This window comes from Pseudomonas poae RE*1-1-14 (genome assembly GCF_000336465.1).
Classification (GTDB): Bacteria; Pseudomonadota; Gammaproteobacteria; order Pseudomonadales; family Pseudomonadaceae; genus Aquipseudomonas; species Aquipseudomonas poae.
The window spans coordinates 2925825-2983495 of sequence record NC_020209.1; the positions used below are offsets into that span (position 1 = coordinate 2925825).

The 57671-nt window shown below is 61.6% G+C and carries 52 protein-coding genes (1 of these 52 only partly in view); 27 read left to right on the forward strand and 25 right to left on the reverse strand.

All coding sequences use genetic code 11. The features are described from left to right. Positions 1-304: 304 nt before the first annotated feature. Positions 305-457: a DUF3309 family protein gene (locus H045_RS24555; protein WP_003236711.1), complete on the forward strand. Its 153-nt coding sequence runs from the start codon at positions 305-307 to the stop codon at positions 455-457. A gap of 54 nt (positions 458-511) precedes the next feature. On the opposite strand, the gene H045_RS12595 is transcribed toward H045_RS24555, so the two are convergent. The 4 genes from H045_RS12595 to H045_RS12610 all read right to left on the reverse strand — a co-directional run bounded on the left by H045_RS12595 (position 512) and on the right by H045_RS12610 (position 4311). Beyond that, on the reverse strand, positions 512-2599 hold the full coding sequence (locus tag H045_RS12595) for an LTA synthase family protein (protein ID WP_003236713.1): 2088 nt from the start codon (positions 2597-2599) through the stop codon (positions 512-514). 364 nt (positions 2600-2963) lie between these two features. Then, entirely contained in the window at positions 2964-3155 is a 192-nt protein-coding gene (locus H045_RS12600; protein ID WP_003172956.1) for a PLDc N-terminal domain-containing protein, read from the reverse strand. Positions 3156-3223: 68 nt separating this feature from the next. Continuing rightward, on the reverse strand, positions 3224-3754 hold the full coding sequence (locus tag H045_RS12605) for a hypothetical protein (RefSeq protein ID WP_015372555.1): 531 nt from the start codon (positions 3752-3754) through the stop codon (positions 3224-3226). Positions 3755-3795: 41 nt separating this feature from the next. Further along, positions 3796-4311 carry an ankyrin repeat domain-containing protein gene (locus tag H045_RS12610; protein WP_003236717.1) on the reverse strand — a complete coding sequence of 172 codons (516 nt, stop codon included), beginning with the start codon at positions 4309-4311 and terminating at the stop codon, positions 3796-3798. Positions 4312-4677: 366 nt separating this feature from the next. Between H045_RS12610 and H045_RS12615 the strand changes: the two genes are divergently transcribed. After that, positions 4678-4956 (forward strand): DUF3509 domain-containing protein, encoded by a 279-nt coding sequence (locus tag H045_RS12615; RefSeq protein ID WP_003236719.1) that lies wholly within the window; start codon positions 4678-4680, stop codon positions 4954-4956. Positions 4957-5017: 61 nt separating this feature from the next. Here H045_RS12615 and H045_RS12620 read toward each other — a convergent pair whose 3' ends face one another. The 4 genes from H045_RS12620 to aroC form a co-directional block, all read right to left on the reverse strand. After that, the gene (locus tag H045_RS12620) at positions 5018-5287 is read right to left on the reverse strand and encodes a response regulator transcription factor (protein ID WP_003236721.1); all 270 of its coding nucleotides are present in this window, start codon (positions 5285-5287) and stop codon (positions 5018-5020) included. Between the two features lie 247 nt (positions 5288-5534). Continuing rightward, on the reverse strand, positions 5535-6065 hold the full coding sequence (locus tag H045_RS12625) for a 1,2-dihydroxy-3-keto-5-methylthiopentene dioxygenase (RefSeq protein ID WP_015372556.1): 531 nt from the start codon (positions 6063-6065) through the stop codon (positions 5535-5537). Continuing rightward, positions 6062-7225, reverse strand: a complete 1164-nt coding sequence (locus H045_RS12630; RefSeq protein WP_015372557.1) for an MFS transporter — start codon at positions 7223-7225, stop codon at positions 6062-6064. Before H045_RS12630 ends, H045_RS12625 begins: the two co-directional genes overlap by 4 nt. A gap of 95 nt (positions 7226-7320) precedes the next feature. Next, the gene (aroC, locus tag H045_RS12635; RefSeq protein WP_003236726.1) at positions 7321-8412 is read right to left on the reverse strand and encodes a chorismate synthase; all 1092 of its coding nucleotides are present in this window, start codon (positions 8410-8412) and stop codon (positions 7321-7323) included. Positions 8413-8554: 142 nt separating this feature from the next. On the opposite strand from aroC, the gene H045_RS12640 reads away from it, so the two are divergent. Beyond that, a complete protein-coding gene (locus H045_RS12640) occupies positions 8555-9517 on the forward strand; it encodes an alpha/beta hydrolase (protein ID WP_003236729.1) in 963 nt (320 codons plus the stop codon). 98 nt (positions 9518-9615) lie between these two features. After that, complete coding sequence (locus H045_RS12645; RefSeq protein WP_003236731.1) at positions 9616-10422, forward strand: hypothetical protein; 807 nt, start codon at positions 9616-9618, stop codon at positions 10420-10422. A 69-nt stretch (positions 10423-10491) separates the two neighbouring features. On the opposite strand, the gene prmB is transcribed toward H045_RS12645, so the two are convergent. Beyond that, positions 10492-11400, reverse strand: coding sequence for a 50S ribosomal protein L3 N(5)-glutamine methyltransferase (prmB, locus tag H045_RS12650; protein ID WP_015372558.1), 909 nt, complete (start codon positions 11398-11400; stop codon positions 10492-10494). A gap of 238 nt (positions 11401-11638) precedes the next feature. On the opposite strand from prmB, the gene H045_RS12655 reads away from it, so the two are divergent. From H045_RS12655 to H045_RS12675, 5 genes are all read left to right on the forward strand, one after another. Beyond that, on the forward strand, positions 11639-12229 hold the full coding sequence (locus tag H045_RS12655; RefSeq protein ID WP_015372559.1) for a cysteine hydrolase family protein: 591 nt from the start codon (positions 11639-11641) through the stop codon (positions 12227-12229). A 135-nt stretch (positions 12230-12364) separates the two neighbouring features. Continuing rightward, positions 12365-12685: a hypothetical protein gene (locus H045_RS12660; protein ID WP_003236736.1), complete on the forward strand. Its 321-nt coding sequence runs from the start codon at positions 12365-12367 to the stop codon at positions 12683-12685. Positions 12686-12759: 74 nt separating this feature from the next. After that, positions 12760-13317: a Smr/MutS family protein gene (locus tag H045_RS12665; RefSeq protein ID WP_003236737.1), complete on the forward strand. Its 558-nt coding sequence runs from the start codon at positions 12760-12762 to the stop codon at positions 13315-13317. 78 nt (positions 13318-13395) lie between these two features. After that, positions 13396-13941, forward strand: a complete 546-nt coding sequence (folE, locus tag H045_RS12670; protein ID WP_015372560.1) for a GTP cyclohydrolase I FolE — start codon at positions 13396-13398, stop codon at positions 13939-13941. Positions 13942-14043: 102 nt separating this feature from the next. Next, complete coding sequence (locus H045_RS12675; protein ID WP_003236740.1) at positions 14044-14415, forward strand: glutaredoxin family protein; 372 nt, start codon at positions 14044-14046, stop codon at positions 14413-14415. A gap of 188 nt (positions 14416-14603) precedes the next feature. Here H045_RS12675 and H045_RS12680 read toward each other — a convergent pair whose 3' ends face one another. The 3 genes from H045_RS12680 to H045_RS12690 are packed head-to-tail and all read right to left on the reverse strand — an operon-like array spanning position 14604 to position 17534. Continuing rightward, positions 14604-14918 (reverse strand): AtuA-related protein, encoded by a 315-nt coding sequence (locus tag H045_RS12680; protein ID WP_003236742.1) that lies wholly within the window; start codon positions 14916-14918, stop codon positions 14604-14606. Further along, positions 14915-16240, reverse strand: a complete 1326-nt coding sequence (locus tag H045_RS12685) for an acyclic terpene utilization AtuA family protein (protein WP_015372561.1) — start codon at positions 16238-16240, stop codon at positions 14915-14917. Before H045_RS12685 ends, H045_RS12680 begins: the two co-directional genes overlap by 4 nt. Before the next feature lies 1 nt (position 16241). Continuing rightward, entirely contained in the window at positions 16242-17534 is a 1293-nt protein-coding gene (locus H045_RS12690; protein ID WP_015372562.1) for a CitMHS family transporter, read from the reverse strand. A gap of 111 nt (positions 17535-17645) precedes the next feature. Here H045_RS12690 and H045_RS12695 point away from each other — a divergent pair, with 111 nt between their 5' ends. Beyond that, complete coding sequence (locus tag H045_RS12695; protein WP_003236750.1) at positions 17646-18542, forward strand: LysR family transcriptional regulator; 897 nt, start codon at positions 17646-17648, stop codon at positions 18540-18542. Positions 18543-18563: 21 nt separating this feature from the next. On the opposite strand, the gene H045_RS12700 is transcribed toward H045_RS12695, so the two are convergent. Beyond that, positions 18564-19166 carry a glutathione S-transferase family protein gene (locus H045_RS12700; RefSeq protein WP_003236752.1) on the reverse strand — a complete coding sequence of 201 codons (603 nt, stop codon included), beginning with the start codon at positions 19164-19166 and terminating at the stop codon, positions 18564-18566. Positions 19167-19450: 284 nt separating this feature from the next. Here H045_RS12700 and H045_RS12705 point away from each other — a divergent pair, with 284 nt between their 5' ends. Both H045_RS12705 and H045_RS12710 read left to right on the forward strand, forming a co-directional pair. Next, entirely contained in the window at positions 19451-20797 is a 1347-nt protein-coding gene (locus H045_RS12705; protein ID WP_041931508.1) for an NCS2 family permease, read from the forward strand. A 33-nt stretch (positions 20798-20830) separates the two neighbouring features. Beyond that, positions 20831-21457, forward strand: a complete 627-nt coding sequence (locus tag H045_RS12710; RefSeq protein ID WP_015372564.1) for a LysE family translocator — start codon at positions 20831-20833, stop codon at positions 21455-21457. Positions 21458-21485: 28 nt separating this feature from the next. Here H045_RS12710 and H045_RS12715 read toward each other — a convergent pair whose 3' ends face one another. Further along, positions 21486-26684, reverse strand: a complete 5199-nt coding sequence (locus H045_RS12715) for a dermonecrotic toxin domain-containing protein (protein WP_244159676.1) — start codon at positions 26682-26684, stop codon at positions 21486-21488. A gap of 86 nt (positions 26685-26770) precedes the next feature. After that, positions 26771-27124 (reverse strand): hydroxyisourate hydrolase, encoded by a 354-nt coding sequence (uraH, locus tag H045_RS12720; RefSeq protein WP_003236761.1) that lies wholly within the window; start codon positions 27122-27124, stop codon positions 26771-26773. 426 nt (positions 27125-27550) lie between these two features. Here uraH and puuE point away from each other — a divergent pair, with 426 nt between their 5' ends. The 6 genes from puuE (at position 27551) to H045_RS12750 (ending at position 33067) form a co-directional block, all read left to right on the forward strand. Continuing rightward, on the forward strand, positions 27551-28477 hold the full coding sequence (puuE, locus tag H045_RS12725; RefSeq protein WP_015372566.1) for an allantoinase PuuE: 927 nt from the start codon (positions 27551-27553) through the stop codon (positions 28475-28477). Beyond that, the gene (gene uraD / locus H045_RS12730; protein ID WP_015372567.1) at positions 28474-28989 is read left to right on the forward strand and encodes a 2-oxo-4-hydroxy-4-carboxy-5-ureidoimidazoline decarboxylase; all 516 of its coding nucleotides are present in this window, start codon (positions 28474-28476) and stop codon (positions 28987-28989) included. The genes puuE and uraD overlap by 4 nt, the downstream gene beginning before the upstream one ends. A gap of 40 nt (positions 28990-29029) precedes the next feature. Next, positions 29030-30025 (forward strand): allantoicase, encoded by a 996-nt coding sequence (gene alc / locus H045_RS12735; protein WP_003236776.1) that lies wholly within the window; start codon positions 29030-29032, stop codon positions 30023-30025. Positions 30026-30144: 119 nt separating this feature from the next. Then, positions 30145-30648, forward strand: coding sequence for an ureidoglycolate lyase (locus H045_RS12740; RefSeq protein ID WP_003236778.1), 504 nt, complete (start codon positions 30145-30147; stop codon positions 30646-30648). A gap of 51 nt (positions 30649-30699) precedes the next feature. Next, positions 30700-31983, forward strand: coding sequence for a urate hydroxylase PuuD (locus H045_RS12745; RefSeq protein WP_015372568.1), 1284 nt, complete (start codon positions 30700-30702; stop codon positions 31981-31983). Positions 31984-32281: 298 nt separating this feature from the next. Continuing rightward, complete coding sequence (locus H045_RS12750; protein WP_015372569.1) at positions 32282-33067, forward strand: outer membrane protein OmpK; 786 nt, start codon at positions 32282-32284, stop codon at positions 33065-33067. On the opposite strand, the gene H045_RS12755 is transcribed toward H045_RS12750, so the two are convergent. Both H045_RS12755 and H045_RS12760 read right to left on the reverse strand, forming a co-directional pair. Further along, on the reverse strand, positions 33064-34200 hold the full coding sequence (locus tag H045_RS12755) for a patatin-like phospholipase family protein (RefSeq protein ID WP_003236784.1): 1137 nt from the start codon (positions 34198-34200) through the stop codon (positions 33064-33066). The genes H045_RS12750 and H045_RS12755 overlap by 4 nt on opposite strands. A 29-nt stretch (positions 34201-34229) precedes the next feature. Next, positions 34230-35165, reverse strand: coding sequence for a lipid A biosynthesis lauroyl acyltransferase (locus tag H045_RS12760; RefSeq protein ID WP_015372570.1), 936 nt, complete (start codon positions 35163-35165; stop codon positions 34230-34232). 117 nt (positions 35166-35282) lie between these two features. On the opposite strand from H045_RS12760, the gene minC reads away from it, so the two are divergent. From minC to H045_RS12790, 6 genes are all read left to right on the forward strand, one after another. Further along, entirely contained in the window at positions 35283-36020 is a 738-nt protein-coding gene (gene minC, locus H045_RS12765; protein ID WP_003236787.1) for a septum site-determining protein MinC, read from the forward strand. Between the two features lie 199 nt (positions 36021-36219). Beyond that, on the forward strand, positions 36220-37032 hold the full coding sequence (minD, locus tag H045_RS12770) for a septum site-determining protein MinD (protein ID WP_003236789.1): 813 nt from the start codon (positions 36220-36222) through the stop codon (positions 37030-37032). A 3-nt stretch (positions 37033-37035) separates the two neighbouring features. Further along, positions 37036-37290, forward strand: coding sequence for a cell division topological specificity factor MinE (minE, locus tag H045_RS12775; protein ID WP_003175252.1), 255 nt, complete (start codon positions 37036-37038; stop codon positions 37288-37290). Between the two features lie 96 nt (positions 37291-37386). Beyond that, positions 37387-38022, forward strand: a complete 636-nt coding sequence (locus H045_RS12780; RefSeq protein ID WP_015372571.1) for an RluA family pseudouridine synthase — start codon at positions 37387-37389, stop codon at positions 38020-38022. A 195-nt stretch (positions 38023-38217) separates the two neighbouring features. Beyond that, positions 38218-39507 carry a M18 family aminopeptidase gene (locus tag H045_RS12785; protein WP_015372572.1) on the forward strand — a complete coding sequence of 430 codons (1290 nt, stop codon included), beginning with the start codon at positions 38218-38220 and terminating at the stop codon, positions 39505-39507. Between the two features lie 118 nt (positions 39508-39625). Beyond that, positions 39626-41797 (forward strand): mechanosensitive ion channel family protein, encoded by a 2172-nt coding sequence (locus H045_RS12790; RefSeq protein ID WP_015372573.1) that lies wholly within the window; start codon positions 39626-39628, stop codon positions 41795-41797. Positions 41798-41904: 107 nt separating this feature from the next. On the opposite strand, the gene H045_RS12795 is transcribed toward H045_RS12790, so the two are convergent. From H045_RS12795 to H045_RS12815, 5 genes are all read right to left on the reverse strand, one after another. Further along, the gene (locus H045_RS12795; protein WP_003236796.1) at positions 41905-42126 is read right to left on the reverse strand and encodes an MbtH family protein; all 222 of its coding nucleotides are present in this window, start codon (positions 42124-42126) and stop codon (positions 41905-41907) included. Positions 42127-42208: 82 nt separating this feature from the next. After that, positions 42209-43609 carry an aspartate aminotransferase family protein gene (locus H045_RS12800; protein ID WP_015372574.1) on the reverse strand — a complete coding sequence of 467 codons (1401 nt, stop codon included), beginning with the start codon at positions 43607-43609 and terminating at the stop codon, positions 42209-42211. Positions 43610-43929: 320 nt separating this feature from the next. Next, a complete protein-coding gene (locus H045_RS12805) occupies positions 43930-44697 on the reverse strand; it encodes an N-acetylmuramoyl-L-alanine amidase (protein ID WP_003236801.1) in 768 nt (255 codons plus the stop codon). A 119-nt stretch (positions 44698-44816) separates the two neighbouring features. Next, positions 44817-46139, reverse strand: coding sequence for an ATP-binding protein (locus H045_RS12810; RefSeq protein WP_003236803.1), 1323 nt, complete (start codon positions 46137-46139; stop codon positions 44817-44819). Then, positions 46136-46831, reverse strand: a complete 696-nt coding sequence (locus tag H045_RS12815) for a response regulator (RefSeq protein WP_003236804.1) — start codon at positions 46829-46831, stop codon at positions 46136-46138. Before H045_RS12815 ends, H045_RS12810 begins: the two co-directional genes overlap by 4 nt. Before the next feature lie 178 nt (positions 46832-47009). On the opposite strand from H045_RS12815, the gene dsbD reads away from it, so the two are divergent. From dsbD to dsbG, 3 genes are read left to right on the forward strand one after another with little or no spacing between them, the layout of a single operon-like run. Further along, positions 47010-48731 (forward strand): protein-disulfide reductase DsbD, encoded by a 1722-nt coding sequence (dsbD, locus tag H045_RS12820; RefSeq protein WP_015372575.1) that lies wholly within the window; start codon positions 47010-47012, stop codon positions 48729-48731. Beyond that, a complete protein-coding gene (locus H045_RS12825) occupies positions 48731-49576 on the forward strand; it encodes a TlpA disulfide reductase family protein (RefSeq protein WP_003236810.1) in 846 nt (281 codons plus the stop codon). The genes dsbD and H045_RS12825 overlap by 1 nt, the downstream gene beginning before the upstream one ends. Next, positions 49552-50313 carry a thiol:disulfide interchange protein DsbG gene (gene dsbG, locus H045_RS12830; protein WP_015372576.1) on the forward strand — a complete coding sequence of 254 codons (762 nt, stop codon included), beginning with the start codon at positions 49552-49554 and terminating at the stop codon, positions 50311-50313. The genes H045_RS12825 and dsbG overlap by 25 nt, the downstream gene beginning before the upstream one ends. 53 nt (positions 50314-50366) lie before the next feature. Here dsbG and H045_RS12835 read toward each other — a convergent pair whose 3' ends face one another. The 3 genes from H045_RS12835 to H045_RS12845 form a co-directional block, all read right to left on the reverse strand. After that, the gene (locus H045_RS12835) at positions 50367-51338 is read right to left on the reverse strand and encodes a hypothetical protein (protein ID WP_236277725.1); all 972 of its coding nucleotides are present in this window, start codon (positions 51336-51338) and stop codon (positions 50367-50369) included. A gap of 97 nt (positions 51339-51435) precedes the next feature. Beyond that, positions 51436-52413, reverse strand: a complete 978-nt coding sequence (locus H045_RS12840; protein ID WP_015372578.1) for a carbohydrate binding domain-containing protein — start codon at positions 52411-52413, stop codon at positions 51436-51438. 132 nt (positions 52414-52545) lie between these two features. Continuing rightward, positions 52546-57671: the 3' end of a non-ribosomal peptide synthetase gene (locus H045_RS12845; protein ID WP_015372579.1), read on the reverse strand. It continues 7765 nt past the right edge of the window; 5126 of the gene's 12891 nt are visible here — the last part of the coding sequence; the start codon falls outside the window, past its right edge; it ends in the stop codon at positions 52546-52548.

A 57671-nucleotide genomic window follows, 5' to 3' on the forward strand; every position in this document is an offset into this window, starting at 1 on the left:
AAGAAGTGAGCGGCAGTGTAGCGAAGGATTTTGCGCCAACCACGCACCATCAGGGTGATGAATGCCCCAGGCAAACCCTCGGCTCGGTCGGGCGCCGATCTAACGTTCAAAGGTCATTTTTTCAACTAACGGGAAGGGACTTTGTGCAGTAAAAAAGAAATAAGCGACTGGTCGAAATACTTTAAAAAATTTCTGAATTTTTTCTCACACACTCTAGTCCGAGTTGTTAAGGCGTACGCAATTAAAGGTGCGAGCCTATTGTTAAATAACCGGTCTCGCTGAAGGCCTATAAGGAAATAAAACCATGAGCCTCATTCTGATCATTATCCTGATTCTGCTGCTGGTCGGCGGTCTGCCAGTGTTCCCGCACTCGCGTAACTGGGGTTACGGCCCGTCGGGTATCCTCGGCGTTGTGCTGGTAGTGCTGGTGGTGTTGTTGTTGCTCGGCCGCATCTAAAAGCCGGATAAAAAAAGAGGCCTTTTAAAAGGCCTCTTTTTTATTGCCCGTCAATTAGTCGGGCTTGCCGTCCACTACGCCGGCGGTGTTATCCAACAGGCTCTTGGTGGCCGTTTGCAGGAACGATTCAAGTTTCTGCTTCAGTGCGGCTTCGTCCGGCGATTCAGAGATCACTTTGCCGGTGGGGTTGGCGCCCAGTTCGTATTGCCACAACTTCGGCGGCATCTCCTTGGGCAATACCAGCACGCGGTCGCCGGTGAGCAGGGCCACGGTCTGGTCGCTGCCCGAAGGCTTGATCACGCCAAAGCCCTTGTCGCCTTCCGGCAGGTTCAGCAGGTCGCGGCCCCAGCACTGGTGCAGGGTGTCGCCACCGAGGCGGCCCATGATGGTCGGCACGATGTCGATCTGGGTGCCCACGGTGTGGTCGCGCTCGCCGAACTTTTCCTGCATGCCGGGTGCGATCATCAGCATCGGCACGTTGAAACGGCCCAGGTCCATTTCGGTGATCTGCTGCTCGTTGCCAAACCCGTGGTCACCCACGATCACGAACAGGGTTTCCTTGAAGTAAGGCTCCTTGCGCGCCTTCTCGAAGAACTGGCCCAGCGCCCAGTCGGAGTAACGCATTGCCGTGAGATGCTCGTCGAGGCTGCCACGGCCAGTGACTCTGTCCACGGGCAGAGGGTTGGGCAACGCGTACGGCGTGTGGTTGGACAGGGTTTGCAGCAGCGCATAGAACGGCTTGCCGCCTTCACGGGCTTTGAGCTCTTCCAGACCACGGTTGAACATGTCCTGGTCAGACACGCCCCAGGTCGGGTCGGAGAACACCGGGTTGACGAAGTCGTTGCGCCCGATGAAGTTGGTCATGCCCTGGTTGCTGAAGAAGCCCGACTGGTTGTCCCAGGCGAAATCGCCGTTGTAGACATACACGTCGTTGAAGTCACGCGCGCTGAGCAACTGCGGCAGGCCCGACAGTTTGTGGCTGCCTTCCGGGGTCTGCATCAGGTATTCGAAGCCCGGCAGGTTCGGGAAGCAGGCCATGGTGGCGAACATGCCCTGGTGGGTGTGGGTGCCGTTGGAGAAGAAGCGGTCGAATAGCAGGCCTTCCTTGGACAGCTTGTCAAAGTACGGCGTGATGTTGCCCGGACGGCCCAGTGCGCCCACCGAGTGACCGGCGAAGCTTTCCATCAGGATCACCACGACGTTCTTGATCGGCAGGGTCTTCTCGGCCGGTGGCGTGTAGTCGCGGCGCACGGCGGCGGTGTCGGTATCCACCAGTTTTTCGCTTGGCAGCACCAGCATGTCGCGCACGGTCTGGGTGGCCAGCGGTTGTTCCAGGGTGGCCTTCCACACGTTATCGCGGTGCTCGGAAAAACGTGCCTTGGCCGCGCCGATCAACGACAGCGTACCGTTGAGGCCCAACTGGTTGGCGAAGTTGGAATCGGTGGTGTACACGTCACCCCAGCGCAGCGGCGGGCCCTGACGCAGGGTGCCACGGGCGGCAACCACGGCGATCAGCAGGCACACCACAAATACGGCGATGCGGCTGTACCACGGCGCCACCTGGCGGGTGCCGATACTGCCGCCGCTGAACGGGCCGCGCGGACGCGTGGCGCGGTCGGCGCCCTTGAACGCCATGCTCAGGATCAGCGTGCCCACAGCCCAGGCCAGCAGGTAGCGCACCACCGGAAAACCGTACCAGAGCATGCTGACTACGGTCTTGGGGTCTTCCTTTACGTACTGGAACACCAGACCGTTGAGGCGCTGGTGGAACTCGCGGTAGAAGTCCATCTCCATCAGGCCCAGGAACAGCGCGATGCTCGACGCAACGGTGAGCCAGAAACGGAAGAACCCGCGCGCCGCCATGGCTCGCACGCTGAACAGCGCCAACAACAGCGGAATCAGCAGGTACACCACCAGGCGCAGATCCAGACGCAGGCCATTGGCGAACGCTTCGAGGAAGGTCGCGGCCGGTGTGTCGAGGATCATCTCGCGGTTGTAGACCAGCAGCGCCAGGCGCAGCAGGGAGAACATCACCATCATGACCAGTGCACAGAGCAGCGTGTAAGCCAGATGGGATTTGACGGTCGGTTGCAGCAGGCGATTCGAAGCTCGCTGCTGACTCAGGGCGTCCGGGTTTGCCATGTCGTTTTCAGGACCCATTGGAAGTTAAGTGACGAAGCATTGCAGTGGCGCGAATGGTGCCCGATCAGTGCCGGCAAGGCTATTAATTACTGAACGAGTACCGCTACCCCGCCTTTAAAGGCGCCCAAGGCAGACCCTTGGCCGAGAGATTAAAGCCGGCGAATTCTCTTAAATGAAATGTGAAAATTCTGTGCAGCGAATATTTCGACACACAAATATCCCCAGGTGCCGTCATGCAAATGTGGGAGGGGGCCTGCTCCCGATAGCGCAGTTTCAGTACCAGATTGACTGGCTGATACACCGCTATCGGGAGCAAGCCCCCTCCCACACTTACCGTACCCACTCTATATAGAGATAGAGGGTGTCAGATCCGCACGTTGCCCCGTGGCCCGGCGATTGCCCAGATGATCAGGCCAAGCACTGGCAGCAGCAGGATCAGCAGGATCCACAACACTTTGGCGCCGGTACTTGCGCCGCTTTTGAACACGTTGATGATCGCCCAGATATCCAACGCCAGGATGATCAGGCCAATCAGGCCATTAAAGGTGGAACCCATGGTGTCGCTCCTTAAGTGAGGTCATGCCTGCTTAGGATAGGCGTGACCGGCCATCGTTCCGTTTTAATTCAGACGTGCACGGCCACACGCAGCGCTTCCAGGGCGGGTTCGGCCTGGATGCCGACCTCGGCGCAGCGTTGCAACAGGCCCGCCAGGTGATTGCCATGCACCAGCACCACCTGAATGGCGTCATCGAGCAACTGGCTGAAATTCACCAGCACATAGCCACCGTCTTCGGCGCTCAACGCGCTCATCTGGATCTGGATGCGATTGAGCGCCGTGAGGTCGTCGGCCTTGGCCAGCTGCTTGGGCTTGAGGTTGAACGCCACGCCCGGGCCAAACGAGGCAACGATCTGCGCGAACAGGTCGGCGTAAGTGTCCGCCTGGAACAGCACAGTGTCCGGCAGGCTGCCGACCACCACCCACTCGCCCAACGGGATCGGAAAGCTGTCGTCGTAGTTGATGTCCGGGTTCGCCGCCAAAAACGCTGCCGGGTCGGCATACGCCTGGGCGGCTTCATCGGCGATGCGCGCCACCTCGTCTTCGCCCATGACGCCGGCGCTGATGTGGCTGATGAGTTCGACGAGGGCGGTTTTCATGGGGCAATCCTGTGGCGGGCGGGTTTTCGAGGGCGCAAAGCCTACACCAGTTTCTGCAACTTCGCCGCCGCGTCCACCGCGCCCATGGTCTGCGCGGCCGCCAGCGCCGTCGCGCCCTGGGCATCGGTCACCTTGGGGTTGGCGCCCTGCTCCAGCAGGTAGTCGAGCATTTCGAGACGGTTGAACATCGCGGCCATCATCAATGCAGTACGGCCATCGGAGGATGCAGCCTCCACTGGCGTGCCGCCCTCGATGAGCGCCTTGACCACGGCCATGTGGCCCTTGAACGCCGCGCCGGCGATTGGCAACTGGTTCTTGTCGTTGGCAATCAGTGGGTCGGCCTTGAATTCGAGCAGCACTTTTACCGCTTCGGCGTGGCCGTGGTAGGCGGCAAGCATCAGCAGGGTGTCGCCATTGTGATTGCGAAAGTTGGCGGGCAACCCCTTGGCGAGCAGCGCGGCAAGCATGGCGGCGTCGCCTTTGCGGGCAACATCGAAGACCTGCTCGGCAAATTCAGCGGCTTCGTCGTCGGTCATCTGTTTGGGTTGGTCTGACATAGGGGGCTCCTTGATCGGTAGTGAATAGGCGCCAGTGTTGCGAGGGAGTTCCCGCCTGTCATGGCTTTTTTGTCAAAAGCCGTCATAGCCACACTCAATCAATGGTTCAGACAGGTTGCACTGACCAAAGGGAATTTAACCGTATGTTTCGAGTCTTTTAGCTTAAGGCCCTTGCAGCCGCCGCCGACCAGACAGCGCAAAATGCAGGGGTGCACGACGACCCTTCATGCAATTTGCACGAAACCGAAAATGTCATATAAATTCAAGTTATTGATTTATAAGGATATTTTCAATAGCCAATAGCTGGCACAATCACTGCACCTATCACTCCATGCTTGCCAACTTGAGCCAACGGAGCTGATAGACATGAGCCTGATCCAAGATAAATTCGCTTCAGTATTCTCCCAGTACGACGTCACCACTCAGCCCCGTCCGGACGGTGGCATCCTGTTGACCCTGCGCAACGGCGAAGGCAAACAGGTCAAACGCTCGATCTCTTATCAGCAGTTGCACACTGCCGACCAACTGACTTGGGTCATCAGCGCGATCCGCCGCGACCTGGCCGAACAAGCCAGTGATCTGCCGCAGATTTCGATGCTGCAAAGCCAAAACCGCTTCGCCCTGCCGACCTACCACTCGGCTTAAGTAACGAATTTCAAAAAAAGGGCCGCGACGTCGTTGAACGTCGCGGCCCTTTTTCGTGTGTTCAATACAGGCGCTGGCGCACCGCCTCATTGACCGCCTGCACGCGATTGCTCACCTGAAGCTTGCCGTAGATATTGCGCAGATGAAATTTGACCGCCGCCTGGGAGGTCGCGCGAATTTTACTGATTTCCCAGACGGTCTTGCCCTCCGAGGCCCAGCGCAGGATTTCCAGCTCCGTCGGGGTCAAGGGTTTGCCGGACAGGCTTAAGCGACGTCGCACCACTCGGGGCGGGTCGCAAGGTGCTTGATACAACTCATCTGGGCCGCTCATGCCGCTCTCCTTCTTGCTAAGCGCTTGGCAGATGCCTTTACCGACCTTCGGACTTCTCCTATTGACAGCCGGTATAAGCACCGAAGCCTGAGAGCGTTACATAACCCAAGCAGCCGTACGCTTGGTCGCGATATAAATAGCCATGACCTACATGTAAATACGGCTCTTCCCACAAAAAAATCCAACTCTCCGGGGTTGAACATTTACCGCGCTATTGCATTACCCCGACTCGACATCGTGCGAGCCATCAGTCATCCAGTCCCGGCAAACCTGCGGTCACCGCGCCGACCGTGAACTCAGGCGTCAGCCCCCGCACACTATTGGACAGGCACAACGTCACGCAGTAAGGGTTCTCGCCGATGTCGAACCCGTGTGACAAGCCTGCCGGGATCACCAGCAGGTCGTTTTTTTCACAGCGCACGGCATACAGGTAGTCACCCACCTGCAGGGTGTACAAGCCCTGCCCTGCGATGAACAAGCGCGCGTGATCTTCGCTGTAGCGTCGCATCTTCTGGTGCATGGCGCGTAACTCATCCTTGTGCGGCTGATCGCTGCCGACGCTGAACACCTCGACCGCGCTGTAGCCCAGGGCGTCGATCTGCGTCTGGCTCGCGGCAATCATCTGCGCCTCGCTAGCGCCTTTCTCCAGCGGGCCGGGCTGCCAGCGTTCGAAACGCACGCCGTGCTCGGCCAGGATCGACGCGATGTCTTCGGCGTGGGTGAGGACTTTGTTCGGGGTATCCAGCGTGACTAGGGCGTAGACGGCGACATGGCTCATGGGACGGTTCCTTGGTTCTGCTCGTGCAAGTGAAGGCCGATGATGAGGGCGGCGGCCAGAGCGGCGGCGCTGGCGATGCCGAACGTGAGGGTCGGGCCCAGCAGGTTCCAGCTGTAGCCCGAATACAGAGCGCCGAGGGTGCCACCGATGCCGGCCAGCGCGGCGTACAGCGCCTGGCCCTGGCCTTGTTGTTTATCGCCGAAACTGCGTTGCACAAAGGCAATCGCTGCGGCGTGAAAGCTGCCGAAGGTCGCGGCGTGCATCAATTGCGACAACAGCAGCACCCAGAAGAATTCGGCAAAGGTGCCCAGCAACAGCCAGCGCAGCGCCGCCAACAGGAAACTGGCCAGCAGCACTCGGCGCAACGAAAAGCGCGCGAAGATGCGGCTCATCGCCAAAAACATCAGCACCTCGGCCACCACGCCCAGGGCCCACAAAAGGCCGATCACGCCCCGGCTGTAGCCCAGGTGTTCGAGGTGCAGGGTGAGAAAGGTGTAATACGGGCCGTGGCTCAATTGCATCAGCGCCACACAGCCATAAAACGCCAGCACGCCGGGGCGACGCAGCTGTTTGAGGAAACCGTCGCCGGCCAGGCGATTACCGTGGCCGGCGGGTTGCGCGTTCGGCACCCACAGGCTGGCGACGATGATCCCGGCCATGATCACCACGACTACCACCGGGTAGATGTCCAGGCTGAGCCAGTCGAACAGGCGCCCCATGAGCACCACGGTAAGCATAAAGCCGATGGAACCCCACAGCCGCAGCTGGCTGTAGCGTGCGGTCTGCTCGCGCAGATGCGCCAGGGTGATGACCTCGAACTGTGGCAATACCGCGTGCCAGAAGAACGCATGCAGGGCCATGACCAGCGCCAGCCAGGCGTAGGTTTTGCTCACGAAAATCAGTGCAAAACTGGCCAGGGTGCACACCGCGCCGATGCGCACGATGGCCAGGCGCCGGCCGGTGTAATCGCCGAGCCAGCCCCACAGGTTGGGCGCGATGCAGCGCATCAGCATGGGGATGGCCACCAGTTCGCCGATGCGCGCGCTGGAGAAGCCCAGATGATCGAAGTACAGCGCCAGGAACGGCGCGGTGGCCCCCAGCAGGGCGAAGTAGAACAGGTAGAAGCTGGAGAGGCGCCAGTATGGGAGCGTTGAAGTCATGGATTACAGGGGCCGCTTCACAGCCCAACGCGAGCAAGCTCGCTCGCCACAGCAAGCTCGCTCGCCACAGCAAGCCCGCTCGCCACAACAGACCGTCACAGCTGGCCCAGCACCGGTGTGTTCACCTGCACATCGGCGTTCTGCCCACGATGGCGCAACAGGTGATCCATCAGCACGATGGCCATCATCGCTTCGGCAATCGGTGTGGCGCGAATGCCCACACACGGGTCATGGCGGCCCTTGGTGATGATGTCCACCGGGTTGCCGTGCACGTCGATCGAGCGGCCCGGGGTGGTGATACTGGACGTGGCCTTGAGCGCCAGGTGCGCCACGATGGGCTGGCCCGAGGAGATGCCCCCGAGGATGCCGCCTGCATTGTTGCTGAGGAAACCCTGCGGGGTCATCTCGTCACGGTGCTCGGTGCCGCGCTGGGACACGCAAGCGAAACCCGCACCGATTTCCACGCCCTTCACCGCGTTGATGCTCATCAGCGCGTGCGCCAGTTCGGCGTCCAGGCGGTCGAAGATCGGCTCGCCCAGGCCAGGCTTGACCCCTTCGGCCACCACGGTGATGCGCGCGCCGACCGAGTCCTGGTCGCGGCGCAACTGGTCCATGTAGGCTTCCAGTTCCGGCACCTTGTCCGGGTCGGGGCAGAAGAAGGCGTTGTCTTCGACGCTGTCCCAGGTCTTGAAGGGGATGTCGATGGGACCCAGTTGGCTCATGTAGCCGCGGATCACGATGCCCTGGGTTGCCAGGTATTTCTTGGCGATGGCGCCAGCAGCCACGCGCATCGCGGTCTCGCGGGCGGAGCTGCGGCCGCCGCCACGGTAGTCGCGTTCGCCGTATTTGTGATGGTAGGTGTAGTCGGCATGGGCCGGGCGGAACAGGTCCTTGATCGCCGAGTAGTCCTTGGACTTCTGGTCGGTGTTGCGGATCAGCAGGCCAATGGCGCACCCGGTGGTGCGGCCTTCGAATACGCCGGAGAGGATCTCGACTTCGTCGGGCTCCTGGCGCTGAGTGGTGTGACGACTGGTGCCGGGCTTGCGACGGTCGAGGTCACGCTGCAGGTCGTCCAGGGACAGCTCAAGGCCGGGCGGACAGCCGTCGACAATGGCGACCAACGCCGGGCCATGGCTTTCGCCCGCGGTGGTGACAGTGAACAGCTTGCCGAAGGTATTGCCGGACATGCAGGGCGCTCCGTGAAATCAGTTGAATCAAGTCAACCGTAATAACTTAAGGCGGCCAGTATACGCAGGCTAACCGACTAGTTCATCCTCGAAACCTTACCGGTAGACACGGGTCCAACCGGCACCTTCCCATGATGGCGCGATGATGCTTCGAGTTCTGCTGTTAGCCCTTACCCTCTTTACAAGCCTGGCCCATGCCGCCTCTCCAGTGGTGCTGCAACGCCCTGTCAACCTCGACACCGGCAGCGGCGAGCTGTTTGGCTCGCTGTTGTTGCCGCAATCGGACAAACCGGTGCCGGTGGTGCTGATCATCGCCGGCTCCGGCCCAACCGACCGCAACGGCAACAGTGCCGACGGCGCACGCAACGACAGCCTCAAACGTCTGGCCTGGGTGCTCGCGCGGCATAACATCGCCAGCGTGCGCTACGACAAGCGAGGCGTGGCCGCAAGCCTTGCAGCCACGCCCGACGAACGCAATCTCACCCTCGACGCCTATGTGGCCGACGCCGTGGCCTGGGGCAAGCTGCTCAAGGCAGATAAACGCATGGGCCCGCTGATTGTGCTGGGCCACAGTGAAGGAGCCTTGGTCGCCGCCCTCGCAGCGCCGCAACTGGACCCGGCCGGGGTGGTGTCGCTCTCCGGCAGCGCGCGCCCGGTCGATCAGGTGATCCGCCAGCAACTGGCCGACCATCTGCCTCCTGCCCTGTTGCTGCGCAGCAATGAAATCCTCGACCACCTCAAGGCCGGCCAGGTGGATGCCGATGTGCCGGGCCCTCTGGAGGGGATTTTCCGACCCAGCGTGCAGCCTTACCTGATCAGCCTGTTTCGCGCCGACCCATCGGCCGCCTTTGCCAAACTGCGCATGCCGGCACTGATCATCCAGGGCACCAACGACATCCAGGTCGGTGTGGGCGATGCGCGGCAACTGCAACAGGCCAAGCCCGACGCGCAGTTGACCATTATCGAAGGCATGAACCACGTGATGCGCATCGTGCCGAATAACGTCAAGCAACAACTGGCCTCCTACAACGACCCGAAACTGCCGCTGGCCGCCGAGCTGGGCGAGCGCCTGGTGCGCTTTATCGACGGTCTGCGAGCGCGTTAAGCGCATATTGGCCTCCAGTCCTGGCAAAAACGGCCGATAGCCCAGGGTCGACGGTAAAAAGACTGTCGGCTCGCACGGCTTGGACAGGATCGCGCCGCATGACAATCACTGAAGCAACACCGGAACCGACCACCGACACCCCGGCCGACGCACCCGAGGCTGTCGAGGCCGCGGCCCTGCCGTGGGCGGACGTGCAGGCCGAACATTTCAAGATGCTGCGCCTGGCGCCGCTGGCCATCGATCGAGCCACCGGAGCCCGACCCTTGCGCTTTGTGCAGTTCGGCTACGCCGAGCGGCATGATCCGCATCGCAGCCTGTTGCGCATGGTCATCGAATTGCCGGGCCAGCGCGTGCGGCGTGAACAGAACCAGCTCGATGTCTGGGTGGACCACGATACACACCGCGTGCACTTCGGTCCGGGCAACAGCCTGGAGATCGAACCGGTCAACCGTGGCCTCGGCCGCTTTCTGGTGGCACAGGCCGCCGCCTGGACGAAAAAGAAGTGGTCACACTACCGCGTCGACGGCGTGAGCCTGGCCAATAAGGATGCGCTCAACGAAGCCACGCGCCTGCGCCGTGATCACTTCCTGCGCATCCAGGGCTTTGATGTGGCCTACGCCGACGTGCAGCATTTGAAAGGCAATGTGCAGCCGGGCACGGTCAGCGGCGTACTGGACAGCTGGAACACCGAGAAGGTGCAGTTTGTGCAGATTCTGGAAGCGGCGCAGATGCTGCAACAGGCCGAGCAGAACCTGCTGGAACAGGAAATAAAGCTGCGCAAGGAGGAAGAAAAGGTCACCAAATTCAAGCGCGAGGACAGCGGATTGCGCTTTACCATTACCTGTCTGGTGGCGTTTACGGTGTTTCAGGCGGGGCTGTTGATCTGGATTGCCACGCACCGCTGATCAATTGCAACGCAAGCAAAATGTGGGAGGGGGAGCAAGCCCCCTCCCACATTTATCTTATTTCTTCAGTCAGACCCGGCCAGCAAAGACAGCCTGATGCTCGCGGCACTGTTCAGCCGTGAGCATGAACACACCATGCCCGCCGCGCTGGAAGTCCAGCCAGGCAAAATCCACTTCCGGGTACAGCGCCTCGACATGCACCTGGCTGTTACCCACCTCAACGATCAGCAAGCCCTTCTCGGTCAAGTGATCCGCCGCCTCGGCGAGCATGCGCCGCACCAGGTTCAAGCCGTCGTCGCCACAAGCCAGACCCAGCTCCGGCTCGTGCTGATATTCGTCGGGCATGTCGGCAAAGTCTTCGGCATCGACGTAGGGCGGATTGGACACGATCAGGTCAAAACGCTGACCCGGCAGGCCATCGAAGCCATCGCCCTGCACGGTGTACACGCGCTGGTCCACGCCGTGGCGCTCGATGTTCTGGTTGGCCACTTCCAGCGCTTCGAAGGACACGTCACCCAGCACCACTTCGGCCTCCTGGAACTCGTAGGCGCAGGCAATGCCGATGCAACCGGAGCCGGTGCACAGGTCGAGAATGCGCGCAGGCGGCTGGGCCAGCCAGGGTTCGAAGCGATTTTCGATGAGTTCGCCAATCGGTGAACGCGGGATCAGCACGCGCTCGTCGACGATAAACGACAGGCCGCAGAACCAGGCTTCCTTCAACAGGTACGCGGTGGGCACCCGCTCATGGATGCGGCGATGCAGCAAACGCTGCACGTGGGAGACTTCCTCTTCTTCGAGGTTGCAGTCCAGGTAGCTGTCGGCAATTTCCCAAGGCAGATGCAGGGCGCCGAGCACCAGTTGCCGGGCTTCGTCCCAGGCATTGTCGGTGCCGTGGCCAAAAAACAGGTCTTCCCCGTGGAAACGGCTGACAGCCCAACGGATATGGTCGCGCAAAGTGCGCAGGCGGGAAGTGATCACGGGGCAAGCTCCTGGAAAAAACGACTGGCGATTCTAACAGCCTTCGCCGGCACCGACGATGCGTGCAGAGCTTGCGCCACCTGTCGGATTTCATCCAAATGGCTGCCCCCAGGTTAAACAAGGCAGTCCCTTGACAGGGCTGCACCCCAGCAACGACGCAGCTTGCGATGGTAGCGATTCACAGAACCGCTCTGCCAGTGGACAATGTCGCAAACGCCCCCCTGACAGGAGCCCCAGAATGTCCGTTCCAAAGACGATGTTTCAACTCAGCGGTCGTGGTTACGCAGCAGCGAACCTTGCCCATGCGACCCTCGTGATCATCGACGCCCAGAAGGAATACCTCAGCGGCCCGCTCGCCCTTTCGGGCATGGACGCAGCCGTCGCCAACATCAGGCAACTGGTGACATCGGCGCGCAATGCCGGCCGGCCGATTGTGCATGTGCGTCACCTCGGCACCGTCGGCGGCCTGTTTGACCCCCAGGGCCAGCGCGGCGAGTTCATCCCCGGCCTTGAGCCTGAGGGTGACGAAACCATCATCGGCAAGCTGTTGCCAAGCGCCTTCCACGGCACCGGCCTGGAAAAACACCTGCAGGACCTGGGCTCGCTGGACCTGATCGTCTGCGGCTTCATGAGCCACTCCAGCGTCAGCACCACCGTGCGCGCCGCCAAGAACCTGGGCTTTCGCTGCACGCTGGTGGAAGACGCCTGCGCCACCCGCGACTTGCCTTGCAAAGGCGGGGTCCTGAGTGCCGAGCACGTGCAGCAGACCGAAATGGCCATCATGGCCGACAACTTTGCGACCCTCGCACTGACCAAAGATCTGGTTTGATCGACCTGCGGGTGAGCGGCGTGTTTAAACCCCACTCATCCGCAAAGTCCTTTCATTTGGCGCATTTACCCCTCTACCCGGAACAACCTGTGTATCTTCCGGTCGAAGGGCCGATACCCTGGAGGAAAGGTCGGAATGAAGATATCCGATGGTTTTGATGCTCGTCGCTTGCGCCCCAAGGGCCCGAGCAACTGGCGTCTGCGTCTGGTGGCGTGCTTTGCCGCGCTGCTGACGATGTGTGGTCTGTTGTTGGCCGGCGCTGGTGGCGCCGGTTTGTTTGGTCACTCACCGGCCCTTGGCGAACTGAACGCCAGCCCCGGTGGCTCGGCGATTCTGTTGGTCAGCGGCCTGTTGGTGCTGTGGTTGGGCGTATGGTTGTGGCGCCGCAGCCGTCGGAAAATGCGCCAGACCTCGTCATTGAATATCGCCTCGCACCTGATGAAAAAGCACGACTGATGGCGCCTGGATAGCGTTTCCTGCGCCCTGGCCGCCGCGATTAGGTAAACTGCCCGCCCTTCGCGGAGGCTGACATGCAAGACGACGACTTTTCCCTGTTCAAAAACGAGCTGCGCGGCGTCAAGCCGATCAAGCATGACCGCGCCGACACGGGCAAACCCAAGGCTGACCGCGCGCAGATCGCCAAACTGCGCCAGGCCGCCACCGTGCGCACCGATGCCACCACCGTGGATGGCCTGTCAGACCAGTTCGTGATCGATGTAGGCCCCGAGGACGAGTTGATGTGGGCCCGCGACGGCGTGCAGGAAAGCCAGATGCGCAAGCTCAAGCTCGGCCAGATCCCCTTCGAAGGCAGCCTCGACCTGCATGGCATGAACGTGGAAAAAGCCCGGGAAACCCTGTGGGCCTTTCTTGCCGAAGCCACGAAATTCGAAATCCGCTGCGTGCGCGTCACTCACGGCAAGGCGGTGCGCCTGGACGGCAAGCGGCCGATGATCAAGAGCCACGTCAACACCTGGCTGCGCCAGCACACCCAGGTGCTCGGCTTTACCTCCTGCCAGGCCCGCCACGGCGGTGCCGGTGCCGTGTATGTGATGCTCAAGCGCACCATGATGGAAGGCCGCGACGAGTAACAAGTGCCATCGTCAGGCTTGCAGCGATGTGTCCGCCCCCGTAACCTTGCGCTTTGCGAAAATCCAACAGGTAGTTTCATGTCCCTGGAACAGAATTACACCGCGATCCTCGGCCAGATCGGCGAGGACGTCTCCCGTGAGGGTCTGCTCGACACGCCCAAGCGTGCCGCCAAGGCGATGCAGTACCTTTGCCGCGGTTATGAACAGACACTTGAAGAAGTCACCAACGGTGCCTTGTTCAGCTCCGACAACAGCGAAATGGTGCTGGTCAAGGACATCGAGCTGTACTCGTTGTGCGAACACCACCTGCTGCCCTTTATCGGCAAGGCGCATGTCGCCTATATCCCGAGTGGCAAGGTGCTGGGCCTGTCGAAGGTTGCGCGGATTGTCGACATGTATGCGCGCCGCCTGCAAATCCAGGAAAACCTCAGCCGTCAGATCGCCGACGCGGTACTGCAAGTGACCGGTGCGCTGGGCGTGGCGGTTGTGATCGAAGCCAAGCACATGTGCATGATGATGCGCGGCGTGGAGAAACAGAATTCGTCGATGATCACTTCGGTGATGCTCGGTGAGTTCCGCGAAAACGCGGCCACCCGCAGCGAATTTCTCAGCTTGATCAAGTAACGGGCTGCTTCGATAAAAGCCGGCGTTCATCGCCGGTTTTTTTTCGCCTGCAGAATTCAGGTAAGCTGCCACCCCTTACGTTTAGGGCAAGAGGTTTCAGCCATGTTCGTCAAAGCACTTCGAGTGGGCCTGGGCCAACTCATCATCGCGGGCGACTTTGTTACCCGCCCGCGCAAGAAACAGCGCCCCGCCGAGCAACAGGCCAAGGTGAATGCGGCGGCCAGGGACCTGACCCTGTACCAGTTCCACGCCTGCCCGTTCTGCGTGAAAACCCGTCGCACCCTGCACCGCCTCAATGTGCCGGTGGCCTTGAAGGACGCGAAGAACAACGAACACGACCGCCAGACTCTGCTGGAGCAAGGCGGCAGGATCAAGGTGCCGTGCCTGCGCATCGAAGAGAATGGTCAGACCACCTGGATGTATGACTCCAAGGTGATCATCGACTACCTCGACAAGCGGTTTGCTTCTATCTGACAGACCTGCGATCCCTGTGGCGAGCAGGCTTGTCCTGCGTTGGGCTGCGCAGCAGCCCCAACACCAGGCGCTGAGCCGTATCAGGTACACCGCGTTTTGCTGGATTGGGGGCGCTTCGCACCCCAACGCGGGGCAAGCCCGCTCGCCACAACATGCCCGCTTGCCACTGTCCGAAGATTGGGTCACCTTCATTCAAATATTGTTAGCTCCAACAACGCCGAACCCAGGCACTTGCCGTGCGCGTCCAGCGCCAGCGAACGGGTCACGCCGCCACGCAGAATTCCCGGCAGCACGAAGTTCAGCGCCTGCACATTGGGTAGTTCATAGCGCCGCACTGGCGCAGCGCCCGGTTCGCGCAAACCCTCGAAAAACTGCGCCACGCGTTCGGCGGTCAGCTGTTCGGCCAACAGTGGGTAATCCTCGGCGCGGTAGGCAATGATCGAGATGTTCGACGTGTCGCCCTTGTCCCCGGTACGGGCGTGGGCCAGTTCATGCAGTTTCATGCTTGGATCCTCGCGTTGACCTGATCACGGGGCAGCATCAACGAGGCCACCGCCACCACCTGGCGTACGCTTTTGCTCGCACCGCCGCCGCCGGCCGGGCCGTTGGTGTAAAGGGTTTCCACTTCATTGCCGATGCGCACCGCGTCGCTGCGCTCGTCACAGCGCGCCGCCACGCGCAGGCGTACTTCCCACGGTTCGACGCTGCTGCGCGGGCCGTGCAGCGCGTCCATGCCGATCAACTCGGCGCGCACCTCCTGCAGCTTTACGCCCGTCAACGCCAGGCGCTTGAGTACGATGTCCCGCGCCAATTGCGCGCGCGCAACCGCTCCCGGCCCGCCGTAGGACATTTGCCCCTCGCCGATCCAGCCATCCAGATAACCGACGCTGACTTTCAGTTGCTCCGGCCGCGCCCGACCCGCCGCCCCCTTGGCGCGTACGCGGTCGGCGCCCTCTTGGGTAAATGCCACCCGGGAAAAGTCCGCCGTCACGTCCGGGGTCAGATACGCCGCCGGGTCATGCACTTCGTAGATCAACTGTTCGGTGCAAGTGGCGGGGCTGACGAGACCACCCGAGCCTGCCACTTTGGTGATCACTGCGGCGCCGTCCGCATCGATCTCGGCCAGCGGAAAGCCCAGCCGCGCCAAGTCATCCACATGCTTCAAACCAGGCTCGGCGAAGTAGCCACCGCTGACCTGCCCCGCACATTCAAGCAGATGCCCGACCAGGGTGCCGCGCCCCAGCAGCGTCCAATCGCTCGCTGCCCAGCCGAATTCAAACATCTGTGGCGCCAAAAACAACGAAGGGTCGGCCACCCGCCCGGTGATCACCACATCAGCATCCTCGCGCAGGGCGTCAAGAATGCCATCGACGCCCAGGTAGGCATTTGCCGAAACCAGCCGCGTTCCCAGCGAGCCGAGTGTCTGGCCGTTATCCAGCACATGTTCGGGACCCAGTTGCGCAAGTACATCATCCCCCACCACGGCCACGACCTTGCAGTTCAGGCCCAACTCACTGGCGATGCGCCGCACTTCGGCGGCTGCCGACACTGGGTTGGCCGCGCCCATGTTGGTGATCACGCGCAGGCGGCGCTTGCCCCGGTGATGGCCGACAAACGGCAACACTCGGCGCATGCGTTCGGCCAACAATGGGTCGTAACCGCCCGCCGGGTCATCGATGCGCGCCTGCTGAGCCAGGGCGATGGTGCGTTCGGCCAGGCATTCGAATACCAGGTAATCCAAATCGCCCTGTTCGGCCAATTCCACGGCCGGTTCGATACGGTCGCCGGAATAGCCGGCGCCGGAGCCAATGCGCAAGGTTTTCATCTCAGATAACTCCCAGGAGCAACGCGGTCAGGGTCATCAACACCGACGCGGCAAACAGAAACGGAATGGTGAAACGCTGGTGATCGGCCAGTTCGATCTTGCACAGGCCCACCAGCAGGAAGGTCGCCGGAGTCAGCGGGCTCACCGGAAAACCGGTGGTGTGTACGCCGAGCAACGAGGCCTGGGCCACTTGCAACGGGTCGACGCCCAGAGCCTTGCCGACTTCAGCGATCACCGGCATCACGCCGAAGTAATAGGAGTCGGGGTCGAACAGCATGCTCAACGGCATGGAGATAAAGCCCACCACCGCTGGAATCAGCTTGCCGTGACCGGCCGGAATCTGCGCCACCGCCACTTCGGCAATCGCCTTGAGCATGCCGGTGCCTTGCATGATGCCGGTGAATACCCCGGCGGCGAGCAGGATACTGGCCATGGTCAGGGCCGTCTTGGCATGTGCGTCGATGCGCGCGCGCTGGGCATCGACGTTGGGGTAGTTGATACACAGCGCCACCACCGTGCCGAGCATGAACATCACCACCGGATCGACCCAACCGGCGATCATCACAACCATGACCGCGAGGGTCAGCACCAGGTTGACCCAGAACAGCCGGGGGCGGCGCAGCTTGAGGTCGTCGTCGCTGAGCACCCGTTGCGGCACCGCATCCACAGTGGAGCCGGCGCCCAGGCCCAGGCGTTTTTCTTCACGCCGGCCCAGCCACCAGGCGCAGGCGAACACAAACATCAGGCCGACGAGTTGCACCGGGATCAGCGGCTGGAACAGGTCTGCCACCGGCACATGCAGCGCCGCCGACGAGCGCAGCACGGGGCCGGTCCAGGGCAGAAAGTTGACACCGGCGGCCATGGCGCATACGCACGCCAGGATGCGCTTGTCGATGCCCAGGCGGGTATACAACGGCAGCATTGCCGGCACCGTCACCAGGAACGTCACCGCGCCGGAGCCGTCCAGATGCACCAGCAGCGCCAGGGTCGCGGTGCCCACCACAATGCGCGTAGGACGCGTGCCGACCGTGCGCAGGATGCGATCGATGATGGGGTCGAGCATGCCGGCATCGGTCATGATCCCGAAGAACAGAATCGCGAACACAAACATGCCCACCACGGGGGCGACGTTCTTGATACCCGTGATGATAAAAGCGCTGGTTTGCAGACCGAACCCGCCGAGCAGCGCGGCGAGGATCGGCAATGCGATCAGGGCGACAAGGGGCGAGAGGCGTTTGCTCATGACGGCAGCGAGCAGGCACAGAATGGTGATGACACCCAGGGTGGCGAGCATGGGTTACTCCAGAGCGGCCTTGGTGGCCGGTTATTGTTTTACCCGGAGTATCAAAAGCACGCCTACCTTTGTAAATTGGAATATTCAGCCCCGTATGTTCGGAAAAACAAAATGAAAAACTCAGTCCAGCATATCCAGGCCTTCCTCGCCGTGGCGCGCCTGGGCAGCTTCGTCAAGGCCGCCAACGAACTGAACCTGTCGCCCTCGGCCCTCACCGTGCAGGTGCAACAGCTGGAGGACTGGCTGGGTGTCGCCCTCCTCGACCGCAGCCCGCGTCACTTGAGCCTCACCGCTGCGGGCCGGGACGCGCGTATTCCCATGGAAAAACTGCTGCTGGATCTGGACAACATTGTCACCGGCTCGCGCGATCTCGCGGCGCTGCGCCGGGGCGTGGTCACCCTCGCCGCCCTGCCCTCGGTGTGCGCCGATACCCTGCCCCCGGCCCTGCGCCTGTTTCGCGAGCGCTTCGCCGGCATTGAAGTGCGCCTGCATGACCTGGTGGCCCAGCGCATTCACGCCGAGGTCCGCGCCGGCGTGGTGGACTTCGGTATCGGCGTGCGCGCCAGGCTCAGCCATGGCCTGGATTTCGTGCCAGTGCTCAATGACCGACTGTGCGCGTTCGTGCCGCTGGATCACTGCCTCAGTCGCCATCGTCGGGTGACGCTGGCGCAACTGGCGGAGCACCCGATCATCCTCACCGGGCGCGACAGCAGCGTGCGCGAGCAAGTGGACAGGCTGTTCGATGAGACGCGGTTGACGATGAACGCGGGAATTGAGGCCAACTACATGTCGACGGTGCTGGCACTGGTGCGCCAGGGGTTGGGGATCAGCGTGTTGCCGGAGTCGGCGGCGGACAGCCTGGAGGGATTACAGCGCGTTGATATCGATCATCCCGGCGTCAACCGGGAGATCGGGTTGATCAGCCGCACAGGAATCGCATTAAGCCCGGCGGCACAGCGCTGCTTCGAACTGCTGCATGACCAGTTATCTGAATCACGCTCGAACTGAATGCAGGAACGAGCGCATCGATCAATCCAGCATTGCCACATGCCCGGGGTGGCCGGCCACGCGCGCCAGCCAAGCCTGCACGCCCGGATAGGCGTCCAGCTCAAACCCGCCCTCATGGGCCACGTGGGTGTAGGCATACAACGCCACATCGGCAATCGAGAACTGCTCTCCCACCAGGTATGGCGTCAGTTGCAGTTGGCGTTCCATCACCTTGAGCGCCTTGTACCCGCCTTTGTGCAACTTCTTGTATTCCTCTTGACGGTCCTGGGGCAGCCCCAGGTAAAACTGGATAAACCGCGCCACCGCAATGTACGGCTCGTGGCTGTACTGCTCGAAAAATTGCCACTGCAACACCTGGGTACGCAGGCGCGGCTCGCTGGGCAGGAACTCGCTGCCATCGGCAAGGAAGTTGAGGATCGCGTTGGATTCCCACAGGCAGGTGCCGTCTTCGAGTTCCAGCACGGGAATCTTGCCATTGGGGTTCTTCGCCAAAAATTCGGGGGTCTCGGTGTCGCCGTTGAGAATATCCACATCGATCCATTGATACGGGATGCCCAGCAGGCTGAGCATCAATTTGACCTTGTAGCAGTTGCCCGACTTGTAATCGCCATAAACCTTGTACATGGAACTCCCCTTGTGCCGATGACGCGTGCTGAGCCAATGCTGGCGCCAACAAGGTGCGGGTGTCGAGCAGTTGTTTCAAGACGGCGGAACGAATAAACCCCGGACCCGACAGGCGAGCGCAAAATAGAAAACACTGTTTGCTTTATTTGTATACAAAAGCATAATCCATTTCGTGCGAGTTCCTGACTAAATGGTCAACAAACTCGTCACTCCCTCACAGCGCTCCAGCCCCTTCAGGCATGCAGCGCTGGACATAACAATAAAACGCTTGAGGAGTACACGCAGTGGATAGCCGCAAACCCGACGCTTCTACGCTCGACCTCGCCGCGCCGCGAGGCGGCTTGCTGGAACGCCTGTTCAAACTGCGCGCGCATCGCACCACGGTGAAGACCGAATTGCTCGCCGGCCTGACCACCTTCATCACCATGGCCTACATTATCTTCGTCAACCCCAACATCATGGCCGACGCCGGCATCGATCACGGCGCGGCCTTCGTCGCCACCTGCATCGCCGCCGCGCTGGGCTGCCTGCTGATGGGCCTGTACGCCAACTGGCCAGTGGGCCTGGCGCCCGGCATGGGGCTCAATGCGTTCTTCACCTACACCGTGGTCGGTACCATGGGCTACAGCTGGGAAACCGCACTCGGCGCGGTGTTCGTTTCCGGCGTGCTGTTCATGATTCTCACCTTGTCGCGCATCCGGGAATGGCTGCTCAACAGCATTCCAGTGAGCCTGCGCCACGCGATGGGCGCTGGAGTTGGCCTGTTCCTCGGGGTGATCGGCCTGAAAACCGCTGGCATTATCGTCGACAGCCCGGCCACCCTGATCAGACTCGGCTCGCTGCATGAGCCGGCGCCGCTGCTGGCGGCGGTGTGCTTCCTGCTGATTGCGATCCTGAGCTATCACCGGGTGTTCGGCGCGATCCTGATCAGCATCATCGCCGTAACCCTGGCCGGCTGGGGCCTGGGCCTGGTGCACTACAACGGCATTCTCGCCGCCCCACCAAGCCTGGCACCGACCTGGATGGCAATGGACGTGATGGGTGTGTTCAATGTGAGCATGATCAGCGTGGTATTTGCCTTTCTGTTTGTACACATGTTCGACACTGCCGGTACACTGATGGGCGTTGCGCAACGGGCAGGCCTGGTGAAAGCCGACGGCAGGATCGACAACCTGTCCCGCGCCCTGAAGGCCGACAGCGCATCCAGCGTGTTCGGCGCCATGGTCGGCGTGCCGCCGGTCACCAGTTATGTGGAAAGCGCTGCGGGCGTCGCGGCGGGCGGGCGCACCGGGCTGACGGCGGTGACCGTGGGTATCCTGTTCGTGGCGGCGATGTTTTTTGCGCCATTGGCGGGCATGATCCCGGCGTATGCCACCGCCGGCGCGCTGATCTACGTGGCGATGCTGATGATGGGGAGCATGGCCCATATCAATTGGGACGAGGCCACCGACAGCATTCCGGCGATTGTCACCGCGATCATGATGCCGCTGACGTTTTCGGTTGCCGACGGGATTGCCCTGGGTTTTATTACGTACGTGGCGCTCAAGGCCGGCACCGGCAAGTCCCGGGAGATTTCGGTCAGCCTGTGGGTGCTGTGTGCGATCTTTATCGCCAAGTTCGTGTGGTTATGAAAACGTGTAGTCGCCAAACTCTGGAGCAACGAAATGACGCTTGAAACCTGGCTGCTGTTCAGCGGCGCCGCCTTGATCGTGATCCTGATTCCAGGCCCGCTGTCGCTGCTGATGATCAGCAACAGCCTCAACTACGGCTTGCGGCGCTCGTACCCGGCGTTTCTCGGCGGGGTGTTCGCTTCGATCTGCCTGTTGAGTGCTTCGGCGCTGGGCCTGGGCGCGTTGTTATTGGCGTCGGAGCAGGTGTTCAACGCGCTGAAAATCGTCGGTGCGCTGTACCTGTTCTACCTCGCCTGGCAAAGCTGGCAGCAGTCGCGCCTGCCGGCCCAGGCGGCCAATGTGCCACAGGCGCCGGCCGTGCCGCGCTTTCGTGCGTTGTTTGGCCGCGCCTTCGTGCTGGGCGCGAGCAACCCCAAGGACATCCTGTTTTTCGCCGCTTTCCTGCCGCAGTTTCTCAGCGCTCAGCAATCGTTCCTGCCGCAACTGCTGATCATGATCGCGACCTGGACAGTACTCGACCTGCTATGCAAGCTGGCCTACGGCCTGGGCGCCCATGGCGCGGCGCGCTACCTGCGCAGCGGTGCCGGCCAGAGCTGGTTCAACAAAGTCAGTGCCGCCCTGTTTTCATGCGCTGGCGCGGCCTCGTTGATCAGTCGGTAGCCGCCGCTTGCAGGTGGCGGCAGACTCATCACAGATCTGCCGGCCGCAGGAAATACACAGTAGCCGGGTAAGTACTTTGAATACCCGCAAACAATTTGACCAGGCGCCCCTCTTTCAAAGCCGCCATGACCGGCCTTAGCAGGCGGGGGTATATAGCGCTCTTGTCCTGCAACCAGGCATCGGAGAGTAATCGTTCTCTACCGTACTTCATGGTCAGGGTCCTGGCATCCATCCATTTGGGTACGATGTAGTACAGGTGTGTGGATGAGGGGTGTGTAGCCAGCAACTGGGGAAATTTAGGCGTATAGGTGAAGTCCAGAGGCTCAACCTGAAAGCCCATGCTCTGCAGAACGCGCTTGGCCGCGTCTGCCGACGCATTGGAGCGCCCAAGTGTGAGGGTGCTCCGGCCTTTTGGCTTGCTGAACAACGATGCATCGAGGGCCTGGGGCAGGTAAAAATCAATGCGCTCAAAACCGCCAGCCTCACCGTCCACCCCAACGTACAGACTGCTCATGCGCCGCGGACGCATTGGTCGAAGCATTTTCAGTAAATCATCAGTCTGGGCCATGAGCCCCGCAGCCGCGGGCGTCCACCTGTCCAGCGCGGCGCGTATGTTCAACAAGCGCGTGGTCGTCAGGGGCTGACGGCCTGAATCGGCCAATTCCACCAGCCTGTAGGCTGCCTGTTGAGCGCTGAAATTCGTCATGTCCGGAAAACCGGTTTTTATGGACGTGGACAACGGCTCACTGAACAGCGGTGCCCGCGAGGTCCACCGCAAGTCTTCGCTGAAGGTAAACAGTACCGGTTGCGCAACGGTCGTATCGCCCAGGCGCAAACCAACACCCTCTACACTGTCAAAAAGTGATCCCGGCGGATTGATGAACAGCACATTGGGGTGGGCCTGTGAACCGGACGGAAGGGTTTCATAAAAACGCTCGCCTATCTTCAGGCTCGGATTGGCAGCACCCTGGACGTTGTAGAGTTTGCTGCCTGGGGATACCGGCGTTGCGTTATCCACATCGAGCACTCGACCCCATTCGCGCCAGGCACTCGTCGGGTGTCGCGCCCTTCTGGCCAGCTGTATGGCCGAAGCGGCGGGTGGCGCGCTCCAACTGACGGGAGTCGCCAGCGAGGTGGGCGGCGTTTGCCAAAGAGGAGTGCTGCGGGAACTTGGACCGGGCGTCGGCTCCGGGGCATCAGCCCCCAACAACCATTCCCGTGGTTCCTCAATGAACAAAAACAGCTCGTTCTCCCCAGGGGTTTGCCTGTTTTTCAAGCGAAGCTGTTGCTCCCCTTTACGCTGATACACACCGTAACGCGCGCCCTTGGCGTCGACCACAAACTGTTCTGCGTTTTTGATCAGCGAGCCTTTATGGTGTGGCCTTTTCAGCTCGATTGCATCGCTGACGGCACCGGAAATCCTGTAAGGCTCCAACCCTTTGCCGGTCATGGGTGACGAGGGCCGTCGCATGGCCCCTTCACCCTGGCGTCGATGATGGCGTCGCAACTGCCTGAGGCCCTTGTTCAGCAAACTTGCAGAGGCCTGTGCCCCGACCTTGCCCGGCTGCGCAGACTTTGCGGACATGAACGTCATGGCCATTTCCAGGAGGACTTGATGCAGGGCAATCACCAAGTCCAACGCATTTTCGGCAGTGCCACTGTGATAAAGACGCCGAGCGGCGAGTAGCGCTTCGTAGGACAGCACGCCGATGGACACGAAGGGTATCAGCGACAAAAAACCTCTGACCCTGCGATCTGCCTGCTCGCCCAATCGCCACTCACGATAAGCGTCCAGATAGGCCTGAGCATTGGATTCTGCACGGCCCTGGCGCTGCACCTGCATGACCTGCGCGTGCGCCAACGCGCCCACCATATTGCCGGCGTCGGTTTCGGTCAGCGCCAGCCATCCAGAGGGTGCAACCTTCTGCTGTTCAAGGATCTCCGCCTGAATTTCGGACAATGCCGTCGCCGGAAACACGCGGTGCGATTCAAACCATCGGTAGAGACGCCTGGCCGATAACACTGCGCGCGCGCCCTCAAACGAGTGCAGTGCAAAGAGGTTCAGCTGCTCCAGTGTGCTGCGCCAGCGTCCCTGCGGCTCAACCACCGGCGTGAGCCCGCCCGGATAACCGGCAAGTGCCTTGAACTCGGAATCGGGCGCGATGTGTCTGGCCAGCTCGACGGCTTTTTCCCGTGGCTGCAGGTGCATCATCAGCGCTGCCAGCAGCGCGTCGCGGTTGGGGTATTCCGACAACACCGGGTAATCGGACTGGCCTGGCCAATAAAGAAGGCATTGCTCACCCTCGCGGTCCTGAATCACCACAATCCCGGCAACATGCCGCGCCCATGGTACGGTCAGCGCCTCAAGCCTCAGGAAACACAAACGCAAAGCCTTTTTCGCCTTCACCGCGCGCTTGAACAGCAGCACGCCATATTCGCTCAGGTTCAGGTGTTCGGCACGGATCAGATCCAGCCTGGTTTGCCGCTGAACAGGCCTGCGCAGCAGTTCGTGCAGCAGCGGCGCGGTGCGCGCAGTCGCCTCGACATCGCCCTCACCGTAGCAAACGCTGAGCACCTTGCGATCATACTGCCCCCCTATGTCCAACGCCGAAATCGTCTTGATCAGGTAGTCCACGTTCAAACGCGTGCGCCAGGCCGGATCGAGGTAGCGCGTGTGATTCAGCCGCCACCGCGTCCAGGGTGCCTGCGGGTCGAGGTTGCTCAATGCAAGCTGCATAAAGCTGAACGTGCTGCGCTCCTTGCTGACCACGATTTTAGGACCCGACTCACCTGCAGTGCGCTCAGGATGACTGGCCCACATGCTGCTCACATCATCTGGAATGTCGAACAGGGGTTTGTCGATATCCAATTCGGGATAAAAACCGTCGGCGGTCAACTGGCGGGTCAGCAAGGGACGAGCGAAGGTTTCCACGTCCCCCAGTTGGGTGACCAGGTAACGCTGCAAATTGAGTTCACTGCGGTGCTGATGACGCATGTGCCGCTGGTAGCTTCTGCGCTTGGACGCCGGCAAACGGGTATGCCACGCCGGCAGTTTGGTTGCGAGCCCTGCGGCGATCATCACCGTCTGCACTTGGGCCAACGCCACCTCCCTGGCCTCGCTGGCCGGCACCTGCAGGCTTTGCACGAACTCGGCCGACAACAAGGTTGTCGCCAGGGCAGCGTCTGTGATCTCGGTAAATACCTGCGCGCCCTGCTGCACTTTCTGCCGGGCATCAGTGAAACCGTTGATCTGTTCATTCAATCCGCTCAGCAACACCTCGCCTTCAATGTCTTCAAAGGTCAGCACCACCGGCTCGTCTGCCTTGAGCCCTCGGGCCCAGGCTCGCGCAGCGTTACGCTCGCTGCGCCCGATGCATTGCCACAGCCCCCCTGGTTCGGCGGATTTGAAACTGGCCTGCACGCAGCGCTCCAATAGCGCCAGGGTCCTGAACCGCTGCATTCCGCCTGCCACCCCGGGTACGTAAAGCACGACCGCCTGACGGGTGTTTATGGTTGAGGGAACCGCATCACTGGCCAGCACGAACGCAGCCTGCAATCGGTAGCGCGGCTGCCTCTCGGCGCCCACGGTGATCGACAGCACCCTGAAGCCGCAATTGCGCCATTGCAGGGGTTTATCAACCAGCAGGCTGAGCCAATCCAGCAGCATTTTGTCGATGAACTGCAATCGATACTGCAGTTGGGCCTCTTTGATGAGCGCGGCGCCCCGGATCGATAGCAGACGCCGTTGAAGGCTCGCCTGGTCGGCGCCATCACCGTTCCAGAATGCCTGGTCATGCAGGCGGTCCTCGCTGCCTTCAAGCAAGGCCGATCCCTGGGCACGCAACGCCAGCCATTGACTGTGCTCGGCGGTGAAGGCCACATAGTCCGCGTTTTGCACCTCGGGTTTGTGCGGGTCGAGCAAGGCCCCCAATGCTCTTTCATACAGGCGCTGCTTCATTTCACGGATGCGCAATGGCAGATGCCTGGAGAGGCTGGCGAAGCTGATTTCCAGATGTCGCTGTTTTTGATCCAGCACCAGTAGCTGTGCCAGCGCCGACTTCAAGCCGGGGGTGACGCCGATCTGGCTGCGCCCTCGCTCCACCACCAGCAACCGCTGCGAGGGGCTCATATAAGCCCCCTTGATCGCATTGCCGGGAAACAGAAACGCGATGTTGATATCCATCAAGGTCGCCAGTTCGTTATCCCATTGCACGTCCAAAAGTGCCGTGGCGCTGTGCTTGATGGCGTCTTCGACGATCAACGGGCCCACCTGCCCCGCCACGAAAGGCAGCAATGACGATGCCGTCACATCGGGCAGCTCATGGCGCCTGCGCAGCGCCAGCAGCGGCCACAATGTCTGCACATGAGCACTCACCAGCGCGGGAAATTGCTGTTGCCACTGCGCCCGTGTTTCGAACTCGTAAAACACCGGCGTCAGGCCCGGCAAAAACAGCACCTGGCGCGCATCGTCCTGCGCCTTGTCGTAGTAAAGATGCAGGGCACCACTGAAGGGAATCGAGCCCTGCAACTGGCCCGGACAGACGACCTGTGCAACGCGTAAATGGGCCCATTCGCCGCCTGCGCGTGCGCGCTGCACAGGGGTCGGCGCTTCAACCATCGCCATGATCATCGCCAATCCAGCATCGGATAACTGATTCAAGCCATGCACCAGCACAGCCTGGTCAGCGATGAACAACCCATGCAACTCGCACCAGCGGTCCCTGCGGGAAATGAAGCCGCTGCTGGACAGCGCTTGCCACGCGGCCGGCACCGAGGATTCGATGCGCTTCAGCAGATCCACATCCAGTACACGCCCCAGAACATCATCGGCCAGTTGCCTGGCCTGGCACGCCTGCTCGCTCAATCGGCCCTTGCTGATGCACGCACGCTCAGCCAGCAGCCTCATCACCGTATCGGTCAAATTGCGGTTCCACCGGGGCGCATCGGGAGACAGCGGCACATTGAGCAGCAAGGCGTCGGGGTCCATTTGGAATGTGTCGCGCAGGGTCTGGCGGATCAGCCGGCTGATCCTCGGCGACACCCGCTGCGCCTGCTGCAGCAAATGGATATGACGCTCGCAACGGGAGTTGGCCAGGTAAAGCTCATTGAGCTGCCGGCTGGATCTGGGGATGGCCATGAGATGGTCAAGCATCAGGCTGCTGCCTTGCTCGCCCCCTCGTTGCCGTGGCGTGTGCTCGTCGGCCGCTACCTGATGTCCGGATTCCATATCTACATCCACTTTTTTGCTTGAAAAAAGCAGGGTAGATAGCCAGCAAGGGGTTCAGGCGTTAATTAAATAACCAGGCGTGGGGCTCAGCTGCCGCGATAGGTGGAGTAGCTGTAAGGCGAAATCAACAAGGGAACATGGTAGTGATCCTGTTCGGCACTGATACCAAAACGTAGCACCACCACATCCAGAAAAGCCGGCTCGGGCAACTGCACACCCCGTGCGCGATAGTAATCGCCGGCACTGAACTGCAACTGGTACACGCCGCTGCGATAGTCGTCGCCCTGCAGCAGTGGCGCGTCGCAACGTCCGTCGCTGTTGGTCAGCGCCGTGGCCACCCGCACCAGTTGCGCACCCTCGACGCGGTACAGCTCGACCTGAATATGGCTGCCGGGGCAGCCGTGTGCGGCGTCCAAAACGTGCGTGGTCAAGCGTCCCATGGCGGTGTGCGCCTCCCGAAGTCAGTGAAAGAAGGGGCCGCACTTTTTCAGGGCAGCAAAAAGTCGGCGATGACCGATTAAGACACTTTTTAAAAAAACTGTACACAATAATTTCAACACGCGCCGCCCCCTTGCAGCAGCGAGCTTGCTCGCGAAAAACCTCAACGATAATGCGCTCTTTCAGTTTAAAAGTGGCGCAGTGGAGATCTTCGCCAGCAAGCGCTCTTCTGCCCTAACATTTTTGTGGATTAGCTGACCAGTCAGGCAAGTTTCTTGCAGTGATTTACCCAGGAAAAAATGCAGAAACGCAGGCTTACAAATTTCGCGGCAAGTTGTATACAATCACTCATTGCCGTGACGCCGCCCGCGTTTTCACGGCCCTGGCCGCCACACACCTGCTACCACGCACAAAGAAGGAAGACTGCAGTGAGCGCTGACTACCCACGCGACCTGATCGGTTACGGCAGTAACCCGCCTCACCCCCATTGGCCGGGCGAGGCACGTATCGCGCTGTCGTTCGTGCTCAACTACGAAGAAGGTGGCGAGCGCAACCTTCTGCACGGCGATAAAGAGTCCGAAGCCTTCCTTTCGGAGATGGTCTCGGCCCAGCCGCTGCAGGGCGCGCGCAACATGAGCATGGAGTCGCTGTACGAATACGGCAGCCGTGCCGGCGTATGGCGCATCCTCAAGTTGTTCCAGCAGTTCGATATCCCGCTGACCGTCTTCGCCGTGGCCATGGCCGCCCAGCGCCACCCGGACGTGATCCGTGCGATGGTCGACGCCGGCCACGAAATCTGCAGCCACGGCTACCGCTGGATCGACTATCAGTACATGGACGAGGCCCAGGAGCGCGAGCACATGCGCGAGGCGATCCGCATCCTTACCGAGCTGACCGGCGAACGACCGCTGGGCTGGTACACCGGCCGTACCGGCCCCAATACCCGGCGGCTGGTGATGGAAGAAGGCGGTTTCCTGTACGACTGCGACACCTACGACGATGACCTGCCCTACTGGGAACCGAACACCCCCAACGGTAAACCGCACCTGGTGATCCCCTACACCCTCGACACCAACGACATGCGCTTCACCCAGGTGCAAGGGTTCAACAAGGGCGATGACTTTTTCGAATACCTCAAGGACGCCTTCGACGTGCTCTACGCCGAAGGCGCCGAGGCACCGAAGATGCTTTCGATCGGCCTGCATTGCCGCCTGATAGGCCGCCCGGCACGCCTGGCCTCGCTCAAGCGCTTCATTGAGTACGCCAAAGGCCATGAACAGGTGTGGTTCACCCGTCGCGTCGATATCGCGCGACACTGGCACCAAACCCACCCCTGCACGGGAGCGGCGAAATGACTGCGTTCCAAACCCTGAAACCTTCGACCCTGAGCCGCGACGCCTTCGTCCAGGCCTTTGCCGATATTTACGAACACTCACCATGGGTAGCCGAAAAGGCCTACGACCTGGGCCAGGATGTTTCCATCGACCAGATCGAAACCCTGCACCAGCGCATGAGCGATATCCTGTTGAGCGCTGATCATCAAAGCCAGTTGGCCCTGATCAATGCTCACCCGGACCTGGCAGGCCGTGCCGCCGTCCAGGGCCAACTGACCCAGGCCAGCACCCATGAACAAGCGGGCGCGGGTATTCACCAGTGCACGGCCGAAGAGTTTTTGCGCTTCACCGAACTGAACGACGCCTACAAGGCCAAATTCAAATTTTCCTTCATCATGGCGGTAAAGGGCAGCAACCGGCACCAGATCCTCGCGGCGTTCGAAACGCGCATTCATCATTCGGTCGACACCGAATTCAAATGCGCACTGGACGAGATCAACAAGATCGCGTTTTTCCGTTTACTCACCCTCTGAAGACCCGCCCCAGCCACTCAACTCAAGGCAGACAAGAAGAATGAAAGCTTACGCCGCACCTTTCGAGAAGTTCGTCAACCTGGCCGATGCCCGCCTGGGCACCAAGATCATCTCCGTGACAGATGACTGGTTCGCCGACGCCAACCGCCTGTTCCAACCGACTCCGGCCGTGTGGAAGGAAGGCGTGTTCGATGACAATGGCAAGTGGATGGACGGCTGGGAATCGCGCCGCAAGCGCTTCGAAGGCTACGACAGCGCGGTAATTCAGTTGGGCGTGCCCGGCTCGATCAAGGGCGTGGACATCGACACCTCATTCTTCACCGGCAACTACCCGCCGTCGGCGTCCCTCGAAGCGTGCTTCCTGGCAAGCGGCGAGCCGGATGACAACACTCAGTGGGTTGAAGTGCTGTCGGCCGTCGAGCTGCAGGGCAACAGCCATCACTTCCACGAGATCAACAACGACCAGGCGTTCAGCCATCTGCGCTTCAATATCTACCCGGATGGCGGCGTGGCCCGTCTGCGGGTGTACGGCGTGCCGTTCCGCGACTGGTCGGCGGTGGGCGACAACGAACAGCTCGACCTGGCCGCGGCCTTGAATGGCGGTCGTGCGCTGGCCTGCTCCGATGAACATTTCGGACGCATGAGCAACATCCTCAACCCGGGCCGTGGCGTCAACATGGGCGATGGCTGGGAAACCGCGCGTCGCCGCACGCCCGGCAATGACTGGGTGATCGTCGCCCTGGGCCATGCCGGCGTGGTCGAAAAAATCGTCGTCGACACCCTGCACTTCAAGGGCAACTACCCGGACACCTGCTCGATCCAGGGTGCTTTCGTGAAAGGCGGCACTGACAGTCAGATCGAAACCCAGTCGCTGTTCTGGCGCGAACTGCTGCCGGCGCAGAAGCTGGAAATGCACGCCGAGCATACGTTTGCCGAGCAGATCAAGGCGCTGGGGCCGATTACCCATATCCGCCTGAACGTGTTCCCGGATGGTGGGGTGAGTCGCCTGCGCGTGCTGGGCAAGGTCGCCAAGTAAGCGGTGACCCCATCGCAGGCAAGCCAGCTCCCACAGGGGAATGCATTGCAACTGTGGGAGCCGGGCTTGCCCGCGATAGCGCCAGAACCAACAACACAGAATCCGGATAAGAGACAGCCATGCGCACACTGATGATCGAACCCCTGACCAAAGAAGCCTTCGCCCCTTTCGGTGACGTGATCGAAACCGACGGCAGCGATCACTTCATGATCAACAACGGGTCGACCATGCGCTTTCACAAGCTGGCAACGGTAGAAACCGCCCAGCCTGAAGACCACGCCATCATCAGCATCTTCCGCGCCGACGCGCAGCACATGCCCATGACCGTGTGCATGCTGGAACGACACCCGCTGGGCAGCCAGGCTTTCATTCCGCTGCTCGGCAACCCCTTTCTGATCGTGGTCGCGCCACTTGGCGATGCACCGGTATCAGGCTTGGTCCGCGCCTTCGTCACCAACGGCAGGCAGGGCATCAATTACCATCGCGGCGTCTGGCACCACCCGGTGCTGACGATCGAAAAGCGGGATGACTTCCTGGTGGTTGATCGCAGTGGCACAGGTAATAACTGCGATGAGCATTTTTTCAAAGAGGATGAGCGGTTGATCCTCGCCCCCCACCAATAAGAGAAGGCCGGATCACCCGACAACAAGGGTGACAGGCGAGAGGTAAAGACTGTGGAAGCACATCTGTTGGAATGGCTGAACCTCAGCGTGCGCTGGGTTCACATGATCACCGGCGTCGCCTGGATCGGCGCTTCTTTCTACTTTGTCTGGCTGGAAAACAACCTCAACCGCGTCAACCCCAAAAGCGGTCTGGCCGGCGACTTGTGGGCGATCCACGGCGGCGGCATCTATCACCTGGAAAAATACAAACTGGCCCCGCCGACCATGCCGGACAACCTGCACTGGTTCAAATGGGAGGCCTACTTCACCTGGATGTCGGGCGTTGCGTTGCTGTGCGTGGTGTTCTACTGGAACCCCACCTTGTACCTGCTGGCCCCGGGCAGCAGCCTCAGCGGCACCGAAGGCGTGTTGCTGGGCATCGGCTCGCTGTTTGCAGGCTGGTTCATCTACTCGTTTCTCTGCGACTCGGCCCTGGGCAAGCGTCCCGCCCTGCTCGGCCTGATCCTGTTCGTGCTGTTGATTGCCGCAGCCTACGGCTTCAGCAGGGTGTTCAGCGGCCGTGGCGCCTACCTGCACGTGGGTGCGGTGATCGGCACGATCATGGTGGGCAACGTGTTCCGCATCATCATGCCGGCCCAGCGTGCGCTGGTGGCGGCCATCGCGGAAAACCGCACGCCGGATCCTTCGCTGCCGGCCAAGGGCTTGCTGCGTTCACGCCACAATAACTACTTCACCTTGCCGGTGCTGTTCATCATGATCAGCAACCACTTCCCGAGTACCTACGGCAGCCAATACAACTGGCTGATACTGGCGGGCATCGCGGTGGTGGCGGTGCTGGTGCGGCATTACTTCAACACCCGGCACAACAGCCAGAAGTACGCATGGACCTTACCAGTGGGCGCCTTGGCGATGATTTGCCTGGCGTACGTGACCGGGCCCAGGCAGCCGGTGGATGTGGCCAAGGCGCCGGCCGCCATCGAGTACCAGCCGTTGCCGGAAACCGCGCTGGGGGGCGGCTTGAAACCCGCCGCTCCCGCCGCACCGCCTGCCGACCCCACACCGGCCCAGGCCGCCATCGATTTCGGCCAGGTGCACAGCGTGATCGAACAGCGCTGCACCGTGTGCCATTCGGCCAAGCCTACCAGCCCGTTGTTCAGCACCGCGCCGGCCGGCGTGATGTTCGACACCCCGGCGCAGATCCAGCAGCAGGCCGCGCGCATCCAGGCACAGGCCATTGCCAGCCCGATCATGCCGCTGGGCAACATTACCCAGATGACCCAGCAGGAGCGGGACTTGATCGGCACTTGGATCAACCAGGGCGCGCACATCAACTGACGGGCTGACGCACATCCAATTGTGGAAGGGGGGCTTGCTCCCTTCCACAGGGAAAAGTGATGTGTTCGCTCATGAAGCGCAGTGCGTGACCCGTGCGCCGCAACGGCGCACTTGAGCCGGCGTGCTGGAGTCAGTATTCTCCGCGCCCGCTCGAATTGATTGCCGCTGCCTGCCTTGGCGCGGCTCTTGCTATCAGTATCAAAGCTGACCGATCAGACGATTTTTTTCAGCGAACCCAAAGGCGCCACACCAGAGCGCCATGAGAAGAAAAACACCACCTTAAACTCGGGAGCACCGAATGAAACCTATGTTCAAAGGCCTGATGCTGGCAGGATCCCTGCTGGCCGGCGGCCAGGCCGTGGCCGATGATTTGCTGCAGTGGCAGAACAACAGCCTGACGTACCTGTGGGGCAAAAACTTTACGGTCAATCCGCAGATCCAGCAAACCGTGACCTTCGAACATGCCGACGCCTGGAAGTACGGCGACAACTTCTTTTTCCTTGATCGCATCTTCTACAACGGCAAGGAAGACGGCAACGTCGGCCCGAACACGTACTACGGCGAGTTCAGCCCGCGCCTGTCATTCGGCAAAATTCTGGACAAGGACCTGTCGCTCGGCCCGATCAAGGACGTGTTGCTCGCCTTCACCTACGAGTTCGGCGAAGGCGATAACGAGTCCTACCTGCTCGGCCCGGCCTTTGATTTGAACATCCCCGGTTTTGACTATTTCCAGCTGAACTTCTACCAGCGCCAGACCGAAGGCAATCGCCCGGGCGACGGTGTGTGGCAGATCACGCCGGTGTGGGCCTACACCCTGCCGGTGGGCAATTCGAACATCCTGATCGATGGTTTCATCGACTGGGTGGTGGACAACGACCGTAACGCCCGTGGCACTTACCACGCCAACCTGCACTTCAACCCGCAGGTTAAATACGACCTGGGCAAGGCGCTGCATTGGGGCGAGAAACAGCTATACGTCGGTTTCGAGTATGACTACTGGAAGAACAAGTACGGGATCGAAGATTCCGGCGCGTTCAAGACCACCCAGGACACGGCGAGCTTTTTGGTCAAATACCACTTCTAAGCGCTGATTGAGGGCAGGCCGAGAAAGCGCGTGATTTCCTCGCGCTTGGCCAATGCATCGCGCCTGCCCAACTCAATCAACTCGCCGCAATACCCCGCCTCGAACAACAAGTAACTCAACACCCCCGCCCCGCTCGTCTTCGTCGCCCCCGGCCCCTTCAAAAACACCCGCAGCGCCGCCGGCAACTCCTGGCGATGCCGTGCGGCAATTTCATCGAGCGGCTGGCTGGGCGCGATCACCAGCACATCCACCGCCGCAACACCGGGCGCGCAATGGCTGAACGTGTTCAGACGCTCCAGCAGCTCGATATCGCTCTCCAGGCTGTCGATGAACGTGCTGTTGAGCATATGCCCGCCGATCTGCGCCAGGGTAGGTTGCTGGCCGGTAAAGCTGCGCGGCATCGACGGTTCATGACTGCGTGGATTGCCGCTGACACCGACCACCAGCACCCGACTGGCGCCCAGGTGCAGCGCCGGACTGATCGGGGCGGATTGACGCACCGCGCCGTCGCCGAAGTATTCCTCGTCGAGCTTTACCGGAGCGAACAGCAAGGGGATCGCGGAGCTTGCCAGCAGGTGCTCGACGGTCAGTTGCGTGGGGACGCCGGTGCGCCGATGGCGCAACCAGGCCTCAATGGTGCCGCCGCCCTGATAGAAGGTCACCGCCTGCCCGGATTCATAGCCAAAGGCTGTGACCGCGACGGCATGCAGGTGCTGGTTGCGGATCGCCTCATCGATACCCGGCAAGTGCAGTTTGTCCTGCAGCAAATCGCGCAGAGGCAAGCTGTCGAGCAGCGCCACCGGAAATTGCCGTCCAATGCCGAGCAGGCTGTGGATGAAAAACCGACTGGCCTGGCGAAGCACTCCGGGCCAGTCGCTGCGCACCACCTGATGGCTGCCAATACCCTGCCAGAACGCCGTAAGCCGTTGGATCGCCGCGCGAAAATCCATCGCACCACTGGCCAGGCTCACGGCATTGATCGCCCCGGCCGAGGTGCCGACGATCACCGGAAACGGATTGGGCGCCCCGGGCGGCAACAGCTCGGCAATCGCCGCCAGTACCCCCACCTGATAGGCCGCTCGCGCTCCGCCGCCGGAAAGAATCAAGCCTGTGACCGGTTCGGCTGGGCGCATTGCGTCACTCCATGTGGGGAAAACGGCGGTTATCGACGGCGTTTTTCGTACAGTTTGGGCTCGCCCGGTGGCCGGCTCTTGAAGCGGCGGTGGGTCCACAAATATTGCTCGGGGCATTCCCGCACTGCAGCTTCGACCCACTGATTGATCCGCAGGCCGTCGGCTTCATCGCTCGCGCCGGGGAAGTCGGTGAGTGGCGCGTGGATCACCAGGCGATAGCCGCTGCCGTCGGCCAGGCGCTGCTGGGTGAACGGCACCACCAGCGCCTTGCCGAGTTTGGCGAACTTGCTGGTGGCGGTGACGGTGGCGGCCTGGATGCCGAACAGCGGCACGAAAACGCTCTGCTTGGCGCCATAGTCCTGATCCGGTGCGTACCAGATGGCGCGCCCGGCGCGCAGCAGCTTGAGCATGCCGCGCACGTCTTCTCGCTCAACCGCCAGCGAGTCGAGGTTGTGCCGCTCGCGGCCACGGCGCTGGATATAGTCGAACAGCGGGTTGCCGTGCTCGCGGTACATGCCGTCGATGGTGTGCTTCTGACCAAGCAGGGCGGCGCCGATTTCCAGGGTGGTGAAGTGCAGGGCCATGAGGATCACGCCCTTGCCGTCCAGTTGCGCCTGCTTGAGGTGTTCAAGCCCTTCGACGTGCGCCAGGCGCGCCAGGCGCTGGCGCGACCACCACCAGCTCATGGCCATTTCGAAGAAGGCGATGCCAGTGGAGGCGAAGTTTTCCTTGAGCAGGCGCTTGCGCTCCTGGGCGCTCTTCTGCGGGAAGCACAGCTCGAGGTTGCGCGCGGCGATACGGCGACGCTCGCCGGCCACGCGGTACATGCCCGCGCCAAGCAGGCGACCAATGGTCAGCAGCGCGCGGTACGGCAATTGGGTGACCAGCCACAGCAGGCCGAGCCCCAGCCATAACAGCCAAAAACGCGGATGAAAAAATGCAGCTCGAAAACGCGGGCGATCCATTACAGATTCCGGTAAAGACAGGGCCGCGCATTCTACAACGGTTCGACTCGGCTTGCGGCCAGTGGATGTTCTCGTTATAAGTCTCGACACTTTTCGTGACAAGCCGCTTTGCCGACCATGAGCCAAACCGAACCGCTAGACCAAGATCCCGTGTTCCAGCTGAAAGGCAGCATGCTCGCCATCACCGTGCTGGAACTGGCCCGCAACGACCTCGACGCCCTGGACCGCCAGCTCGCCGCCAAGGTCGCCCTCGCGCCGAACTTCTTCAACAATGCCCCGCTGGTGCTGGCCCTGGACAAATTGCCCGCCGGCCAGGGCGCCGTCGACCTGCCCGGCCTGATGCGCGTGTGCCGCTCCCACGGCCTGCGCACCCTGGCGATTCGCGCCAGTCGGATCGAAGACATTGCCGCAGCCATCGCAATCGAACTGCCCGTACTGCCGCCGTCCGGCGCGCGCGAGCGTCCGATCGATCCAGGCGAAGGCGAGGTGAAGAAAAAACCGGAAAAACCGGCGGAGCCGCTGATCAAGCCTACAAAGATCATCACCACGCCCGTACGCGGTGGGCAGCAGATTTACGCCCAGGGTGGCGATCTTGTTGTGGTCTCCTCGGTCAGCCCCGGTGCGGAACTTCTCGCCGATGGCAATATCCATGTATACGGTCCGATGCGCGGCCGTGCACTCGCCGGCATCAAGGGTGATACCAGGGCCCGTATTTTCTGCCAGCAGTTGACCGCCGAGCTGGTCTCCATCGCGGGTCAGTACAAGGTTGCCGAAGATTTACGCCGCGACCCGCTGTGGGGGGCCGGGGTCCAGGTCAGCCTGTCGGGCGATGTGTTGAACATCACCCGTCTTTAACGGATACTGCCGCATTTTCCAAGCATCTCTAGACTCTGATAGCAAAGCGAAACCGGCAATACTTGCGTAGGAATAACTGAAAGTTGGCGTCCCCCGTGGAAACCGAGTCTTTTTCCTGCACAGGCTGTCCGCCTGCAGCGAGTTTCAAGAGATGTTTTTCAGGGGCTGAAAAGTCCTTTTTCCTTAGGGGTGAAACACCTTGGCCAAGATTCTCGTGGTTACATCCGGCAAGGGTGGTGTGGGTAAGACCACCACCAGCGCCGCTATCGGTACCGGCCTCGCACTGCGCGGCCACAAGACAGTCATCGTCGACTTCGACGTCGGTTTGCGTAACCTTGACCTGATCATGGGTTGCGAGCGCCGCGTGGTGTACGACTTCGTCAACGTGGTAAACGGCGAAGCCAACCTGCAGCAGGCCCTGATCAAGGACAAGCGTCTTGAGAACCTGTACGTGCTGGCCGCCAGCCAGACCCGTGACAAGGACGCACTGACCAAGGAAGGCGTGGGCAAAGTCCTCGCCGAACTGAAGGAAACCTTCGAATACGTGGTGTGCGACTCCCCGGCCGGTATCGAAACCGGTGCTCACCTGGCGATGTACTTCGCCGATGAGGCCATTGTCGTCACCAACCCGGAAGTGTCGTCGGTACGTGACTCGGACCGCATGCTCGGCCTGCTGGCCAGCAAGTCCCAGCGTGCCGAGAAAGGCGAAGAGCCGATCAAGGAACACCTGCTGCTCACCCGCTACAACCCTGAGCGCGTCAATAATGGCGAAATGCTCGGCGTGGAAGACGTCAAGGACATCCTCGCGGTGACCCTGCTGGGTGTGATCCCGGAATCCCAGGCGGTGCTCAAGGCCTCCAACCAGGGCGTGCCGGTGATTCTCGATGACCAGAGCGACGCCGGCCAGGCCTACAGCGATGCGGTTGATCGCCTGCTGGGCAAGACCGTTGACCATCGCTTCCTCGACGTCAAGAAGAAGGGATTCTTCGAGCGTATCTTTGGAGGCAATTGAACAATGAAATTTCTCGACTTCTTTCGCGCCAACAAAAAGCCAAGTACCGCGTCGGTCGCGAAAGAGCGTCTACAGATCATCGTGGCGCACGAACGCGGCCAACGCAGCACCCCGGATTACCTGCCCGCCTTGCAGAAGGAACTGGTCGAAGTGATCCGCAAGTACGTCAATATCGGCAACGATGACGTGCATGTCGCCCTGGAAAATGACGGCAGCTGCTCGATTCTGGAACTCAATATCACCCTGCCTGATCGTTGATCGAACAGGCGGCCGCCACGGCGGCTCGTTCACCTTGATCCCTGTGCGGGAACCGGGTGGCCGAGCCGCCGTTGGCGTTTGTTACGAGGCTGTTTAATGCCGCTGTCCAATATCCATATCCTGCATCAGGACGCCGCCGTCCTGGTGGTGAACAAGCCGACCCTGCTGCTTTCGGTGCCCGGTCGGGCCGACGACAACAAGGACTGCCTGATCACCCGCCTGCAGGAAAACGGCTACCCCGAAGCACGCATCGTGCATCGCCTGGACTGGGAGACCTCGGGGATCATCCTGCTGGCGCGGGACGCGGACTCCCATCGCGAACTGTCCCGCCAGTTTCACGACCGCGAAACCGAAAAAGCCTACACCGCACTGGCCTGGGGCCAGCCGGAACTGGACAGCGGCAGTATCGATTTGCCCTTGCGCTACGACCCGCCGACCAAGCCGCGCCATGTGGTGGACCACGAATTCGGTAAGCACGCGCTGACCTTCTGGAAGGTGCTGGAACGTTGCGGCGACTGGTGCCGGGTGGAACTGACGCCAATCACCGGACGCTCGCATCAGTTGCGCGTGCACATGCTGTCCATCGGTCATCCGCTGTTGGGGGACGGTTTGTATGCCCATGAACAAGCCCTGGCCGCCTGGCCGCGCCTGTGCCTGCATGCGAGCATGTTGAGCTTTACCCATCCGCAAAGCGGCGAGCGCCTGCGCTTCGAGTGCGCGGCGCCGTTCTGAACTGCAAATACCGCTACATGTGGGAGCTGGCTTGCCTGCGATAGCGGTATATCAGCACCACATTTTTTTCCTGACAGACCGCTATCGCAGGCAAGCCAGCTCCCACAGAGGGTTGTGTTGTTCTCAGCCATGCAGGTTCGCTCCAAATACGTGACCAATACGGTAAACTCCGCACACTGCTGTCTGGAGCTATTTATGCGCGAAGCGTTGAATCAAGGCCTGATCGACTTTCTCAAGGCCTCCCCTACTCCCTTTCATGCCACTGCCGCCCTCGCCCAGCGGCTGGAAGCGGCCGGCTACCAGCGTCTCGACGAGCGCGACACCTGGACCACCGAGGCCAACGGTCGTTACTACGTCACCCGTAACGACTCCTCGATCATCGCCTTCAAGCTCGGCCGTCAGTCGCCGCTGCAGGACGGTATCCGCATGGTCGGCGCCCACACCGACAGCCCGTGTCTGCGTGTCAAGCCTCAGCCCGAGCTGCAGCGCCAGGGCTTCTGGCAGCTGGGCGTTGAAGTCTACGGCGGCGCACTGCTGGCGCCGTGGTTCGACCGCGACCTGTCGCTGGCCGGCCGCGTGACCTTCCGCCGCGACGGCAAGGTCGAAAGCCAACTGATCGACTTCAAACTGCCGATTGCCATCATTCCCAACCTGGCCATTCACCTGAACCGTGAAGCCAACCAGGGTTGGGCGATCAATGCACAGACCGAACTGCCGCCGATCCTTGCGCAGTTTGCCGGTGACGAGCGTGTCGACTTCCGCGCCGTACTCACCGATCAACTGGCCCGCGAACATGGGTTGAACGCCGATGTGGTACTCGACTACGAGCTGAGTTTCTACGACACCCAAAGCGCGGCCGTGATTGGCCTGCACGGTGACTTCATCGCCGGCGCGCGCCTGGACAACCTGCTGTCGTGCTACGCCGGCCTGCAGGCCCTGCTCACCAGCGACAGCGACGAAACCTGCGTGCTGGTGTGCAACGACCACGAAGAAGTCGGCTCCTGCTCGGCCTGCGGTGCCGATGGCCCGATGCTTGAACAAACCCTGCGTCGCCTGTTGCCTGAAGGCGAAGAGTTCGTGCGCACCATCCAGAAATCCCTGCTGGTGTCTGCGGACAACGCCCACGGCGTGCACCCCAACTATGCGGAAAAGCACGATGCCAACCACGGTCCCAAGCTCAATGCCGGCCCGGTGATCAAGGTCAACAGCAACCAGCGCTACGCCACCAACAGCGAAACCGCGGGGTTCTTCCGCCATCTGTGCATGGCTCAGGAAGTGCCGGTGCAGAGCTTCGTGGTGCGCAGCGACATGGGCTGCGGCTCGACCATCGGCCCGATCACCGCCAGCCACCTTGGCGTTCGCACTGTGGACATCGGCCTGCCGACCTTCGCCATGCATTCGATCCGCGAGCTATGCGGCAGCCATGACCTGGCACATCTGGTGAAGGTACTCGGCGCGTTCTACGCCAGTCGCGACCTGCCCTGATTTTTGCGTCACAGGCAATCAAACAGGTGGAAGGGGGCTTGCTCCCTCCCACAACTGGCCGAATGCGGCGTGCAACCGTACACTCGGTCCACTCGTCGTTTTCAAGGTTGACCGCCTCGTGCTTTCCCGCCTGCTTACCCTGCCCTGCTACCTGCTGATCGCCCTGCTCACCCTGCTGCCGCTTTCACCCGCGCAAGCCGTGGGCCTGCCCGGCCTGCTGGGCAGCAGCACCAAAGCCCAACCCCAGGCAGAAGTGCCGTTGGGCCAGTCGCTGGACGAGGTCATCAAGACCCTGGAAAACGACCAGCAACGCACCCAACTGCTGAGCGATCTGAAAAAGCTGCGTGCCGCCACGCAAAAGGCCCAGCCGGCGGCCGAACAAGGCGTGCTGGGTTTGATCGGCAGCACGTTGACGGGCCTCGAATCACAATTCTCCGGAGCCGACAGCCCACTGGGGCGCTGGTCCAATGAAGTCGACCAGGCCAAGGACGAATTGAGCGCCCTGATGCTGCCGGCCGCTGAATGGCTGCCGATCATCTTCGGTTTTGCCTTGATTCTCGCGGTATGGAGCCTGCTGGCTGCCGCACTGATCTGGCTGAGCCACCGGTTGCGCGAGCGCTTTGGCCTGCCCGAGGAACTGCCGCAACACCCACGCACCTGGGACATGCTGCGCTTCGCCCTGCGCAAGCTCGGCCCATGGCTGATCGCGCTGGTGATCACCGTGTACCTGAGCTACGCGCTGCCCTCATCGTTGGGCAAATCCCTGGCGATGGTGCTGGCCTATGCGTTGGTGGTGGGCACCTGTTTCTCGGCGATCTGCGTGATTGCCTTTTCCCTGCTCGACGGCCCGCATCGTCATCGCGCGCTCTACATCCTGCGCCACCAGGCGTTCCGCCCGCTGTGGCTGATCGGCAGTTTCGCCGCCTTCGGCGAAGCCCTGAGCGACCCGCGCATGATGCAGGCCCTCGGACAACATCTGGCACACACCGCCGCGACCGTAGCCAATGTGATGGCCGCACTGTCCACCGGGGTATTTATCCTGCGCTTTCGCCGGCCGATTGCGCACCTGATCCGCAACCAGCCGCTGTCGCGCCGCCTCAATCGCCGCGCCATCAGCGACACCCTATCGATCATCGGCTCGTTCTGGTATCTCCCGGCACTGCTGCTGGTGGGCATCTCGCTGTTCGCCACGTTCCTGTCCGCCGGCGACACCAGTACCGCCCTGCGCCAATCGCTGCTGTGCACGGTGTTGCTGGTGTTGTGTATGGTCATCAACGGGCTGGTGCGCCGTCACGCCCTCAAGCCGCTGCGTGGGCACAAGCGCCACGCGCTGTACTCCGAACGCCTGAAAAACTTCCTCTACACCCTGGCCCACCTGGCCGTGTGGCTGGTGTTCATCGAACTGGGCCTGCGGGTGTGGGGCTTGTCGCTGATTCGCTTTACCGAAGGCGACGGCCATGAAATCAGCGTCAAACTGTTTGGCCTGGGTGGCACGCTGCTGTTTGCCTGGCTGATCTGGATCCTCAGCGACACCGCGATCCACCACGCTCTGACCCGCTCGCGCAAGGGCCTGGCCAATGCACGTGCGCAGACCATGATGCCGTTGATCCGCAACGTGCTGTTCGTGACCATCTTCATCATCGCCGCCATCGTCGCCCTGGCGAACATGGGCATGAACGTCACACCACTGCTGGCCGGTGCCGGCGTGATCGGCCTGGCCATCGGTTTTGGCGCGCAGTCGCTGGTGGCGGATCTGATCACCGGCCTGTTCATCATCATCGAAGACTCCCTGGCCATCGATGACTACGTGGACGTCGGCGGCCACCTCGGCACCGTCGAAGGCCTGACCATCCGCACCGTGCGCCTGCGCGACATCGACGGGATCGTGCACACCATCCCGTTCAGCGAAATCAAGAGCATCAAGAACTACTCACGGGAGTTCGGCTATGCGATCTTCCGCGTGGCGATCCCCTACAACATGGAAATCGACGACGCGATCAAGCTGATGCGCGATGTCGGCCAGAAGATGCGCAACGACCCGCTGCAACGGCGCAATATCTGGTCGCCGCTGGAGATTCAGGGGGTGGAGAGTTTCGAGTCGGGCAGCGCGATTCTGCGGGCCCGCTTCAAGACCGCGCCGATCAAGCAATGGGAAGTGTCACGGGCGTTCAACCTGGCGCTCAAGCGTCAACTGGACGAGGCCGGCATGGATCTGGCGACACCGCGTTTGAGCGTGCAGGTGGTAACGGCGGGATTGGAAAAAGACACGTCGCAAGGCAGCACGAATTAAAGGGTGGGAGGGGGCTTGCTCCCGATGGCTGAGTGTCAGCCGCTGTATGCATTGCTGACCCACCGCTATCGGGAGCAAGCCCCCTCTCACATGTTGACCTGGGGTGCCTAGACCGACGCGACGCCATCCATTTTCTGGCGCAGGCTCAACGGGCGCATGTCGGTCCAGGTTTCTTCGATGTAGGCCAGGCACTCTTTCTTGAAGCCGCTCTTGCCCACGGTGCGCCAGCCTTCCGGTACGGCTTTGTAGTCAGGCCAGATGGAATACTGTTCTTCGTGGTTGACCACTACCTGAAACAGGATGTCGTCGCGGTCAAATACTGAGGTCATTGCTGTTCTCCATCGCTCAAAGGCTGGCTGCGCACCACGCGCAGCGCTGATATCTGTAGAAACGTACCGCGCACGGGAAAAATTAGAGACCGGCGACGGCTGCTGCCAGGGCACGACCGAAGATGTCGGCTACGCGGTCGATTTCGGCGGCGGTGATCACCAGCGGCGGCAGAAAGCGCACCACGCTGCCATGGCGCCCGCCCAGCTCCAGGATCAGCCCGCGCTTGAGGCATTCGCGCTGCACCAGCGGCGCCAACTGGCGATGCACCGGCGGGTGACCCTGGCTATCGAGCGCACCGTGCGGGTCGACCAATTCCACCCCCAGCATCAGCCCACGACCGCGAATATCGCCCAGGTGCGGGTAATCACGCTGCAGGATGCGCAGGTGTTCGCCGAGGCGCTCGCCCATGGCCGTCGCGTGGGCCGGCAGGTCGTGTTCCTTGAGGTAGCGCATCACCGCCGACCCCGCCGCCATGGCCATCTGATTGCCGCGAAAAGTACCGGCATGGGCACCCGGCAGCCAAGTGTCGAGCCAGTCGCGATACACCACCACCGCCAGCGGCAGGCTGCCGCCGATGGCCTTGGACAGCACCACCACGTCGGGGATGATGCCTGCGTGCTCAAAGGCGAACATCTTGCCGGTGCGGCCAAAACCGCTCTGGATTTCATCGACAATCAACGCGATACCTGCCTGCTGAGTGATGCGGCGCAGGCCACGCAGCCAGTCGAGATCGGCCGGAATCACGCCGCCTTCGCCCTGCACCACTTCGACAATCACTGCCGCCGGTAACAGCACCCCGGCTTCGGGATCGTTGAGCAGGTTTTCCAGGTAATGCAGGTTGACCTGCACCCCCTGCGCGCCGCCCAGTCCGAACGGGCAACGATAGTCATAGGGATAAGGCAGAAATTGCACGCCATTGCCGAGCAACGCACCCAAGGGTTTTTTCGGCCCCAGGCTGCCCATCAGGCTCAGCGCGCCCTGGCTCATGCCGTGGTAACCGCCCTGGAATGACAGCACTGTGCTGCGCCCGGTGGCGGTGCGCACCAACTTCAACGCCGCTTCCACCGCATCGGTGCCGGTGGGGCCGCAAAACTGGATTTTCGCTTCCCGCGCCAGCTCGGGCGGCAACAGGCCGAACAGGTCCTGCACGAACTGATCCTTGACCGGCGTGGTGAGGTCCAGGGTATGCAATGGCAACTCATCGGCCAGCACCTGCTGGATCGCCTCGATCACCACCGGGTGGTTATGCCCCAACGCCAGCGTACCGGCGCCAGCCAGGCAATCGATGAAGCTGCGGCCCTCGACGTCTTCCACGTAGATGCCCTTGGCCCGCTTGAGCGCCAGGGGAATGCGCCGGGGGTAGCTGCGGGCGTTGGATTCCTGCTGGCGCTGGCGGGCCAGCAGTGGCGTTTCGTCGAACTGGTAGAGCGTTTCGGCGGTGTGCGCCGGGGTGGTTTCGATACGGCTGGTAGCGACTGACATCTTTCGAATCCCTCAATACGCTGTTTGGTTGCTTGCATCTGGAGACGCTTGAGGGTGGGGGGGATTTAGGGAAGGTGGTCGGTTATCCGTTATTCAGTTAACGGCGGCTGGCGGTTTTGCCCTTACAACGGGTCACGTTGGGAAAGAGCCGGAATGCCGGCCCAGCCCACAGTAACCAAAGGCTCTTGCCCACCACTCGGCACCTCGCTCAGGCTCGGTGTGCGCGCATCAGACAAATGGAGATCCAAATGTGGGAGGGGGCTTGCTCCCACATGTTGTACAGCGTTGGGGCAGACACTCCGGGTCCACGCCAGGGCCAATCAAAGGCCCCGATATTTCTCATTCAGGGCATACAAAATCGCACACGTCTCGGCATCCAAAATTCCACCATAATCGCGCCTTCGAAAATGCATCTGAAACGCCCGCGTGCGAAGCTCAAACGTCCGCCGATTCGACGCCGCCTTATACCCATACCGCTGAAACGCCCGCTCCACCTCGACCTCCGGCGGCAACCCCAGGTTAAAGCGCCGCTGATACATCATCCGGGTCGTTTCATCAAACCAGGCCCCCACCCCCGCCTCGAACAGACACCGCCACGGCAGTTGCGGCCCCGGGTCACTCTTGCGCCAGTACGCCACATCCGAATGCCCGAGAATGTCGGTCGGCCCCACGTGCGGGTACCGCCCAAGCACATCGCGCAGCAACGCAATCAATACATCGACCTGCTGCGGGGCATAGGCAGGAAATGTGAACACGCCCTTGTCATCACGCGCCTGGTTGACGATCTCCACGCCAATCGAACGACTGTTGAGGTTGTCCCGCCCACCCCACTGACTCACCCCGGCATGCCACGCACGCTGGTCTTCCTTCACCAGACGAAACACGCGCAGCTCGTCATACCCGGCAGCGCGATAGCCAGGTTCATGCGGGTCGGGCAACAGGTAGTGTGCACTCACCCCATCCCGGGTAAGGGTGCGCAACGAGGATGCAAACGGCGCGGCGGTGTAGTGCAGGATCACCTGCTGTACGTGCTCGCCGTTGCGCTGGTTGAAACCCATAGCGGGAAAACTGCTGTCAATAACCAACATAAGAACCGTCCTTTTCAATACAGGCCGAATCGTTCAGCCCGTTCAAGCACAAAAAAATTACCGCCATCCTGAAGGCTTGCACCTCAAAATGGCGGTAACTATCTGGCACCTGAAAAGAATCAGCGCCGCAGCGGCATGCCAAGTTCGACGCGCAAACCATCCGGCTGGCTGTCGAATGTCAATGAGCAGGAACAACGCTGCACGATGGCCTGCACGATTGCCAAGCCCAGGCCACAGCCTTCGCTGTTGCCATTGCGCCAGAAGCGCTGGGTCAGGTATTGCAGGTCTTCGCTGGAGATCTGCTTGCCATGGTCGCGCACGCGGAAGATCACGCGGTCGGCGGCGGTCAGCACGCTGAGTTCCACACGGGTATCAGCCGGGGTATGGCGCAGGGCATTGTCGAGCAGGTTGCGCAGCGCGGCGACCGCCAGGCCCACCGGCATTTCCACCGGTGCGGCCGAGAGGTTGTCCGGCAGGATCAGGTCGATGCGACTGTTGTCACCGGCATTCGCATCCTGGATCGCCAGCCTGGCGACGTCTTCGGCACTGGACTGCACGCCATCGTCAAACGACAGGCTGCCCTCCACCCGCGCCAGCAGCAGCAATTGCTCGAGGGTGCGGTGCAGGCGGTCGGCACCCGCCTCGGCATGGGCCAGCGACTGGTCGCGGGCCGCGCCGTCGGTCATGCGGGCCACCTGCAGGTGGGTCTTGATCGCCGTCAACGGGCTGCGCAGCTCGTGGGCGGCGTCGCCAGTGAGCCGGCGCTCGCGCTCGATGGTCTTGGCAATGCGCTGCAACAATTGGTTCTGTGTGTCGAGCAGCGGTTTGAGTTCGCTGGGCAGCGGATGAATCTGCAGCGGTTCGAGGGAGTCGGCACTGCGTCGTTTCAAGGCATCGCGCATGCGATTGAGCGGCAGCAGGCTCTGACCGATGCCCAGCCACAACAGGCACAGGCACCCCAGCATCGCCACCCCCACCGGCACCGAGGCGGCCAGCAGAATCGAGGTGTTCAAGGCTTCGCGCTCGGCATGGCGATCGGCGGTGGTGATCAACAGGTCGCCGCGGCTGAGGGTAAAGCTGCGCCAGGCCACGCCGTCTATCACCTGGTCACGAAAGCCGCTCTGGTGCGACTCCAGGCCTTCGTCCGGGGTGGTGTGGCTGCGCGCGAGGACTTCCCCGCGCAAGGAGCTGACCTGACAGGCCATGCCACCGGGCACGTGCAGGTGTTCGTCGCTGAAACGCGCACCGCCGGTGGCGCTGGCCAGCCCGGGCATCTGTTCGATCAGCCCCGCCACCATGCGCGCCGACGCGACCAGGCGCTGGTCGAGGGAAAACATCATCTGGTTGCGCAGGTCGTTGAGCATCCAGGTCGCCGCCAGCGCCCAGATCAGCACGAAAGCGGCCCCCAGCTTGAACGTCAGGCGCAGGCGCAGGCTTTTCACGAAGCCTTCTCTCCCTCACCAGGGCGACCCTCATCGGCAGCGCCGAGGCGATAACCGAGGCCGCGCACGGTCTCGACGATGCCATTGCCCAATTTGCGCCGCAGGTGGTGGATATGCACATTGAGCGCGTTGCTTTCCAGTTCGTCGCTGAAGCCGTAGACGCTGTCCTTGAGCTGTTCGCTGGAGAGTACCCGGCCCTTGTTGTGCAGCAGGGCCTGCAACAACGCCTGCTCACGACGCGACAGATCCACCGGCTGGCCACCGAGGAAGGTCTCACGGCTGCTGGGATCGTAGGCCAGGCGGCCGTGTTCGATCAGGTTGACGCTGCGTCCCGCCACCCGGCGCAGCAGAGTTTGCAGGCGGGCGGCGAGTTCGCGCAGGTCGAAGGGTTTGAGCAGGTAGTCGTCGGCACCGGCTTGCAGGCCGTCGACACGGTTGGTTACCGAATCCCGCGCGGTGAGGATCAGCACCGGGATTTCCAGACCCTGGCTGCGCTGTTGCTGCAGCAGCTTGAGGCCGTCTTCGTCGGGCAGGCCGAGGTCGAGCACCATGATGTCGAACGCCGCCGCCTTGAGCATCGCCCGTGCCGCGCCGGCGCTCGCCACGCGCTCCACGGTGAAGCCCTGGGCGGTGAGGCCGGCCACGATGCCGCTGGCGATCAGTTCATCGTCTTCACAGACCAGTACGTGCATGCTGAACCCTTCATGAAAGATGGCGTGATTAGAGAATGCAGGGATTAAGCGCGCATTATGCCGCCAATGTTCGCAACACCCTCTGATCCGTACACTCTAGAATAGCGCCCGGTTAATCATCGGTTAATCAACGCCACACATTGTGTGCCTCAACTTGTACTGGATTAAGGTTTGAACCATGCGGCATCTGTTTACCTTTCTATTGGTAATGCTCGCGGGATTCGCCCAGGCCGCGCCTGGCAACCCTTTCGACACCAAACCCGATTTTCTTCCGGTGGGCCAAGCGTTCACCTTTACCTCCGAACGTCTTGAAAGTGGCGAGACCCAGCTGTATTGGCAGATTGCCGACGGTTATTACCTGTACCAGCAACGCATGAAGTTCGAGGGCCTGGCCGAAAAGCCAACGCTGCCCAAGGGCGAGGCCCATAGCGACGAGTTCTTCGGCGAGCAGGAGGTGTATCGCCAGGGCCTGGAAGTGAAGATCCCCGCCGGTGCCACCGGCCAGCTCAAGCTGGGCTGGCAGGGCTGCGCCGATGCGGGCCTGTGCTACCCGCCGCAATCGATCACCGTCGACCTGGGTGGCAGCCCGGCCGCCGCCACCGCCCAGGCACAGGACCAGAACCTGGCCAGCGGCCTGCAACAGCGCAGCCTGGGCTGGAGTTTGCTGGTGTTCTTCGGCCTGGGTTTGCTGCTGGCATTTGCCCCGTGTTCATTGCCGATGCTGCCGATTCTCGCCGGTCTGGTGGTGGGCAGTGGCGCCAGCCCGCGTCGCGGCCTGGCCCTGGCCGGCAGCTACGTAGTGTGCATGGCGCTGGTGTATGCCGCGCTGGGCGTGCTGGCCGCCCTGGCCGGCGCCAACCTCGCCGCGCTGCTGCAAACCCCGTGGATTCTCGGTAGCTTCGCCGCTCTGTTTGTGGTCCTCGCCCTGCCGATGTTCGGCTTCTTCGAACTGCAACTGCCGACCTTCCTGCGCGACCGCCTGGACAACGTCAGCCGCCAGCAAAGCGGCGGCAGCCTGCTGGGCGCAGGCATCCTCGGCGCCTTGTCCGGCCTGCTGGTGGGCCCCTGCATGACCGCACCGCTGGCCGGCGCGCTGCTGTATATCGCCCAGAGCGGCAATGCGCTGCACGGTGGTCTGATCCTGTTCGCCATGGGCATCGGCATCGGCGTACCACTGTTGCTGCTGGTGACCGTGGGCAACCGCTTCCTGCCCAAGCCCGGCACCTGGATGAATGTGCTCAAGGGCGTTTTCGGTTTCCTGTTCCTCGGCACGGCCGTGCTGATGATTCGTCCGGTGGTTGGCGACAGCCTGTGGCTAGGCCTGTGGGGCGCACTGGCGCTGGTCATGGCGTACTGCGGCTGGGGCCTGGCCCGTGAATACGGCCTGGCCGCCAAGGTATTTGGCGCCGGTTCACTGGTGCTGGGCCTGTGGGGCGCGGTGCTGGTGGTGGGCGCAGCCGGTGGCAGCGATGAGCTGTGGCAGCCGTTGAAGGTCTACAGCGGCTCGCGTATCGCCACCGCTGACGCACATGACGCCTTCACCACGATCAACGACCCTGCGGCCCTGCAAGATCAGCTCGACAGCGCCAAGGCTCAGGGCCAGTGGGTGCTGGTGGACTACTACGCCGATTGGTGCGTGTCGTGCAAGATCATGGAAAAACAGGTATTCGGTAACCCGCAGGTAATGCAAGCCCTCAAGGACGTGCGCCTGCTGCGCCTGGACGTCACCGCCGACAACGTCGCCAGCCGCGAACTGCTCGGGCGCTACAAAGTGCCGGGGCCACCCAGCTTCGTCTGGATCGGCCCAGACGGTGAGGAGCGCCGCGCCCAACGCATCACCGGCGAGGTGGATGCAGACACCTTCCTGCAACGCTGGACTCAGACCCGGGACGCCCGCTGATGCTGACCCTGACCATTGGCACGTTTGCCATCGCGCTGAATCACATTCTGCTGATCAGCGCGCTGATTCTCGCCACGCTGGTGGGCTGGCGTGTGGCCAAGCGTGGCGGTGAGAACCCCGAGTCTGTGCTGTTCAGCCTGTTCCTGCTGGGCATGTTCGTGGCGCGGGTGAGCTTCGTGCTGATGTACTGGAGTGACTATCGCAACGACTGGCTGCAGGTGATTGACCTGCGCGACGGCGGCTTTCTCGCCTGGCCCGGCATTATCGCGCTGGTGCTCGCCGCTCTGGCGTACGGCTGGCGCCGCCCGCCCCTGCGCAAGCCGCTGAGCGCGGGCGTCATCACCGGTCTGCTGTTCTGGGGCATCACCAGCCTGTCGCTGAACCTCTACGACAAGGGCTCGCAACTGCCGTCAATCACCCTGCGCACTGCCGATGGCCAGGAGGTGCAACTTGCCGATTACAAGGGCGGCCCCCTGGTGATCAACCTGTGGGCCACCTGGTGCCCGCCGTGCCGCCGCGAAATGCCGGTGCTGGAACGCGCGCAACACCAACGACCCGACGTGACATTCCTGTTCGTCAATCAGGCCGAAAGCATGCAGAGCGTCAGCACCTACCTCGCCACTCAGGGCCTGACCCTCGACAACGTGCTGTTCGACGCTGGCGGCAGCCTCGGGCAGGCCGTGGGCTCCATGGCCTTGCCGACCACCTTGTTCTACCAGGCCGACGGACGCCTGATCAACAGCCACCTCGGCGAACTGTCCCAGGCCAGCCTGGCCCGCGCCCTGGAACCCTTCGACACCGCCCCACAAAGGAAACCCACATGCCAAGCCTCCGCCACCTGCTGACCCTGTTGCCGTTGACGCTCGCCGCCGCCCTGGCCCAGGCCGAGGACTGGCCGGCACCGATCAAGCAGATCGAAGCCAAGGGCGCCAAAATCCTCGGCACATTCGACGCCCCCAGCGGCCTCACCGGCTATGCCGCGCAATACCAGAACCGTGGCATGGCGCTGTACCTGACAGCCGACGGCAAGAGCGTGATCGCCGGCAACCTGTACGACGCCCAGGGCAACGACCTGAGCAGCGCCCCCCTGGAAAAACTGGTGTATGCGCCGATGGCCAAGGAAGTCTGGGCCAAAATGGAAAAAAGCAGCTGGATACAGGACGGCGACACAAACGCGCCACGCATCGTCTACCTGTTCAGCGACCCCAACTGCCCCTACTGCAACATGTTCTGGGAGCAGGCGCGTCCTTGGGTGAAGGCCGGCAAAGTGCAGTTGCGCCACATCATGGTCGGCATCATCCGCGAGGACAGCGCCGCCAAGTCCGCCGCGCTGTTTGCCGCCAAAGACCCGCAAAAGGCCCTGGAAGAACACGAAGCCGCCGGCAAGGGCAGTCAGTTGCAGCCGCTGGACAAGATTCCGACAGCTATCGAAGCCAAGCTCGATGGGAACATGAAGTTGATGCAAGCGCTGGAGTTGTCGGCGACGCCAGCGATTTTCTACCTGGACGACAAGGGCGGCCTGCAGCAACAACAAGGCGCACCTTCGCCGGATAAGCTGGTGAAGATACTGGGGCCAAAATAAGGCATTCGGTCGTTCCCCGTACGAGGGAACGACCCTTTAGCATCAGTTCATCGTCACCCGTAATAGCGCATCGTGAAGTTATCAAAAAACGACCAATCGCGAACTTCCACTACCATTGAAGAAACCGTTTTGCCAAGGGGTGGAATATATTCAAGCCATATACCTGCAAAGTCATCTGCGGGATACACCAGGCGCTGAAGCAGATTATTATCCTCATCAAAATAAGTCACTGCGCCCAGCAGTTGCTTGGATGTCCATGCGTACTTCAAATAAACCAACGCATGTTTAAACACAAAGCGATGGATTTGCGGTGAGGGCAGTTCGTGCATACCCAGCGCCATCCCGTAGTGGTTACCCGACGCCAGTGAGAGGTCCTTATGAAACTGAACAATGCCTGCAGTCTCTTCACCGTGCTCAAAGGTAATCGTCATCGTCGGTGTATCCACAACGCCCTTGGCGGGAAACGTGCTTAGGGTCTGCGCTTCAAATCGCTCCTCGATTTCTATCAGATGCAGTTTGACCATAAGCGTCAACTCAGGAAAAACCACCACCGGCCCCTCTTCACAACACGCATCCACTGAGGTCTTGAATACGACGACCAACTGGCTATTGTCAGCCAACTTCGCCAACTCGGTGCGTGGGATAACACGCGACAGCCCTTTTTCTACTTCGTCCGCCGTGATCGGCTCATCCGCCATCAAGGTGATGGTGTAGGGAGAGCCATTTTTCAAGGTGCCCTTGCATTCCAGCCAGCCCTTCTGCCCCGCCGCCATAAAACTCCATTGTTTTACCTTGGCAGTGGCGTCACCCGTCAGTTTGCACAGGTCCAATACACCTTCTACGGCCTCGAAGACTTCAGGTGTCGACAACGTCGAGGGCACCTTGAGGTTTAGATCGGTAAATACTTCACAGACCCGGGTCACGGTACTTCTGGTGGTCACCGTTCTGGTGATTTCAGGACGGTCTAACTCCAGCGGTGCATGACCGCATTGAACTGCACTTTTCGACGTTAATTGTTGAGTCACGATAAGCCTCCGGCACCCGCCAAATAGTCACCTGCCACAAGACGAGGTCGTTAAAAGGAGTGCTCGCTTGGTGCGCGCACTCTATTTGCGACCTCCGTTAAACTTCCTCGACGAGCAGGTAATCAATAAGGTAGTCATTACCCGCTATACCGGGATCACGCTCATGGCTATGGAGAACCAGCAGCGCGAAATTGCTGCTCGCCACAAAGGTGCCAGCGAGCGTCACCCACGTATTGGGATCAGTAAGCACTTCTATACTGGTGATGGCTACGTTGTCTGCTTTCAGCGACAGCTTTGGCGTTGGATCAGAAGTGTTATACCGGCGAACACGCGCGGAAAAGGCATATGTTGTGCCGCTTTCCAAATCATCAAATTCCCGATGCAAAATCACCCCGAGATTTTTACCTGTATTGGTGAAGTTTTTAACGGAGTACTGCTCGTTACCATCGCTTGCTACGCCCAATGATTCAAAAGTGAGATCCCTTGGGTCCGGAGCTCCCGGGCCTCTTTCCCACCGTCCAAATGTCCGGTCATTGAAATCCGTCAGGTCTCGGTAATACTTGCGGAGCGTGTATTTGGACTCCGGAAACGTAATCACCGGCCCGTCTTCACAACAGGCATCCACCGTGGTTCTGAATACAACAGTCAACTCGGCCTTGTTAGGAAACTTATTCAGCTCTTTACGCAGAAGTGGACGTGAAACCCCCTCTTTTTCATCACTGTCCGTAAGCGGCTCACCCTCCATCAACTTGACAGTATGGGCAGTGCCATCTTCCAGGAGGCCTGTGACCTCAAGCCACCCAGACTGGCCTGCCTTCAGGAAGTCCCATTTTTTCACAACGACAGCGACGCTCCCTTCATCGCCACGCAACGTCAACACGTCATCAACGGCCTCGGGCACTTCCGGTCTCGATAACGCTACCGGGACACTGAAGTGAAGGTCGGTGATCACTTCACAAACTCGGGTCACGGTACTTCTGATCGTCATGACTTTGGTGATTTCAGGACTATTCAGCTGCGCTGGTTTCTGATCACATTTGATGCCACTTTTCGACGTTAACTGTTTATTAATCACTGTAAGCCTCCAGGTCCGGCTAAATAGTCGTCATCCTTAAAACAAGGTCTATTTACTGTCCGAGCGCCAGAAGCTGTCTACTGTCATAGTTGACAGGTACATCAGGCAAGCGGCCGGCAAGGCCGCCCCCCGTTAAAGCCCCTCCAACTCGGCCATCAAATCACTCAACCGATCCACCTTCTCCACGCTGATCTCGTTGCCCACCAACCCCTCGATATACTCCGCCAGCTCTGCCACCGTGCTGCACTCGAACATCGCCCGCAGCGGCACATCGCGTTGCAGGGTTTTCTGCACCCGCGAGGCGATCTGTGTGGCGAGCAACGAGTGGCCGCCCAATTCGAAGAAGTTGTCCCGCACCCCTACCCGTTCGACTTTCAGCACCTCGGCCCAGATCGCAGCCAGCGTGGTTTCCAGTTCGTTGCGCGGTGCCAGGTAACCCTGACGGTGCAATTGGCCGATTTCCAGTTCCGGCAAGGCGTTGCGGTCGAGCTTGCCGTTGGCGTTGAGTGGCAGGCGATCAAGCCATAGCCAGTGCAGCGGCACCATGTATTCCGGCAGTTCGGCGCGCAGGCGTTGCTTGATGCGGTCCAGGCGCTCGTCAGGGTCAAGCGCCGCGTCGGCGGCCACCAGGTAGCCCACCAGGTGTTTGCCATTGGCGCCCTCCTGCACGCCCACCGCCGCGTCGCGCACTTCGGGTTGTTCGTGCAGACGCGCTTGGATCTCACCCAGCTCGATGCGGTAACCGCGAATTTTCACTTGATGGTCGATGCGCCCGACGTACTCCAACACCCCGTCACTGCGCTGGCGCGCCAGATCGCCGGTGCGGTAGAGACGCTCGCCCGGCGCGCCAAAGGGGTTGGGCACAAACACCGGGGCGGTGCGCAGCGGATCGCCGACATAGCCACGGCCGACACCGGTGCCGGCGACACACAACTCACCCACCGCGCCTTGCGGCACCAGGTCCAGCGCGCCGTCCAACAGGTACAAACGGTTGTTGTCGGTCGGTGTGCCAATCGGCAGGTACGTGCCGCGAGTCGAGGCCAGGTCGACGCGGAAGAACGCCACGTCGTCCGAGCATTCCGCCGGGCCGTAGGCATTCACCAGGCCAATCTGCGGATAGCGTTGCAGCCATTGATGCGCCAGCTCCGGCGGCATCGCTTCACCCGTCGGCAGCATCCAGCGCAGCCCGTCCAGGCTGATGCGGTCGTGGGCGAGCATGCCCTGGATCAGCGACGGCACGCTCTCCAGCACGGTAATGCCTTGCGCCTGCACATGTTCGAGCAAGCCCTGGGGGTCATGGGCGATGGCATTCGGCACGATATCCACCCGCGCACCGAACAGCGGCGCCGCGAGAAATTGCCACACGGAAATATCGAAGCTCTGCGAAGCGGTCTGCGCGATGACGTCTGCCGGCGACAGCTCCAGGTACGGCACCTTGCTCAACTGGTTATTGAGCATCCCGCGCTGTTCGACCATCACGCCTTTAGGCAGGCCGGTGGAGCCCGAGGTGTAGATCACGTAGGCGAGATTGTCCGCCGCGCTGTAGATGCCAGGATTCTCGCCACGGGCCGGCACCTCTTCCCACACCAGCAACTGGCACTGGGTGCCTTCGAGTAACTCGATGGCCTGTTCGCGACACGCCTCGCTGCACACCAGCAACGGCGTGCGGCTCAACTCAATGATGCGGCTCAGCCGCTGGGCGGGCAGGCCCGGGTCGAGCGGCAGGTAACCGGCACCGGCCTTGAAGCTGCCGATGATCATGCCCAGCAGGTCGAGGTTGCGCTCGGCCAGCAATGCCACCGGCTGGTCCAGGCCCACACCCGCGCTGATCAACGCATGGCCCAGGCCGTTGCTGCGACGGTTCAGTTGCTCATAGGTCCATCGCTGGTCCAGACAACTGGCAGCAATGCGCTGCGGATGCTGCGCCACCTGCTCTTCGAACAATTCGACATAGCTGCGCGCCAGCGGGTAATCCTGTGCGCTCTGGTTACAGCCTTCCACCAGGAACGCACGCTCCTGATCGCCGATCAGCGGCAGGTCGGCCATGTCGCCATGAAAGCCCTGCATCAGCGCCAGCAGCAGACGTTTGAACTCGCCGAGCATGCCTTGCACGGTGGTTTCATCGAAGTAGCGCTGGTCGTAGGACAGGTGCAAACCGAGGTCATCGCCCGGATAGCACACCGCCGTCAGCGGGAAGTTGGTGTGGGTGCGACCGGAATCCGAGGTGGCGTTCAGGCTTTGCGCATGGTCCAGCACCGAGGTGTCCACCGGGGCGTTTTCGAACACGAACAGGCTATCGAACAGCGGCTGGCCCTTGGGCAGTTCGCTGTGTTCCTGGATCGTCACCAGCGGCAGGTATTCGTACTCGCGCAGTTGCATGTTGCTGTCGAGCAGGCCGCTCAACCACTGGCGCACGCTGCAAGGCTGATCGTCCTCGGGCAGTTTCACGCGCAGCGCGATGCTGTTGATGAACAGACCAACGGTGCGTTGCATCTCGGGCATGTCCACCGGGCGGCCGGCCACGGTGACGCCGAACAGCACGTCACGCTCGCCGCTCAAACGCCGCAATACCAGCGCCCATGCCGCCTGGGCAAAGGTATTGACGGTGAGTTGATGGGCCTGGGCCAGTTCGCGCAGTTGCGCGCCGTCGCAGGCATCCAGCCGGGTGTAGCAGTCGCCCACCAGCATGCCGCCGCTGTGGCCTGCATGTTCGCGCAGGAATGGCCGGTCGCTGGGGATCGGCGTGGTACGTTCAAACCCCTGCAGATTGCGCTGCCACCACTGGCGCGCTTCGTTAAGGTCCTGGCGTTGCAGCCAGGCGATGTAGTCGCGATAACGTGGCGGCGTGGCCAGTTGCGCTGCGCGGCCTTCGCCCAGGGCGAGATAGATCTCGAAGAAGTCGTTCATCAGCAGCGAACGGCACCAGGCATCGATGAGGATGTGGTGGTTGCTCATCATGAACCAGTAGCGCGCTTGGCCCACGCGAATCAGGCGCAGGTGGAACGGCGCCTGGTTGAGCAGATCGAACCCGGTTTCGCGCTCCTGCTTGAGCAACGCTTGCAGGCGCGGCTCTTGCTCGTCCTCGGGATCGCGGCTCCAGTCCAGGTACTCGATCGGCGCGCTGCCGGGTTTGTGGATCACTTGCAGCATGTCTTCGCCGACGTTCCAGCAGAACGACGCACGCAGGGCTTCGTGGCGCGCGATCACCGCTTGCCAGGCCTGGGCGAAACGCTCGGGGTCGAGCACGCTGTTGATGCGGTAGCGGTCCTGCATGTAATACAGGCCGGTGCCCGGTTCGAGCAGGGTGTGCAGCAGCAGGCCTTCCTGCATCGGCGTCAGCGGGTAGACGTCTTCGATCCGGCTGGCGGCCACCGGCAGGCTGTCGAGCTGCGCCTGGTTCAGGTGCGCCAGGGGGAAGTCGGACGGCGTGAGGCCAACAGCCTCGTCTTCCAGGCAATGTTCGATCAGGCCCTGCAGCTCGGCCAGATACCCCTCGGCCAACGCGCGAATGGTCTGCGGTGTATGGCGCTCGCGGCTGAAGGTCCAGCGCAGCACCAACTCGCCGCCGTATACCTGGCTGTCGACACTCAGCTCATTGGGCAGCGGCGCGTCCGGATCATGCGCCAGCCCGGCCGGCTCATCCAGCGGATGGAACAGCGCGTCACTGCCAAAGCTCTGGTCGAACTGGCCGAGGTAGTTGAAGGTAATGGGCGCATCCGGCAGCGCCATCAGGGTCTGTTTGCACAGGTCGTCGGCCAGATAACGCAGTACGCCGTAGCCCAGGCCTTTGTGCGGCACACCGCGCAGTTGCTCCTTGATCGCCTTGATCGAATCGCCCTGGGCAGCCGCTGGCGTCAGGCGCACGGGATAGGCACTGGTGAACCAGCCGACGCTGCGGGTCAGGTCGATGTCATCGAACAGTGCTTCGCGGCCATGGCCCTCCAGTTGGATCACTGCCGAGTCGTGGCCGCTCCAGCGGCACACCACCCGTGCCAGGGCGGTCAGCAGCAGGTCGTTGACCTGGGTGCGGTAAGCGCTCGGCGCCTGCTGCAACAGGTGGCGGGTGCGCTCGGCATCCAAGCGCACGCTGACCGTCTCGGCATCGCGGTTACGCAACGCGCCCTGAGGCCGCGCCACCGGCAACAGCACGCGGGGCCCGGCCAACTGGCGTTGCCACAGGCTCAACTCTTCACGCAGGGATTCGCTATGGGCATACGCCTGCAAGCGTGCCGCCCATTCGCGCAGCGCACTGGTCTTGGCCGGCAGGCTGACGGAGCGGCCGTCGCTCAGTTGGCGATAAACGTTCTGCAGGTCTTCGAGCAACACGCGCCACGACACGCCATCGACCACCAGGTGATGGATCGCGATCAGCAATCGCTGCTGCCCCTCGGGGCCATCAATCAGCAACGCGCGCAGCAACGGGCCGTGTTGCAGGTCGAGGCTGCGCTGGGTCTCGGTGAACAGCGCGGCGCACTGCGCCATGTCCTTCACCTGCGCCTGCATCAACGCACCCCCGAGTGGCACGCCCAAGTGTTCGGCGTGCCACTGGGCATCGCGCCGGGTGAAGCTCAGACGCAGCGCATCGTGATGCTCCAGTACCGCCAGCAACGCCTGCTCCAGGCGATGAGGGTCAAGCAGTTGCAGCGGCTTGAGCAGCAACGACTGGTTCCAGTGCTCGCGCGCCGGGATGTCGCTGTCGAAGAACCAGTGCTGGATCGGCGTGAGCGCCGAGGCACCCGTGAGCACGCCTTGCTCGGCCATGACCTGCTCGGCGCGCGTGGCGACGGCGGCCAGGGTCTGCACGGTCTGGTGCTGAAACAGGTCGCGCGGGCTGAAATGAATCCCGGCCTGACGCGCGCGACTGACCACCTGGATCGACAGGATCGAATCGCCGCCCAGCTCAAAGAAGTTGTCGTCGAGGCCAACCTGCTGCACGTTCAACACCGCGCACCAGATGGCGGCCAGGGTGCTTTGCAGTGCGGTGCGTGGCGCCACGTACTGTTGACGATTCGCCTCGGGGTCGGGCTGCGGCAAGGCGCGGCGGTCAAGTTTGCCGTTGGCGGTGAGCGGCATGCTGTCGAGCACGATCAGGTGCGCAGGCACCATGTAGTCCGGTAGCTGCGCCTTGAGGTGCGCTTTCAGCGCGTCGCGCAACGCGCCGTGCTCCGCATCGCTGACCAGGTACGCCACCAGCTGTTTACCGCTCAGCGCCTCCAGCGCCAGCACCACCGCTTCGCGCACGGCCGGGTGTTCGAGCA

What these genes read in the sequence shown, in the direction of transcription:
- H045_RS24555 (WP_003236711.1), top strand. Translation starts at nt 305, where the DNA reads ATGAGCCTCATTCTGATCATTATCCTGATTCTGCTGCTGGTCGGCGGT.
- H045_RS12595 (WP_003236713.1), bottom strand. Translation starts at nt 2,599, where the DNA reads ATGGCAAACCCGGACGCCCTGAGTCAGCAGCGAGCTTCGAATCGCCTG.
- H045_RS12600 (WP_003172956.1), bottom strand. Translation starts at nt 3,155, where the DNA reads ATGGGTTCCACCTTTAATGGCCTGATTGGCCTGATCATCCTGGCGTTG.
- H045_RS12605 (WP_015372555.1), bottom strand. Translation starts at nt 3,754, where the DNA reads ATGAAAACCGCCCTCGTCGAACTCATCAGCCACATCAGCGCCGGCGTC.
- H045_RS12610 (WP_003236717.1), bottom strand. Translation starts at nt 4,311, where the DNA reads ATGTCAGACCAACCCAAACAGATGACCGACGACGAAGCCGCTGAATTT.
- H045_RS12615 (WP_003236719.1), top strand. Translation starts at nt 4,678, where the DNA reads ATGAGCCTGATCCAAGATAAATTCGCTTCAGTATTCTCCCAGTACGAC.
- H045_RS12620 (WP_003236721.1), bottom strand. Translation starts at nt 5,287, where the DNA reads ATGAGCGGCCCAGATGAGTTGTATCAAGCACCTTGCGACCCGCCCCGA.
- H045_RS12625 (WP_015372556.1), bottom strand. Translation starts at nt 6,065, where the DNA reads ATGAGCCATGTCGCCGTCTACGCCCTAGTCACGCTGGATACCCCGAAC.
- H045_RS12630 (WP_015372557.1), bottom strand. Translation starts at nt 7,225, where the DNA reads ATGACTTCAACGCTCCCATACTGGCGCCTCTCCAGCTTCTACCTGTTC.
- aroC (WP_003236726.1), bottom strand. Translation starts at nt 8,412, where the DNA reads ATGTCCGGCAATACCTTCGGCAAGCTGTTCACTGTCACCACCGCGGGC.
- H045_RS12640 (WP_003236729.1), top strand. Translation starts at nt 8,555, where the DNA reads ATGATGCTTCGAGTTCTGCTGTTAGCCCTTACCCTCTTTACAAGCCTG.
- H045_RS12645 (WP_003236731.1), top strand. Translation starts at nt 9,616, where the DNA reads ATGACAATCACTGAAGCAACACCGGAACCGACCACCGACACCCCGGCC.
- H045_RS12655 (WP_015372559.1), top strand. Translation starts at nt 11,639, where the DNA reads ATGTCCGTTCCAAAGACGATGTTTCAACTCAGCGGTCGTGGTTACGCA.
- H045_RS12660 (WP_003236736.1), top strand. Translation starts at nt 12,365, where the DNA reads ATGAAGATATCCGATGGTTTTGATGCTCGTCGCTTGCGCCCCAAGGGC.
- H045_RS12665 (WP_003236737.1), top strand. Translation starts at nt 12,760, where the DNA reads ATGCAAGACGACGACTTTTCCCTGTTCAAAAACGAGCTGCGCGGCGTC.
- folE (WP_015372560.1), top strand. Translation starts at nt 13,396, where the DNA reads ATGTCCCTGGAACAGAATTACACCGCGATCCTCGGCCAGATCGGCGAG.
- H045_RS12675 (WP_003236740.1), top strand. Translation starts at nt 14,044, where the DNA reads ATGTTCGTCAAAGCACTTCGAGTGGGCCTGGGCCAACTCATCATCGCG.
- H045_RS12680 (WP_003236742.1), bottom strand. Translation starts at nt 14,918, where the DNA reads ATGAAACTGCATGAACTGGCCCACGCCCGTACCGGGGACAAGGGCGAC.
- H045_RS12685 (WP_015372561.1), bottom strand. Translation starts at nt 16,240, where the DNA reads ATGAAAACCTTGCGCATTGGCTCCGGCGCCGGCTATTCCGGCGACCGT.
- H045_RS12690 (WP_015372562.1), bottom strand. Translation starts at nt 17,534, where the DNA reads ATGCTCGCCACCCTGGGTGTCATCACCATTCTGTGCCTGCTCGCTGCC.
- H045_RS12695 (WP_003236750.1), top strand. Translation starts at nt 17,646, where the DNA reads ATGAAAAACTCAGTCCAGCATATCCAGGCCTTCCTCGCCGTGGCGCGC.
- H045_RS12700 (WP_003236752.1), bottom strand. Translation starts at nt 19,166, where the DNA reads ATGTACAAGGTTTATGGCGATTACAAGTCGGGCAACTGCTACAAGGTC.
- H045_RS12710 (WP_015372564.1), top strand. Translation starts at nt 20,831, where the DNA reads ATGACGCTTGAAACCTGGCTGCTGTTCAGCGGCGCCGCCTTGATCGTG.
- H045_RS12715 (WP_244159676.1), bottom strand. Translation starts at nt 26,684, where the DNA reads ATGGAATCCGGACATCAGGTAGCGGCCGACGAGCACACGCCACGGCAA.
- uraH (WP_003236761.1), bottom strand. Translation starts at nt 27,124, where the DNA reads ATGGGACGCTTGACCACGCACGTTTTGGACGCCGCACACGGCTGCCCC.
- uraD (WP_015372567.1), top strand. Translation starts at nt 28,474, where the DNA reads ATGACTGCGTTCCAAACCCTGAAACCTTCGACCCTGAGCCGCGACGCC.
- alc (WP_003236776.1), top strand. Translation starts at nt 29,030, where the DNA reads ATGAAAGCTTACGCCGCACCTTTCGAGAAGTTCGTCAACCTGGCCGAT.
- H045_RS12740 (WP_003236778.1), top strand. Translation starts at nt 30,145, where the DNA reads ATGCGCACACTGATGATCGAACCCCTGACCAAAGAAGCCTTCGCCCCT.
- H045_RS12750 (WP_015372569.1), top strand. Translation starts at nt 32,282, where the DNA reads ATGAAACCTATGTTCAAAGGCCTGATGCTGGCAGGATCCCTGCTGGCC.
- H045_RS12755 (WP_003236784.1), bottom strand. Translation starts at nt 34,200, where the DNA reads ATGCGCCCAGCCGAACCGGTCACAGGCTTGATTCTTTCCGGCGGCGGA.
- H045_RS12760 (WP_015372570.1), bottom strand. Translation starts at nt 35,165, where the DNA reads ATGGATCGCCCGCGTTTTCGAGCTGCATTTTTTCATCCGCGTTTTTGG.
- minC (WP_003236787.1), top strand. Translation starts at nt 35,283, where the DNA reads ATGAGCCAAACCGAACCGCTAGACCAAGATCCCGTGTTCCAGCTGAAA.
- minE (WP_003175252.1), top strand. Translation starts at nt 37,036, where the DNA reads ATGAAATTTCTCGACTTCTTTCGCGCCAACAAAAAGCCAAGTACCGCG.
- H045_RS12780 (WP_015372571.1), top strand. Translation starts at nt 37,387, where the DNA reads ATGCCGCTGTCCAATATCCATATCCTGCATCAGGACGCCGCCGTCCTG.
- H045_RS12785 (WP_015372572.1), top strand. Translation starts at nt 38,218, where the DNA reads ATGCGCGAAGCGTTGAATCAAGGCCTGATCGACTTTCTCAAGGCCTCC.
- H045_RS12795 (WP_003236796.1), bottom strand. Translation starts at nt 42,126, where the DNA reads ATGACCTCAGTATTTGACCGCGACGACATCCTGTTTCAGGTAGTGGTC.
- H045_RS12800 (WP_015372574.1), bottom strand. Translation starts at nt 43,609, where the DNA reads ATGTCAGTCGCTACCAGCCGTATCGAAACCACCCCGGCGCACACCGCC.
- H045_RS12805 (WP_003236801.1), bottom strand. Translation starts at nt 44,697, where the DNA reads ATGTTGGTTATTGACAGCAGTTTTCCCGCTATGGGTTTCAACCAGCGC.
- H045_RS12815 (WP_003236804.1), bottom strand. Translation starts at nt 46,831, where the DNA reads ATGCACGTACTGGTCTGTGAAGACGATGAACTGATCGCCAGCGGCATC.
- dsbD (WP_015372575.1), top strand. Translation starts at nt 47,010, where the DNA reads ATGCGGCATCTGTTTACCTTTCTATTGGTAATGCTCGCGGGATTCGCC.
- H045_RS12825 (WP_003236810.1), top strand. Translation starts at nt 48,731, where the DNA reads ATGCTGACCCTGACCATTGGCACGTTTGCCATCGCGCTGAATCACATT.
- dsbG (WP_015372576.1), top strand. Translation starts at nt 49,552, where the DNA reads ATGCCAAGCCTCCGCCACCTGCTGACCCTGTTGCCGTTGACGCTCGCC.